This is a genomic window from Amycolatopsis sp. La24 (genome assembly GCF_029087445.1).
GTDB classification, from domain to species: Bacteria; Actinomycetota; Actinomycetes; order Mycobacteriales; family Pseudonocardiaceae; genus Amycolatopsis; species Amycolatopsis nivea.
The window spans coordinates 1-54,715 of the sequence record NZ_JARACH010000044.1 but is presented as its reverse complement, the minus strand read 5'-3'; the positions used below and the strand labels follow the sequence as shown (position 1 = coordinate 54,715).

Sequence of the window (54,715 nt, the reverse complement as noted above, 5' to 3'; positions counted from 1 at the left end):
ACCTCACCGGCGGCCGGTTCGGCGTGAACCTGTTCGTCCCCGGCGGCCGGTCGGTGGCCGACCTCAGCGCGCACCGCGAACGGCTGCTCGCCGAGGCTGTCCGCTACGGGGTCGAACTCGGCGAACCGGTCTGGGACGACGACGGGTACCCGGCGAAGCTCGACCTCGTCGTGCGGCACCGGGTTCCGGTGGTGTCGTTCACCTTCGGCGCGCCGACGTCCGCCGAGGCGCAGCGGATCCACGAGGCGGGCGGCAAGGTCGCGGTCACCGTCACGAACCCGGAGGAAGCCGACCTCGCTGCCGCGCGCGGAGCCGACGCGCTGGTCGTGCAGGGCTTCGAAGCCGGCGGGCACCGCGGGCTGTTCACCGACGACCCGGGCAACCCGGCCGGCGGCGAGGAATACGGCCTGCTCGCGCTGCTGCGGTTGCTCGGCGCGCGGACGAGCTTGCCGCTGGTCGCCGCCGGGGGACTGGTCAACGGCGCCGACGTGGCGGCAGTGCTGGCCGCCGGTGCGTCGGCGGCGCAGCTGGGCACGGCATTCCTGCTCGCGACGGAAGCCGGCACCGGCGACACCCAGCGACGCGCACTCGCCGAAGCCGGCCGGCCGACGGCGTTCACGCGCGCGTTCAGCGGACGTCCGGCGCGGGGCATGGTGAACCGCGTCCTGAGCGACCTCTCCGCCGACGCCCCCGCCGCCTACCCGCAACTGCACCACCTGAGCAAACCGGTCCGCGGGGCGGCCGCCAAAGCCGGCGACCCGGAGGCGATGTCGCTGTGGGCTGGCCAGACGTACCCCCTCGCCGGTGACGGTTCGGCAGCCTCGATCGTGGCCCGCCTGCGCACCGAGGCAAAGGCGGCAGCGGAACGGCTCGACCGGTTGCGCTGAGACCTCCGGCGGCGAGGGCTGGGGCTGCGACGGCTTGGCCGGTTGCGCTGAGTGCCTGCTGTGGCGGGGACGAGGGCCACGACGGCTTGGCTGGCTCCTGCTGCGGTGGTCAAGGGGCGTGACGGCTTGGCTGGTTGCAGCTGCGGTGGGCAAGGGGCGTGACGGCTTGGCTGGTTCCTGCTGTGGCGCGGCAAAGGGCGCGACGGGTTGGCGGTTGCGTTGAGAGTCTGCTGCTGTGGGGCAGGGGTCGCGACGGCTTGCCGGTTGTGTTAAGGATCTGCCGCGGTGAGGGCCGGGGTCGCGGTGGCTTGGCTGGTTGTGTTGAGTGCCTGCTGCGGTGGGGACCGGGGTCGCGATGGCTCGGCGGTTGCGTTCAGAATCTGCCGTAGCGGCGGCGCGACGGTTTGTCTGGTTGTGTCGAGGACCTGGCGGCGGGGCACGGGCCACGACGGCTTGCCGGTTGTGTTGAGAATCTGCCGCGGCGAGGGTCGGGGTCGCGATGGCTTGGGCGGTTGCGTTGGAGAGCCCGCCGCGGCGAGGGCAGGGGACCACAACGGCTTGGCCGGTTCCTGTACTCCGGTCGGGCGTCGGAGTTCCTGGCCGTGGAATCCCTCAGCAGTCAGGTGTTCGCGGGCTGACTCGGCGGCGAAGCGGATCGAGCAACTATGCGTGATCCAGCCGCGGAAAGCTGCGGAGACAAAGTGCGCTAGTAGACCGGAAACGATGCCCGATCGTGCACGGACACCGCGCGAGTCCCCGAGCAGACGAGCCCCAGAAGCGACATCACCAGCAGCACAAAAAGAAACGCGGGGGACGCCCACCAAAAGGCGTCCCCCGCATCACAACCCGCTCAACCGACCGGAAGCGATCAGTCCGAAGTGGACTTCAACCCGCCCTGCTCGTCGTCGCCGGAGCCGCGTTCCATTGCGGAGTGGCGTTTGCCGTAGGCGAAGTAGATGGCCATGCCGATCACGAACCAGATCGCGAAGCGCAGCCACGTTTCCGGCTTCAGGAACGTGATCAGCCAGATCGAGAACACCACACCGATGATCGGGACCACCGGCATGCCCGGCGTCTTGAACGTGCGCGGGAGGTCCGGGCGCTTGTAGCGCAGCACGATCACCGCGATGCACACGACCACAAAAGCCAGCAGGATGCCGATGTTCGTCAGTTCCGCGGCCTCGCCGATGGGCAGCACGCCTGCGATCAACGCCGAAGCGCCGCCCAGGATCCACGTGATGCGGGACGGGACCTTGCGCACCGGATGGGTTTTCGAGAACCACTTCGGCAGCAGGCCGTCTCGGCTCATCGAGTAGCCCACGCGGGTCGCGCCCATCAGGAAGGTGAACAGGACCGTCAGGATGCCGATGATGGCACCGACCGCGATGATCGCGCCTAGCCAGCCGAGGCCGACCTTCGCGAACGCGCTCGAGAAGGCCGCTTCCGGGTTGATGTCGGTGTACTTCACCATGCCGGTCAGGACCAGGCACGCCAGCACGTACAGCACCATCGAGATCGCCAGCGAGTAGATGATCGCCTTCGGCATGTGCTTCTGGGAGTCCTGCGACTCCTCCGCCGCGGTGGACATGGCGTCGTAGCCGAAGACCGCGAAGAATACCGTTGCCGCACCGGTGAAAGCGCCGCTGAGACCGAACGGGAAGAAGTTGCTGTAGTTGCCGCTCTGGATGTGGAAGGCGCCGACCACGATCACCAGCAGCACCAGGCCGACCTTCAGGTACACCAGCAGCGTTTCGAACCGCGCCGCGTTTTTCATGCCCTGGTTGAGAATGAAGGCGATCAGCAGGCAGAGCAGCACCGCGAACAGGTTGACCTTGTAGGACCCGGACGGGACGCCCGCCGGTTCCGTTCCTGGTGCGCCGGACATCCAGTGCGGCAGCGACACGTGCAGGAAGCCCAGCAAATCGTTGAAATAACCCGAAATGCCGATCGCGACCACGGACACGATCGCGGTGTACTCCAGCAACAGGTCCCAGCCGATGAACCAGCCGACGATCTCGCCGAGCACCGCGTAGCCGTAGGTGTAGGCCGAACCCGCGCGCGGGATGAGGCCGGCGAACTCGGCGTAGGAGAACGCCGCCGCGGCGCTCGCGATGCCCGCGATCAGGAACGAGATCAGCACGGCCGGGCCCGCGGTCTTGTTCGCGACCGCCCCGGCGAGCGAGAAGATGCCCGCGCCGATGATGCCGCCGACGCCGATCGCGGTCAGCTGCCGCAGGCCGAGCGTGCGCTGCAGGCCGCTTTCGCCGACGCTCTCGATGGTTTCGATCGGCTTCCGCCGGAAGATCCCGGACCCGGAGCCCAGGTTAGGGCCGCCGCGCGGAGCTGACATCGATGTCTCCTCAGACTGGTGGTTCGCCGGACCCGGGTTCCGGGCCCTGGCAGGGCACCGTACCCGGAGGCGCCGCGCCTGTCACCGACTCCATAGTGTGACGATCGCGGCGGCCCTGCGTCACCCAGTCGCGGAATCGTCCTCGACGTCGCTGACCGTGGGCGCCGGGCGCGCGGCCGAGCGGACCGCGCCCGCGGCGAAGAACGCGAGCAGCTCCGCGACCTCGGCCGGGTCGTCCAGCTGCGGGCAGTGGCCCCAGTCCTCGCGGACGACGAGCCTGCTGTGCGGCACCAGGGTGTGCAGCTTCCGCCCGGACGCGGCCATTACCAGCTTGTCCTTGCCGCACGCGACCGCGAGCAGCGGGATCTTGATCTGGTCGAGCCGGTAGGCGTCGGCCAGCTCCGCGACGAGCTGCCGGGCCTGTTCGAGCCGGGACGTGGTGGCCCGGTAGTCGGGGAAGAGCGTGGTGAACCGCCGGACCTGGCCCGCGTCCGCGTGCCGCGAGTCGGCGTAGAGGATCCGCGGCACGAGCTGTTCGGCGACCGCGCGGACCAGGAAACCCGGCACCGGCAACGGAAGCGAGGAGTACAGCCGCAGCGGCAGCGGATTGCGCCCGACCGTGCGCACCAGCCACGAGTCGACGAAACCGGGCGCGGCGATCGACACCGCGCCGGTGGTCGGCAGCCGGTGGTTCTGCGCCGCGCGCAGGCTCATCGTGCCGCCGAGCGAGTTGCCCGCGAGCACGACCGGGCCGAGCACGGCCTGCTCGCGCACCACCGCGGCGGTGAACGCGTCGAGCTGGGGCAGCATCGGGCCGGGGCGCAGCGGCTGCGCGTCGCCGAAGCCGGGAAGGTCGACGGCGATCGCGGCGATGCCCGCGGCGGCTAGTTCTCCGAGTACCGGACGCCACGTGTCGGCACTGTCGCAATACCCGTGGAGCAACACGAGCCGCGGAGCGCGCGGTTTCTCGGCACCCTTGCGGCGCGTGCGCTTCGGTGCGGGCGCCTCGGCGACGGCGGGCCCGACCTCGAGCACGCGTGTGCGGATCCCGGCGAAGCGCCGGAACGACTCCCGGACGGGCGCCGGGTCGCTGGGGTGCCGGCCGCCCCGGTCGGCGGGTGCGGGCCGCTGCGTCGCGGTCATGTTCTCCAGGTTAACCGCCCAAGGTCGAGTTCTGGTGGAACTTCGGGGGTCACTATCTGATTGCGAAGCAGGGGTGTTGACGATTCACCGGAGAACAGGTAAAAGCGCTGGCCCAGGCTTGTTCGGCGAACAAAAGCCCAGGCCAGCGCGGTGCGATCAGGATCAGTGGGTGAAGACGATCTTGCCCGCGGTCTCCCCGGCGGCCATCGCGGCGAATCCCGCGGGGGCCTCCGTGAGGGGGAGCTCGGTGCCGATCTGCGGCTTGATGCCCTTCAGGTCGAGGTAGGCGAGCAGGTCGGCCAGCTCGTCGCGGGTGCCCATGGTCGAGCCGAGGACCCGCAACTGCAGGAAGAACACGCGCTGCAGGTCGGCCGACGGGTCGGGGCCGCTGGTCGAACCGGACACGACGACCACGCCGCCGGGCTTCAGCGACTTCAGCGTGTGTCCCCAGGTGGCCTTGCCGACGGTCTCGAACACCCCGTCCACCCGCTCGGGCAGCCGCGCGCCGGACTCGAACGTCTGGTGCGCGCCGACGCTCTCGGCCAGCGCGCGCTTCTCCTCGGTGCGCCCGGTGACCCACACGCGGAACCCGGCCGCGCGGCCGAGCGCGATCAGCGCGGTCGACACCCCGCCGGACGCGCCCTGCACCAGCATCGTCTGGCCGGGCCGCAGACCCGACTTCACGAACAGCATCCGGTACGCGGTGAGCCACGCGGTGCCCATCGTCGCGCCCTCGGCGAAGCTCAGGCCGGCCGGCTTCGGCACCGCGTTGCGGGCCGGGACCACGACCTGGTCGGCGAACGTGCCCTGGTGCTTTTCGGTGAGCAGGGTGCGCTTCGGGTCGAGCGTGTCGTCGCCCTGCCAGCCCGGCGCGTTGATCACCGAATGCAGCACGACCTCAGTGCCGTCGTCGAGCGTTCCCGCTCCGTCGCAGCCGAGGATCATCGGGAACTGGTCGGGCTTGATGCCGACGCCGCGCAAGGTCCACAGGTCGTGCATGTTCAGGCTGGCGGCTTTGACGTGCACCCGGACCCAGCCTTCGGGCACCTCGGGTTCCGGCCGCTCGCCGACGACCAGCGAATCGAGCGGGGACTCGGCGTTGGGTTCCTGCGCGTATACGGCGAACATGGCAGCAACCTACCTCCCCTGCCCGACCCGGCGCAGTCGAGCGCGCGTAGGCTCACACTCGTGTTCGAGGGCTTGGCCAACTGGTGGGACGGGGTCGAGCTGTGGCTTGCCCAAGCCTGGTTCCCCGTGCAGTTCGTGCTGGTGATGGCGGTGCTCGTGCCGCTGTGCCTGCTCGCCGCGTGGGCCATCGACAAGCTGGTCGAACGCTTCGGCCGCTGGTTCGGCACGGCCCGTGACGACGACGGTCCCGGCCGCTCCTAAGCTGGCACACCATGGTCAACCGTAGGCGGATCACCGCTGCGCTCGTCGGTCTCCTCGTGCTGGTGCTCGGCGGGTGGCTCGTCAAGGAAACCGCCGGCTCCTCGGATTCGCCGGTGCCCTCGTCCTCGTCGGGCGCTCCCGCCGCCGCTTCCGGGAAGGTGCCGGGGGCGGACTCCAAGCTGCCGGTCAAACCGCTGTCCTCGCTGCCTTCGCAGGCGAAGGACACGTGGAACCTGATCCAAAAGGGCGGGCCCTACCCGTATCCGCGCAATGACGACGTCGTCTTCCAGAACCGGGAAAAGGTGCTTCCCGCGGAGAAGAACGGCTATTACCACGAATACACCGTGAAAACGCCGGGCAGCCCGGACCGAGGGGCGCGCAGGCTGATCACGGGGGCGGGGAAAGAGTTGTATTACACAGCCGACCATTACGCGTCGTTCGTCGTTGTGGATCCCGCGCGGTGAGCGGGGAGACGGCGCAGGCCGCGGCGGACGCGGCGTTCGCGCGCGGGGCTTATCCGCACCGGGTCGACGGAACGCGGACGCTGGACAAGCTGTCGGCGCTGGACGCGATCGGCGAGGCGCTTTCCTTCCCGTCTTATTTCGGGCGGAATCTGGACGCCTTGTACGACATGCTCACGGATTTGTCGTGGCTGCCTGCCGGCGAGCACGTGCTGATCTGGACCGGGTCGGACGGGTTGAAGGCGGCCGAGCCCAAGGCGTATCTGGCGGTGCGGAGCGTGCTTTCGGACGCGCAGCGGGCGATGGGCTCCGGGGCGCATCGGCTGACCTTGGTGCTGGTCGATTCTTGAGAAGCCGTGAGGGGAACCCCGGGGTTCCCCTCACGGGCAGCGTCAGTCCTGCGGGACCCAGTTCGGCTTGCGCTTCTGGGCGAAGGCCTGAATGCCTTCCTGTCCTTCCTCGCTCGCGAAGAAGCCCGCGGACAGGGCGTTCATGTCGGCGAAGCCTTCGGCCGGGGTCGCCGGGCGCGGACGGGCCAGCAGTTCCTTCGTGGCGGCCAGGGCCTTCGGGCCGCCGAGGGTCAGCGACTTGAGGTAGCCCTCGACCGTCTTGTCCAGGTCTTCCGCCGGGACGCAGGCGTTCAGCAGGCCGATCTCCACCGCGCGCTTCGCGTCGAAGACGTCGCCGGTCAGGAAGAGTTCGTGCGCGGCCCGCGCGTTCAGCCGCGGGAGCACCGTCAGGCTGATGACCGCCGGGATGACGCCGATCCGGACCTCCGAGAAGGCGAACGTCGCTTCCGGGACCGCGACCGCGATGTCGCACGCGGCGACCATGCCGATGCCGCCCGCGCGAGCCGGGCCCGCCAGCCGTGCGACGACCGGCTTCGGGCTCGTCCACAGCTGGTCCAGGATCCGCGGGAACTCGTTCACGCCCTGGTCGGACGAACCGGCGCCGCGGGCCTCCTTCAAGTCCATGCCCGCGCAGAAGACCGGGCCGGTGTGGGTCAGCTGCACCACGCGCACCGCGTCGTCCTCGCGAGCCTTCGTCAGCGACTCGCTCAGTTCCCGCCGCAGCTGCGCCGACAGCGCGTTGCGGTTGTGCGGGGAGTCCAGGGTGATCGTGGCGATGCCGGCCGCCACCTCGTAGTGCACCAGTTCGTCAGCCATGCCTGACACTTTCGCACACCGCCCGTCGGAGAGCGGGTGTGAAGTTCATGCACGAAAACCCGTGCATCAAAACTCGTGCACCGCTACCTTGGGGACATGGCAGAACCTCGTCGCGCTGATCTGAAGGCGCTCAAGGCGCTCGCGAACCCGTTGCGGCAGCGGATTCTCGAGCTGCTGTCCTCGTCCGGACCGGCGACCTCCACGACGCTCGCCGAGCGGCTGGGCGTGACCAGCGGCGGGACGAGTTACAACCTGCGGGTCCTGGCGGAGAACGGGTTCGTCGAGGAGCTTCCCGAACGCGCGCGCGGGCGGGAGCGCTGGTGGCGCGCCGTGCCGCATGACGTGCGGTTGCCGCCTGCCGAGGACGATCCGGCGAAGGCGGCGATCGGCGAACTGCACCGGCTGTGGCTCGCGGGCGACACCGAACTGTACGAACGGTTCGAGCGCGAGCGGCCGCAGCTGGGGGAGTGGGCGGACGCGATCCCGTACTCGCGCGGCGCGATCACCGTGACCCTGGACGAGCTGGGCGACTTCTTCGAGGCGTATCTCGCTTTGCTGCGGCGGTATCAGCGGCCGGACGACGAGACGCCGGAGGGGGCGCGCCGGGTCGAGACGCGGATGCTCGCGTTCCCGGCTCCGGGCGGAGAGGAGGCCGTCCGGGACTGAATCCGAGGAAGGCCCTGGGTGCCGAGCGGCCACTCGGCACCCAGGAATAAGGGAAAACGCGCACGATCTCCCGAAGCAAGGAGAACACTTCATGCTGCCCTGGGGCAAATCGCGGCTCGCCGCCGCGATCCTCGTGCTGGGCTCGGTCCTGCCGACCGCCCAGCCGGTATCAGCACCACCGTCCGGCGACGTCAGCTTCGCCGGTTCGGGCGGAATCACGTTGCACGGCACGGTATTCCGGCCGGACGGTCCGGCGAAGTCCGCGATCGTCCTGCAAGGCGGTTCGGACTGGCGGACGCGGGACAACCTTCGCGTGCAGGCCGAGATGTTCAGGCGGCTCGGCGTCACAACGCTCGTGTACGACCGGCGTACCAGCGGTTATTCCAAGACCCAGCGCGATTACGGCGTGCTGGCGGACGATCTGGTCTCGGCGGTCCGCGCGTTGCGGGCGCATTCGGGAGCCGCTGAGGTCGGCGTCTGGGGCGTCAGCGAGGGCGCGTGGGTCGCGCCGCTCGCCGCGACGCGGACGGCGGACATCTCGTATGTGATCACCGTCGGCGGATCCGGTATGGGCGGTGCCCGGCAGACCTCGTGGTACTGGGGCAATGTCCTTCGCCACCAAGGGATTTCCGGTTCGCTGCTGACGACATTGCCGGTGCGGGGAACGCGGTTCGCCGTCGGAGCGGGGCTGTTTCCCGAGGCGGGCTACGACCCGGTGCCGGTGCTGCGACGGCTGAAACAGCCGATCCTGGCGTTGTGGGGCGACCTCGACATCAACCACGTACCGGTCGAGAGTTCGCGGATTTTCGCGGAAGCGTTGGCGCAGCACCCGAATCACACGATCCGGTTCATCGCCGGTGGCGGGCCGGATTTGTACTCGACCAGCGACGCCGGGTTCGACCGGCTGTCTCGGGTCGTGCCGGGCTATCCGGCAGCGGTCGCGGATTGGCTGGCGGATCGGCAGGGCGTGCACGTCGAGACCGCGGCCTTCGCGCAGCGGCCGTCGGAAGCGCTCCCGCCGTTGGCGTGGTGGGAATCTGTTGCGGCGCAGGGGATTGCGCTTGCCCTGCTGCTGGCCGGGTTTGTGGTCGGCGGGGTGGTTGCCCTGGTGCGTCGCCGGGGGACCAGATCGTCGCGGTGGCTGGCCGGACTGGGGACGGCGACGGTCGCCGGATTCGTCGGGATGCTCGGCTGGGCGCAGATGTCCGGGATGAAGGATCTCGGACCGGTCATCGGCGGACGGCCGTTGCCGTGGCTGGCGGTGCAGGTGTTGGCGGTCGCGACGGTGGCGGCGTGGGCGGTAACCCTTGCCGGGCTGCGGAAACCGGACCGGCGGCGCGGGGCGATCGCGCCGCTCGCGGCCGGGCTGGTGTTCGTGCCGTGGGCGGTCTGCTGGGGACTGCTGCTGCCGTGAACCGGCCGCGGCCACCCGGGCGCAGCGGGTGGCCGCGGTCCGGGTCAGCCGATGGTCGTGGTGGTGAAAACCGGGCTCGGGTTGGGGAAGCACGCCGTCGGCGCGGTCACGTCGCCGATGATGCTGCTCGCCACGGCCTTGAAGGTCAGGCCGGGGTCGCTGTAGCTGGTGCCGGACAGTTTCGTCTCGATCGTGCCGGAGTCGCCTGCCTTGAGGTGTGCGGTGATGGTCGGCAGTTCGAAGGTCGAACCGCCGGCGATCGGGCCGGGGAAGCTCAGCGTCGCGACGCCGTCGGCCACGCTGATCGTCGGCGCGGTGTCGCCGAGGCCGGAGCCGCCGGCGAGGTCGGCGCTGACGTAGGTCGAGTTGGCCGGGACGGGGAACTTCAGCGCGAAGGTGTTGATGTTCTTGACCTTGTTGCCGCCGACGTCGCTCGGGACGGTGTTGGGCGCGGGGTCGATGACGACGTCGAACGCTCCGCCGGGCGCGACCGTCGCGGGTGCGGTGACGTCGGCGTTCTGGGCCAGCGACACCTGCTGCGGGCCGACCACCGGCGCGTCGGCCTGGCAGTCGAAGTTGATCGCGGTCGCGGCGGACGCCGGGGCCGCCAGCGCGAGCGGAAGGGCGGCGGCCGCCGTCAGCGCGGCCAGCCGGTAAAAGTGAGGTGCTTTCATCTGTGTGCTCCTACCTGCGGGTTTCACGGGGGAGAGAGAAAGCTGCGCAGCGATTAGAGAGTTACCGGCAAGTTAAGTAGCGCGTCAAGGATTGACCGTTCACAGCAGCGCACGGTGACGAAAAATGTGAATACTGCTCACCTTGTGGCGGTAACAGTGGGCTGATCGGCCGTTCGGGCCTACCGACGGTGGTCCGACAGGGCGAGCCAGGCCAGTTCGACCCAGCGCTGCCGGGCGGGCTCCGGAACGTCCGCGCCCGGCGAGGTGGCGAGGAGCAGGCCGATGTCGTCGGCGGAGATTCCCGGTCGCAGGGCGTGCTCCCGATGGGCGGCGGTGATCAGGGATTCGATCGCGCGCGTGGCGTGCTGGCGCATCGCTTGCAGCGGCTCGGGCGACAGGTTCGAGAGTGCTGTGCGGAGAAGGCGTTCTTCGCTGAGGTCGACGACGACGCGGCGGATCAGGCCGAGCAGCTCGTCGGCCGCGGTGGTCTGCCCGGCGGCGACGCGAGCGGCGGCTTGGTCGAGCACGTCGGCGATCGCGGTGCCGAGGTCTTCGGCGATTTCTCGCACCAGGTCCTGTTTGGTGGGGAAATGCCGGTAGAGGGTGCCGACGGCGACCCCGGCTTCGGCGGCGATCTCGTCCATTCCGGCCTCGGGTCCGCGAGTCACCAGCAAACGTCGCGCGGCCGCGAGGATCGCTGCCCGGTTTCGTGCCGCGTCTGCCCGCACTGCTCGCTCCTTGCCGGTAAAGGTGAACTGGTGGTTCACTATATAACATGAACGAGTGGTTCAGGTTGTCGAGCGGACGCGTCGCGGTGGTCACTGGAGCGAACACCGGCCTCGGCTTCGCCACGGCCCGCGCATTGGCTGAGCACGGGACCAGGGTCGTGCTGGCCTGCCGGGACCTGCGGAAAGCACGCGACGCGGCGAGCCGGATCGGCCGGGGAACCGAGGTCGTCCGGCTGGACCTGGCGTCGCTGGACTCCGTGCGGGAGGCGGCCGGCGAGCTGCGCGCCCGGCACGACCGGATCGACCTGCTGATCAACAACGCGGGCGTGACCAATGCGCCCGGCCGGACCGCGGACGGGTTCGAGATGCAGTTCGGGGTGAACCACCTCGGCCACTTCGCGTGGACCGCACTGCTGCTCGACCGGATGCTGGAAGTGCCGGGCTCGCGGGTGGTGACGGTCAGCAGCATCGGGCACCGGTTCGGCCGGATCGACCCGGATGACCTGCACGCGGCGAGCGGGTATCCGGCGTCGAAACTGGCCAATCTGCTGTTCGCCTACGAACTCGCGAAACGCTTGCGGGGCACCGAAACCGTCTCGCTGGCCGCGCATCCCGGCGGGGCGACTACCGAGATTTTCCGGCACTCGTCGTCCGTCTTCCGGGGCGCGAACCTGGCGATCGCGCGGCTGTTCGGGCGGACGCCCGCGATGGGTGCGTTGCCGACGCTGCGGGCGGCGACCGATCCCGGCGCGCGCAACGGCGAGTATTACGGTCCCGGCGGGCTTTTCGAGATCCGCGGCTACCCGGAGCTGGTCAAGTCCAGCGCGCGTTCGCACGACGCCGATCTGCAGAAGCGGTTGTGGGAGGCCTCGCTGCGGGCGACCGGGGTGGGCTGCCCGGTGTGAAGGTCAGGCGGCGGTGCGCAGCAGACCGGAAATCGCGGCGGCGTACCGGCCGATCACCACGTCCGCCACGCGCGGGTCGTCCGCGAGCGGCTCGGCGATGAACGCGCCCGGGTCGGCCTCGCGGGCCAGCGCCGCGATCCGGTCCGGCAGCAGGCCGGGGGCCAGGAACCACGACGCCACCACGAGATGCCGCGCGCCGCGGTCGCGCAGCCGGGCCGCGGCGGCCGGGATGTCCGGCTGGGTCGCGCTGGCGAACGCCTCGCTGACCGGCAGGCCGAGCCGCTTTTCCCAGCGTGCGGCCACTCCGGCGACGACCGCGTTGGCCTCGGGGTTCGAGGAGCCGACCGCGCTCAGCAGCACCCCGGTTCCGCCGCGGCGGCGGGCTCCGGCGAGCCGGTCGAGGGCGACGGCTTCGAGAGCCGGGTCGGCGCCGAGCACGTCCGACACCCGGATCCGGAACCCGGGGCAGTCCGCGGTCACCTCGTCGACCAGCGCGGGCAGGTCGACCCGGGCGTGAAAAGCGCTGCCCAGCAACAACGGCACGACGACCGCGGAGCGGTGCCCCTGTGCGTAAAGCCCGCGGAGCACGTCGGTGACCCGCGGCTCCGACAGGTCGAGGAACGACTCGTGCACGTCCAGCCCCGGCGCCTGCGCACGGACGACGTCGACCAGCGCCCGCACCGTCGCGGCGGAGCGGGGATCGCGACTGCCGTGCGCGACGGCGACCAGGGGCGGCGTCACGAGAACCGCTCGCCGACGAGACCGGCGGCGAGCGTGTCGCCGTCCTTCGGGTCGATCACCAGGAACGCGCCGGTGCGCGGGCTCACGCCGTAGTCGTCCACCGGCAGCGGCTCGGCCAGCTGCAGGCTGACGCTGCCGATGTCGTTGAGCTCCAGGCTTGCCGGAGAGTCCACACTGGACAGGGTCTGCTCGTCGAACCGGGCGTGCAACTCGGTGGCGAGCCCCTGCACGGTCCGGGCGCCGTGCTTGATCAGCACCCGCGCGCCGGTCTTGAGCGGCTTCGACGACAGCCAGCACAGCGTGCCGGTGATCTCGTCCGTGACCTCCGGCGACGCGTCGGCCGCAGCGATCAGGTCGCCGCGGCTGATGTCGATGTCGTCGGAGAGCAGCAGGGTCACCGAGGTGCCGGCGCCTGCTTCTTCCAACGGCCCGTCCGCGGTGTCGATCCGCTCGACCCGGCTGCGGATACCCTGCGGCTGCACGACGATCTCGTCGCCCGGACGCACCGTTCCGGCGGCGATCTGACCGGCGTAGCCGCGGTAGTCCGGATACTCGGCGGTGCGCGGGCGGATCACGTACTGCACCGGGAACCGCAGCGCCGAATCGTGCGGATCCGGTGCCACCGGCACGTTTTCGAGGTGCTCCAGCAGCGACGGCCCGTCGTACCACGGGGTCCGCTCGGACCGGGTCGCGACATTGTCGCCGACCAGCGCGGAAACCGGGATGGTGACGACGGACGCCGAGTCGTAGCCGAGGGATTCCGCGTGCGCGGTGAACTCCTTGGCGATGACGCTGAAGGTGTTCTCGTCGTAGTCGACGAGGTCGATCTTGTTCACCGCCAGCACCAGCTGCGGCACGCCGAGCAGCGCGAGCACGGCCGCGTGCCGCCGGGTCTGCTCGACCACGCCGTTGCGCGCGTCGACCAGCAGCACCGCGAGCTGCGCGGTGGACGCGCCGGTGACCGTGTTGCGCGTGTACTGCACGTGCCCCGGGGTGTCGGCGAGCACGAACGACCGCTTCGGCGTCGCGAAGTACCGGTACGCGACGTCGATCGTGATGCCCTGTTCGCGCTCCGAGCGCAGGCCGTCGACGAGCAGCGACAGGTCCGGAGTGGACAGTCCTTTGTCGACAGACGCGCGGGTGACCGCGTCGAGCTGGTCGGCGAGGACGGACTTGGTGTCGTACAGCAGCCGCCCGACCAGCGTGGACTTGCCGTCGTCCACGCTGCCCGCGGTGGCCAGCCTCAGCAGGCTCGACATCAGAAGTAGCCCTCCCGTTTGCGGTCTTCCATGGCCGCTTCGGACATCCGGTCGTCGGCGCGGGTGGCGCCGCGTTCGGTGAGCCGCGAAGCCTGGACCTCGGCGATCACTTCCTCCACAGTGGACGCCGTGGATTCGATCGCGCCGGTGCACGAACCGTCGCCGACGGTCCGGTAGCGCACGCTCAGCTCGCGCACGTCCTCGCCGGGACGCGGCCCGCCCCACGGGCCCTCGCTGAGCCACATGCCGTCGCGCTGGTAGACCGCGCGCTGGTGGGCGTAGTAAATCGAGGGCAGCTCGACCTTTTCCCGCGCGATGTAGTTCCACACGTCGGCCTCGGTCCAGTTGGACAGCGGGAACACGCGGACCTGCTCGCCCGGACGGTGCCGCCCGTTGTAGAGGTTCCACAGCTCGGGCCGCTGCCGGCGCGGCTCCCACTGGCCGAAAGCGTTGCGCAGGCTGAAGATCCGCTCCTTCGCCCGCGCCCGCTCCTCGTCGCGGCGGCCGCCGCCGAAGACCGCGTCGAACTTGTTCTCCGCGATGGTTTCCAGCAGCGGCGTGGTCTGCAGCGGGTTGCGCAGGCCGTCGGCGCGTTCCTCGAGCCGCCCGTCGTCGATCCAGTCCTGGACCTTCGCGACGACCAGGCGCAGGCCGTGCTTTTCGACGACGCGGTCGCGGAACTCGAGGACCTCGTCGAAGTTGTGCCCGGTGTCCACGTGCAGCAGCGGGAACGGCACCGGCGCGGGCCAGAAGGCCTTGATCGCCAGGTGCAGCATCAGCGTCGAGTCCTTGCCGCCGGAGAACAGGATCACCGGCCGGTCGAACTCGCCCGCGACCTCGCGGAAGATGTGGATGGCCTCGGACTCAAGGGCGGCCAGGTTGTCGACAGCCGCGTCGGCCGCCGGTTCCAAAGTCGTCATGCGTCCTCTCTCAGCCGTGCAATCCGCACTCGGTCTTCGACTGCCCGGCCCACCGGCCGCTGCGCGGATCCTGCCCCGGCTCGACCTTCGCCGTGCAGGGCGCGCAGCCGATCGACAGGTAGCCGATCGACACCAGCGGGTTCTCCAGGATGCCGTTCTCGTGCAGGTAGCCGGTGAACTCGTCGTCGGTCCACGCCGCGATCGGGTTGATCTTCACCAGGCCGTTGCGCTCGTCCCAGGTGACGATCGGCGTGTTCGCGCGGGTCGGCGCGTCCACCCGGCGCACGCCGGTGACCCACGCCGAGTACTTGCCGAGCGTCTGCCGCAGCGGCACGACCTTGCGCAGGAAACAGCACTGCCCGGGGTCGCGTTCGTGCAGTTTCGGCCCGTACTCCGCGTCCTGTTCGGCGACGCTCTGCTCGGCCTGCGCGTTGACGATCCGCACGTCCGGGTACACCGTCTGCACCGCGTCGCGCACGCCGAGGGTTTCGGCGAAGTGGTAGCCGGTCTCCAGGAACAGCACGTCCACCGCGGGCTTGACCTTCGTGGCGAGGTCGATCAGGACCGCGTCCTGCATGTTCGACGCCACGATGAAGTCGTCGCCGAAGGTGTCGGCCGTCCAGCGCAGCGCCTCTTCGGCGGTCGCGTCGGCCAGTTCCTTCCCGGCGCGCTCGGCCAGCGCCCGGTAGTCCGCCACCGCGGTCACTGCAGCACCCCTTCGTCCGCCCGCAGCACCCACTGCGGGAAGCGTTCGCCCGGTTCGCGGCCCGCGACGTACGCGCGCACCACGCGTTCCACGTACTCGACCAGTTCGCCCGCGGTGACCTTGTGGCCGCGCAGCTTCCGGCCGAACCCGGCGTCGGCGCCGAGCCCGCCGCCGAGGTGCACCTGGAAGCCCTCGACCTGGTTGCCGTCGGCGTCGGTGACGATCTGGCCCTTGAGCCCGATGTCCGCGGTCTGCACGCGGGCGCAGGAGTTGGGGCAGCCGTTGAGGTGCACCGTCACCGGCGTTTCGAGCTGCGCGTTGATGTCGGCGAGCGACTTCTCCAGGTCCGCGACCAGCTGCTGCGCGCGCACCTTCGTCTCGACGATCGCGAGCTTGCAGAACTCCAGCCCGGTGCACGCCATCACGCTGCGCCGCCACGGCGACGGCTTGGTCTGCAGGCCCAGTTCGGCCAGTTCCGCTTGCAGCGCCGGGACTTCCGCCTCCGGCACGTCGAGCACGACCAGCTTCTGCAGCGGGGTCAGCCGCACCCGGCGCGACCCGGCGCGCTCGGCCGCGTCGGCGACCGCGACCAGCGTGCTGCCCGACACCCGGCCGGCGATCGGCGCGGCGCCGAGGTAGAACTTGCCGTCCTTCTGCTTGTGCACGCCGACGTGGTCGACCGGGACGGCCGGGTTCTGCACTGCCGGTCCGTCGATCAGCTTCCGCTTCAGGTACTGCGTTTCGAGAACTTCCCGGAATTTTTCCGGACCCCAGTCCTTGACCAGGAACTTCAGCCGCGCCCGCGAACGGAGCCGCCGGTAGCCGTAGTCGCGGAAGATGGAGACGACGCCTTCCCAGACGTCGGCCGCCTCGTCCAGCGGGACCCACACGCCGAGCCGCTGGGCGAGCATCGGGTTCGTGGACAGCCCGCCGCCGACCCACAGGTCGAGGCCGGGGCCGTGCTCGGGGTGGTCGACGCCGACGAAGGAGATGTCGTTGATCTCGTGCACGATGTCCGGCAGCCCGGAGATCGCGGTCTTGAACTTCCGCGGCAGATTCGAAAACCGCGGGTCGCCGATGTAGCGGCGGCGGATCTCCTCGAGCGCGGGCGAGGCGTCGAGCACCTCGTCCTCGGCGATCCCGGCGACCGGCGAACCGAGCATGCCGCGCGGGCTGTCGCCGCAGGCCTCGGTGGTGGTCAGGCCGACCGACTCGAGCCGCGACCAGATCGCGGGCACGTCCTCGATCCCGATCCAGTGGTACTGGATGTTCTGCCGGTCGGTGATGTCCGCGGTGTCGCGCGCGTGCTTCTGCGACAGCTCGCCGAGCACGCGCAGCTGCTCGGTGGTGAGCGCGCCGCCGTCGGTGCGGACGCGCATCATCAGGTACTTGTCTTCCAGCTCCTCCGGCTCCAGCTGCGCGGTGCGGCCGCCGTCGATGCCGGGCTTGCGCTGGGTGTAGAGGCCGAACCAGCGGAACCGGCCGCGCAGGTCGCCCGGGTCGATCGCGTCGAAGCCCCGGTGCGCGTAGATGTTCTCGATCCGCGCGCGGACGTTGAGCGGGTTGTCGTCCTTCTTCGACTGCTCGTTCGGGTTCAGCGGCTCCCGGTAGCCGAGCGCCCACTGGCCCTCGCCGCGCTTCTGGCGCGTCCGAGGCGTGCGGCCCTTCGCGGGCGTTTCACGCGGGGGTGCGGACATGGAGATCCTCCGGGCGGGGTTGTCGAGGCGGCTCCGCCGCGGCGTCGGCGCGGGCGGCAGCGGGCCGGTGGTCCAGGTGGTGGGCTGGGCAGGCTTGGCGCGGGAGTCAGCGAACAGGCCGGCAGAGCGCGCTCGCGACCCGGAGAAGGTCGACGTGGCGGCGCGCCACGAGAAGGACACCGGCAGGACTCACCGGCTCAGATTGCCACGCGGGCCGAACGTCGTCCAAGGGCGTCCGGATCGTGGGAGAAGGCTCACTCCAGCGGTGCGAAACCGTCCCGGATGTGCATGGGGCGGGCGATCTGCCAGGTCTTTCCCGTCTTTCGGACTCTTAGTGAGACAGTATCGGCGGCTTGGCGGCGGAGCGCGCGCCCGGCGTTGCATCGTTCGGCGGCCGAACTTTCCGCCGGGTGGCGCAGGGGCGCGCGGCGACCCGGGCGCGGCGGGGGAGAATGGACGTCGTGCCTGTTCCCGACACCCACCGTCCTTCCGCCGGACTGCCCGAGACCGCGCTCGCGGGCCTCGGCACCCGTCCGTTCGGCGTGTACGTCCACGTGCCGTTCTGCGCGACCCGCTGCGGCTACTGCGACTTCAACACCTACACCGCGGGCGAACTCGGCTCCGCCGCCTCGCCGCGGTCGTGGCTGGACGCGCTGCGCCGCGAGCTGGAGCTCGGTGCGGAAATCCTCGGCAACGCACCGCAGGCAGAGACGGTGTTCGTCGGCGGCGGGACCCCGTCCATGCTCGGCGCGGACGGGCTGGCCGAGGTGCTCGACGGCGTCCGGTCGGTGTTCGGGCTCGCGCCGGGCGCGGAGGTGACGACCGAATCGAACCCGGAGTCCACTTCGCCCGAGTTCTTCGCGGGCATCCGTGACGCGGGTTACACCCGGGTTTCGCTGGGCATGCAGTCCGCCGCCCGGCACGTGCTGAAGGTGCTCGACCGCGTGCACACGCCCGGCCGTCCGGTCGACGCCGCGCGCGAGGCCCGGGCCGCCGGGTTCGAGCACGTGAATCTCGACCTTATTTACGGCACGCCGGGGGAGCGCGTCGAAGACCTGCGCGCGTCGCTCGACGCGGTGCTTTCGGCGGGCGTCGACCACGTGTCGGCGTACGCGCTCATCGTGGAGGACGGCACGGCGCTGGCCCGCCGGGTGCGGCGCGGCGAGCTGCCCGCGCCGGACGACGACACGCTGGCCAGCTACTACGAGATGATCGACTCCGTCCTCGCCGGCGCGGGCCTGACCTGGTACGAGGTGTCGAACTGGGCGACTGGCGAGGCGGCGCGGTGCCGCCACAACCTCGGCTACTGGCAGGGCGGCGACTGGTGGGGCACCGGGCCGGGCGCGCACAGTCACGTCGGCGGCGTGCGGTGGTGGAACGTCAAGCACCCGGCCAAGTACTCCAGCCTCCTCGCGGAGGGACAGAGCCCGGAAGCCGACCGTGAGGTGCTCACCCCGGAGGACCAGCACCTGGAGCGGATCATGCTGGAGCTTCGGATCTCCGACGGGCTGGCGCTGTCCGCGCTCGACGAAGCCGGAGTGAAGGAGGCTCGGGCGGCCGCCGCGGAGGGCTTGCTCGAACAGTCCGATTTGGACAGTCGGGGCCGCGCGGTGCTCACGGATCGCGGCCGCCTGCTCGCGGATGCCGTGGTCCGGAGGCTCGCCGGCTGAATTTCCGCCCGCCGGGCATAAATTCGTCCGATCGTTTGTTGGACTAACCATACGAGCGAGGGAGACGCGTATGCCGCAGGCGGTCAGATACGGCGAACACGGCGGGATCGAAGTGCTGCAGCTGGCCGAAGTGCCCCGGCCGGAGCCGGAATCCGGACAGGTGCTCGTGCGGGTCCGGGCCGCGGGGATCAATCCGGGGGAAACGAAGATCCGGGTGGGTGCGCTGGCCGAGCGCTGGCCGTCCACCTTCCCGTCCGGGCAGGGCAGCGACCTGGCCGGAGTGGTGGCCGAACTGGGCCCGGACGTCGAAGAAATCCAGGTGGGGGACGAGGTCGTCGGCTTCGTGCACACCCGCTCCAGCCACGCCGAGTACGTGCTCGTCCCGGCGGAGCATCTCGTCCCGAAGCCGGACGGGCTGCCGTGGGAGGTCGCGGGCGGCTTGTTCGTGGCCGGAACGACCGCGTACGCCGCGGTCGGCGCGGTGTGCCCGCGCGAGGGCGAGACGATCGTCGTGTCCGGAGCCGCCGGAGGGGTCGGCTCGCTCGCCGTGCAACTGGCGAAGCTCACCGGCGCGACCGTCATCGGCATTGCCGGCGAAGCGAACCACGAGTGGTTGCGCGAGCACGAGATCGTCCCGATCGCGTACGGCGAAGGGCTCGAAGAGCGGCTCCGCGAGCTGACTGGCGACCGGGTGGACGCGTTCATCGACACCTACGGCGACGGTTACGTCGAACTGGCCTTGCGTCTCGGCGTCTACCCCGGCCGGATCGACACGGTGGTCGACTTCGACGCCGCGGAGAAGTACCGGGTGAAGACCGAGGGCAATATCGCCGGCGCGAGCGCCGAGGTCATGCGCGACCTCGTTGCCTTGGCGGACAAGGGATTGCTCGAGGTCCCGATCGCCGCGACGTATCCGCTCGCGGAGGTCCAAGCCGCCTACCGGGAGCTGGAACAGGGACACGCGCGCGGAAAGATCGTGCTCACTTTCTGACCATCGCCGCCAGCCCGGCCACGAACGCCTCCAAGGCGAATTCGAGCCGGGCCTGGCTGGTGTCCGCGGTGAAGAATTCCCCGGCCTGCAACAGGTTCGGGAACGCGCTCGCCGGCAGCGACCGCATGTAGTCGGCCATCTGCCGCTCGCGTTCGCTCATTTTCTCCGGGTCGTAATCGCCGAACGTCCAGCCGCTCGCTTCGTAGGCGAATGCCTTGGTGTACGTGCTCAACGCGTCGCCGGCGAACACCGCCTGCCGCAGATCCAGGCCACCCGCGCGCAGCAGCTGAAGCATGATTTCGCCCTGCCGCAACGAATTCGGCGTCACCGGGATCGGCGTCTGCCACGCGACCTTCGCGATGCCCGGATACGCCATCATCGCCCGGATCTGGTGCCGCACCTGTTCTTTGACCTGTTCGGTCCACCGCTGCGGATCCGGTTCGGGGCACGGCACCTCGCTCAGCGCCGCGTCGAGCATCAGCTCGTCCAGTTCCTCTTTGTTGGCCACGTACGCGTAAAGCGACGCGGGCCCGGTCTCCAGCTGCTGCGCGACCCGGCGCATCGAGACGGCGTCGATGCCCTCGGCGGCGAGGATTTCGAGCGCGGTTTTCACGATCAGTTCCTGCGACAGCATCTGCTTCGCGGCGCGCCGGCGCGGGCTCGGCGTCCGGCGCCAGGGCGGGGGCGGTGCGGTCATTCCCGAAGCCTAGACGACCTCCGCGCTTGACGCGAACGGTGTTCGTGAGTACAACTGGACCTCGTACGCGAACGACGTTCGTTAAGGAGTATCAGCATGTCGCAGCGCGAAGAAGTCCTGTCCGTCCTCACCCGCCTCGCCGACGCGTGGAACAGCGGCGACGCCACCGCCTACGGGAACCTGTTCACCGAAGACGCCGATTACGTGACGTTCTTCGGGTTCCGCTCCGAGGGTCGCCAGGCGATCGCGGACTCGCACCGGGAGCTGTTCCAGGGGCCGCTGAAAGGCTCGAAGCTCACCGGCTTCGGCGAACCGCGGGTGCGTTTCCTGCGGGACGACGTCGCGGTCATCGTGACCGGCGGCGGTTCGTCGCTGACCGGAGGCGACGACCCGGCGGCGGAAGGCCGCGAAAGCACGCTGACCTACGTCCTGGTGCGGGGCGACGACGGGTGGCGGATCACCGCGTTCCAGAACACGCGGGTGTCGAAGCCGTGGGAAGCGTGAGGACGATCGTCGAGGTCTCCGGAGTCGTCTCGGCCGCGCCCGCGGAGGTGTTCGCGCGGCTGGAAAAGCGGTTGACCGCGGCGGATTGCTCGATGAAGCTGGAAGCGGATCGCGATCGCCGGTTCCTGGCCGCGCAAGGCGGCTGGTGGTACCGCGGCGAGTACGAGGTCGCCGACGACCCGGCCGGAGCCCGCGTCACGCACCGCGTCCGGAACGCCGCGACCGGGCAGTGGTGGGCGGTGCTGTTGGCGAACCGGTTCTTCCTCGGGTTCCGGGATCGGGTCAGCGCCGGATTCCTGGCGACCCTCGCCGGACTCGGGGACGGCGGCACTGGGCGGAACGGGTGAAGGCGCGTACCGTGGAAGCCGCGACTTAGGTAAACCTTACTGAAACAGGGGTGTTCGATGGCCGAAGGTCCGGCGCGCAAGGGGAGGACCGCGGTGCGGCTGGAGGTGCTGCGCAAGGAGCACCTCACGCCGCACATGATCCGGATCGTGGCCGGCGGCGAGGGGCTCAAGGATTTCCGCCCGAACGAGTTCACCGACGCGTACGTGAAGGTGATCTTCAAGGTGGCCGGGGTGGAGTATCCGGAGCCGTTCGACCTGAACCGGATCCGCGAAGAACTGCCGCGCGAGCACGCTCCGCGGCTGCGCACGTACACCGTCCGCTCGTACGACGAGGCCGCGGGCGAACTGGTGCTCGACTTCGTCGTGCACGGCGACGAGGGGCTCGCCGGGCCGTGGGCGCAGCGCGCACAGCCGGGCGACGAGCTGCTGCTGGCCGGTCCGGGCGGGGCGTACGCGCCGCGCGCCGACGCCGGCTGGCACCTGCTGGTGGGCGACGAATCGGCGGTGCCCGCCATCGCCGCCGCGCTGGAGGCGCTGCCGGCGGGGGCGCGGGCGCACGTGTTCCTGCTCGTGGCGGACAAATCGGAGCACCAGCCGCTCGCGACCAAGGCCGACGCGCAGGTCACGTGGCTGCACCGCTCGGCGTCCGACGATCTGGTCGCCGCGGTGAAGGCGCTGCCGTGGCCGGACGAGGACGTGCACGCGTTCGTCCACGGCGAGGCCGGCTTCGTGCGGGAGCTGCGGCGGTACCTGTTCGACGAGCGCGGCGTCGCGCGGGACGCGGTGTCGGTGTCCGGATACTGGCGCGAGGGCAAGAACGACGAGGCCTGGCGCGAGGAAAAGGCGGCGGAGCGGAAAGCGGCCAGTCCGGCGTAAGGTCGCCGCCATGGCGACCGAGGTGAAGGTGGAGGCCGATCCGGCCGACGCGGGTTTCGACGGGGCACGACTGCAGCGGATCGACCGGCATTTCGCCCGGTACGTCGACGACGGCTTGCTGCCGGGCTTCCTCGCGGTGGTGAGCAGGCACGGCCGGATCGTGCACGTCGCGTCGCACGGCTCGCGCGACGTCGAGGCGGGCGTCCCGGTCGAGACCGACACGATCTGGCGGATCTTCTCGATGACGAAGCCGGTCACCTCGGTGGCGGCGATGACGTTCGTCGAGGAGGGCCTGATCGACCTCACCGACCCGATTTCCCGGTGGCTGCCCGAATTCGCCGAGCCGCGGGTGTACGCGAAAGGTTCGGCGCTGGCTCCGGTCACCGAGCCGGCGACCGAACCGATCCGGCTGTGGCACCTGCTTTCGCACACCGCGGGCCTCACCTACGGCTTCCACCACACGCACCCGGTCGACGCGGTCTACCGGGCAGGCGGGTACGAATGGGGCACGCCGCCCGGGCTGGACCTGGCGGAATGCACCAAGGCATGGGCGCGGTTCCCGCTCGTGTTCCAGCCGGGCGCGGAATGGAACTACTCGGTGGCGAGCGACGTCCTCGGCCGCTTGGTCGAGGTGCTCGCGGGCAAGCCGCTCGACGAGGTGTTCGCCGAGCGGATCTTCCGCCCGCTGGGCATGGAAGACACCGGGTTCTGGACTTCGGACACCGACCGGCTGGCGGCGTTGTACCTGCCCGCGCCGGGAACGAAGAAGCTGGTCCGCAACGACGCCTTCGGCGCGGTGGGCACGTCGCGTCCGACGTGCCTTTCGGGCGGCGGCGGCCTGGTCTCGACGGCGGCGGACTACCACCGCTTCACACAGATGCTGCTGCGCCGCGGCGAACTCGACGGCGTGCGGGTGCTGAGCCCGCGCACGGTGGATCTCATGACGGCCAACCACCTGCCAGGCCATGTGGACCTGGAGGCGTACGGGCGCCCGCTGTTCGCGGAGATGCCTTTCGACGGGTACGGCTTCGGGCTGGGCTTCTCGGTCCTGATCGACTCGGTGAAGGCGAAAACCCTTGCCACGCCCGGCGAATACGCGTGGGGCGGGGCCGCGTCGACGGCGTTCTGGGTGGATCCGGACGAGGACCTGACGGTCGCGTTCTACACGCAGCTGCTGCCGTCGTCGACCCATCCGATCCGGCAGCAGCTGCGGCAGTTGGTGTACCAGGCGATGCTGGACTGATCAGGCGGTCAGCTTAGGGATCACCTGCGCCCCATATGCGGCCATCGTCTCCTCCCGCTCGTCGTGCATCAGGTACAGCGCGAACTGGTCCACCCCCAGCTCCGCCAGTTCCTCCAGCCGCGCGATGTGCGCCGAGGCCGGGCCGAGCAGGCAGAACCGGTCGACGATCTCGTCCGGCACGAACGCGGTCGACGGGTTCCCGGCGCGGCCGTGGTGGGAGTAGTCGTAGCCTTCGCGCTCGCGGATGTAGTCGGTCAGCTCGTGCGGCACCGGGCCGGACGAGCCGTACCGGGCGACCAGGTCCGCGACGTGGTTGCCGACCATTCCGCCGAACCAGCGGAGCTGTTCCCGTTGGTGCGCCAGGTCTTCGCCGACGTACGCCGGGGCCGCGACGCAGATCGTGATCCCACCCGGATCGCGCCCCGCCGCCCGGGCGGCGTCCCGGACCGCGCCGATCGTCCAGCGGGCGATGGCCGGGTCGGCGCATTGCAGGATGAAGCCGTCCGCGTGCTCGCCGACGGTTTGCAGCGCCTTCGGGCCGTACCCGGCCATCCACATTTCCAGCCGTCCGCCGCGAATCCACGGGATCCGGACCGCGGTGTCGTTCATCGTGACCTCGCGGCCCTCGGCGAGATCCTTCACCACGCGCATGCATTCCCGCACGGTGGCCAAAGTGGACGGCGGACGGCCGACCACCCGGTGCGCGGAGTCGCCGCGGCCGATGCCGCACACCGTGCGATTGCCGAACATGTCGTTGAGCGTCGCGAAGGTCGACGCCATCACCGACCAGTCCCGCGTGCCCGGGCTGGTCACCATCGGGCCCACGACCAGCGCGGACGTCGCTTCGAGGATCCGCGAGTAGATCACGAACGGTTCCTGCCACAGCACGCACGAGTCGAACGTCCAGCCGTACCGGAACCCGGCGTCCTCGGCGGCCTTCATCATCCGCACGACCTCCGCCGCGGGCGGGTCGGTCTGCAGCACGATCCCGAAATCCATCAGGTCCTCAATTCAAGTACTGATTGAGTTCGCGGGACAAGAACTTGCCGTGCCCAGGGCTCCCGTGGAAACCGTCCGGAGAGACCACGACACGACCGCGCGACAGGACAGTGTGGACCTTCCCGGTGAGCGAAAACCCTTCGTACGCCGAATAGTCCACGTTCATGTGATGGGTCGCCGCGGACAGCGTCTGCGGCGCGGAAGGGTCGTACACCACGATGTCCGCGTCCGAACCCGCCGCGATCACACCCTTGCGCGGGTACAGCCCGAACATCCGCGCGGGCGTCGCCGAGCACGTCTCGACCCAGCGGCCCAGCGAGATCTCGCCCGCGACCACACCCTGGTGCAGCAGGTCCATCCGGTGTTCGACGCCCGGCATCCCGTTCGGGATCGCCCGGAAATCGCCGCGCCCCAGCTCTTTCTGGTCCTTGAAGCAGAACGGGCAATGGTCGGTGGACACCACGGAGAGGTCGTTCGTGCGCAGCCCGCGCCACAGGTCCGCCTGGTGCGATTTCTCCCGCAGCGGCGGCGAAGCGACGAACTTGGCGCCCTCGAAATCGGGTTTCGCCAGGTCCTCAATGGACAGATAGAGATACTGCGGACAGGTTTCGGCGAAGACGTTCTGCCCGTTGTCCCGCGCCTCGGCGACCGCGGCGAGCGCCTGTGCGGCCGACAAATGCACGATGTACAGCGGGGATCCGGTCACCTGGGCGAGCCGGATCGCTCGCGAGGTCGCCTCGCCTTCCAGTTCGGGCGGCCGGGTCAGGCCGTGCTGCACCGGGTCGGTGTGCCCGGCGGCGACCGCCTGCGCGGCCAGTTCGTCGATCGCGATGCCGTTTTCCGCGTGCATCATGATCGTCGCGCCGATCTCGCGCGCCTGCTGCATGGCGCGCAGGATTTCCCCGTCGGTGGAATAGAAAACGCCGGGGTAGGCCATGAACATCTTGAAACTGCCGACCCCGCCGTCGACGCACGCCCGCATTTCCTTGAGCGAGGAGTCGTTGACGTCCGACACGATCATGTGGAACCCGTAGTCGATCGCGCAGTTGCCGTCCGCTTTGGCATGCCATTTGTCCAGTGTGGACAGCAGGGACGTGCCTTTGGCCTGCACGGCGAAGTCGATGATCGTCGTGGTCCCGCCCCACGCGGCGGCGATGGTGCCGGTCTCGAAGGAATCGGCCGAATGCGTGCCGCCGAACGGCATTTCCATGTGCGTGTGCGCGTCGATCCCGCCGGGCAGCACGTACTTGCCGGTCGCGTCGATCGTTTCGTCGCCGGTCAGCGTGCCGGGCGCGCCGACCGCCGCGATGGTTTCGCCGTCCACCAGCACGTCGGCGGCGACCGCGCCGGACGGCGAAACGACTTGCCCGCCTTGGATGAGGGTGGTCATCAGGCCTCCGCGAGCGGGCCGTAGCTGTCCGGGCGGCGGTCGCGGTAGAACTGCCACAGATCGCGGACCTCGGCGAGCCGCCCCATGTCGAGGTCGCGGACCACGATCTCCTCTTCGGTGTCTGAAGCCGCCTCGCCGACGAGCTGGCCTCGTGGGTCCACAAAGTACGACTGGCCGTAGAAGTCGTTGTCGCCCAGCGGTTCCACGCCGACCCGGTTGATCGTGCCCACGTAGTACTCGTTCGCCACCGCGGCCGCCGGCTGCTCCAGCCGCCACAGGTACTCCGACAGGCCGCGGCTCGTCGCCGACGGGTTGAACACGATCTGCGCCCCGGCCAGCCCGAGCGCGCGCCAGCCTTCGGGGAAGTGCCGTTCGTAGCAGATGTACACGCCGATCCGGCCGACCGCGGTGTCGAAGACCGGGTAGCCGAGGTTGCCCGGCTTGAAGTAGAACTTCTCCCAGAAGCCCTTCACCTGCGGAATGTGGTTCTTGCGGTGCATTCCGAGGTATTTCCCGTCGGCGTCGATCACCGCCGCGGTGTTGTAGTAGACGCCCGGCTGTTCCTGTTCGTACATCGGCACCACGAGCACCACGCCGTGCCGCTCGGCGACCTCCTGCATGAGCTTCGTGGTGGGGCCGTCCGGGATCGCTTCGGTGTAGGAATAGAAATCCGCGTCCTGCACCTGGCAGAAATACGGGCCGTAGAACAGTTCCTGAAGGCACACCACCTGTGCGCCTTGCGAAGCCGCCTTGCCGATGGCGTCGACCGCGTTCGCGATCATCGACTCCTTGTCACCCGTCCACCGCTGCTGGATCAAGCCGGCTCGGACCGTGTCAGACACTGGTTTCCTCCTCGTTCCGGTGCGCGTTCAAAGGAAGGCTGAACAGGACGTAGGCGACGAACGCGCCGACGAATCCCATTGCCCAGTTGTAGTCGTACAAAGGTTTCAGGAACGGAATGAGCCCGTCCGCCGGGAACGGACCGCCGTAGGCGCCGCCGACCGCGAGCACCGCGCCGATCAGCGTCGCGACGAGCGCGCGCCAATGCCAGCCCGCGGTGAACCAGTACTGCCCGCTCGGCAGGTACAGGTCGGCCAGCTTCAACCTGGTCCGCTTGACCACCCAGTATCCGGCGACGAGCACCCCGGCGACCGCGCCGAGCAGGCCGCCGTAGAAGCCGAGCCAGGCGAAAATGTAGATGTCCGGGTCGGAGTAGAGCCGCCACGGCTGGATCAGGACGCCGATCACGCCGGTGATCAGGCCGCCGAGCGCGAAGGTGATCCGCTTCGGGAAGGCGTTGGAGAAATCGTAGGACGGGCTGACGACGTTCGCCGCCAGGTTGGCCGAAATCGTCGCCAGCACCAGCGCGACCAGCGCGACGACCACCACGACCGGGCTGGAGAACTTGTCCGCCAGCTGCGCCGGGTCCCAGATGTCCTGCCCGTAGAGCACGTGCCCGCCGGACGTGGTGAGGATGGCGACGATCGCGATGAACGTCATCGTCGTCGGCAGCCCGAGGATCTGGCCGCGCATCTGCTTGCGCTGGCTGCCGCCGAAGCGGGTGAAGTCCGGCATGTTCAGTGACAGCGTCGACCAGAACGCGATCATCGCCATCAGCGACGGCGCGAACACCTTCCAGAATCCCGGCCCCCAGCCGAGCTTCCCGCTGTCGTGCAGGATCGGGCCGAGCCCGCCCGCCTTCACCAGCACGTAGCCGAGCAGGATCAGGAACCCGACCGACACCAGCGGCGCGGTCCAGTTCTCGAACTTGCGGACCGCCTCCATGCCGCGCCAGATGATCAGCATCTGCAGCAGCCAGAACACCGCGAACGACAGCCACATCGTCCAGTGCTGCCCGGCGATCACCGCCGAATCGCGCCAGCCGGACCCGGCGAGCCGCCCGACGATCACGTAGATCGCCTCGCCGCCCACCCAGGTCTGGATGCCGAACCAGCCGCAGGCGATGAACGCGCGCAGCAGCGCGGCGAGGTTCGCGCCGCGCAGGCCGTAGAACGCGCGGGCGAACACCGGGAACGGGATGCCGTATTTGGTGCCGGCGTGGCTGTTGAGCAGCATCGGCGCGAGCACGATCAGGTTGCCGATGGTGATCGTGATCAGCGCCTGCAGCCAGTTCATGCCGAGCGCGATGAGCGACGCGGCCAGTGCGTACGAGGGGATGTTGTGCGCCATCCCCATCCAGAGCGCGAAATAGTTGTAGGTCGTCCAGGTCCGCTTCTCGACCGGGACCGGGGCCAGTTCGTCGTTGAAGAACCGGCTGCCTCGCAGCGCCCGCACGTCGCCGAGGTCCACCCGGCTGTGCTCACGTGTCGTCGGCTCCATTGCGGAATCCTGCGCGCCGGGCGGGGGCCGGGGGCAGAGACAGACTGTTCACTGTTCGGCCGCCCTTGGCGCAGTCTGTCGATTGCGCCGAACCGCGCCGGGATGCATGACGTAGGTCACAACCTGCTCGTGACGTCCGGGCAAAACGGCGGAAACATCTCCACCGGATCTCCACATCTCACCCGGATGGCCTCCACGGGGATTGCTTAAAGTCGGCGGCATGGACAACGGGGGAAGACGGGTGCTGGTCGTCGAGGACGACCTCACCATCGCCGCGTCGATCGATGCCCGGCTGAGCGCGGAAGGGTTCTCCGTGACGGTCGCGCACGACGGCCCCGCGGCGGTCGACGCGGAGGCGGCGACCAGTCCCGACCTGGTGGTTCTCGACGTGATGCTGCCCGGTTTCGACGGTCTCGAGGTGTGCCGCCGGATCCAGGCGCGCCGTCCGGTGCCGGTGCTCATGCTCACCGCGCGCGCCGACGAGACCGACCTGCTGGTGGGGCTCGGCGTCGGCGCGGACGACTACCTCACGAAGCCGTTCTCGATGCGCGTGCTGTCCGCGCGGATCCAGGCGCTGCTGCGGCGGGTGGAGCGGTCCTCGGCGGCGGCGGAGGAACGGATCGTGCTGGGGGATCTGGAGATCGACATCGCGGAACGGCGGGTTCGCCGAGGGGGCGAACCCGCCCAGCTGACGCCGATCGAATTCGACCTCCTGGTGCATTTCGCGCGCCGTCCGCGCGCGGTGCAGCCGAGGGAACGGCTGCTGAGCGAGGTATGGGACTGGGACGTGCAGGCGACCGGAGCCGGCACCCGGGCGGTGGACAGCCACATCAAGGCGCTGCGGCGGAAGCTCGGGGCCGACCTGATCCGGACGGTGCACGGGGTCGGGTACGCGCTGGAGGTCCCCGCGTGAAGCCGTTTGTCGCGAAGGCCGTCGATTTCCTGCCGAGACCGCTGGACCGGATCCGGTCGATCAAGCTGAAACTGGCGATCCTGATGGTCGCGTCCGGCGGGATCGCGTTCGCGTTCTTCCGCTACCAGATCGGCTGGCTGCCGCCGCGGACGACAGTGACCGCGGTGGTGATCGCGCTGCTGACGTCGCAGATCCTGGCGCACGGCATGACCAGGCCGCTGCGCGAGATGACGGCGGCCGCGCGGGCGATGGCGAAGGGCGATTACACGCGCCGGATCCGCGCCACCGCCCGCGACGAGGTCGGCTCGCTGGCCGCGGCGTTCAACCAGATGGCCGCCGACCTGTCCACCGCGGACCGGCAGCGCCGCGAACTGGTCGCGAACGTGTCGCACGAGCTTCGGACGCCGATCACCGCGCTGAACGCCGTGCTGGAGAACCTCGTGGACGGCGTCGCTTCGCCGGATCCCGCGACGCTCCGCACGGCGTTGCACCAGACCGAACGCTTGGGGCGGCTGGTCACCGAACTGCTGGACCTGTCGCAGATCGACGCCGGAACCCTGCCGCTGGACCGCTCGCAGGTCGACCTCGAAGACCTGCTCGCCGAGGTCGCCGCGGAGGCGGAAGCGATGGCCGCGGCGGCAGGCCGGGGAGTCCGGTTCGCGATCTCGGTGTCCCCGTCCGGCGCGACGGTGCCCGCCGACCGGGAACGGATCTACCAGGTGGTGCTGAACCTGCTGGAGAACGCCGCGCGGCACGGCCCGGCCGGGGGAGAGGTGGCGGTGCTGGCGCGGGTCGAGCTCGGGGAGGCGCGGATCGAGGTGCACGACCAAGGGCCGGGGATTCCGGAAGCCGACCGGGAGCGGGTGTTCGAACGGTTCACCCGGGGAGAACGCGCTGGTGGCGGCGGGACCGGGCTGGGCTTGGCGATCGCGCGGTGGGTGGTGGAACTGCACGGGGGGACCGTCGCGGTGGTCGATCCGGAGCCGGTGGGTCCTGCTGCTGGCGGCGGGCCCGGATGCCGGATCCGGGTGACTCTGCCCGCCTGAGCTGCGGGCCGCGCTCCCGTTGAGGTGCGTGAGGGTGGCCCGCACGGAATCTGATTCCCGCAGGGTTCCCCTCACGTACCGCCGAGGCGCGCGCCTATCGGCAGGTGAGAATCCGCGCTCGCCGCACGCACTGTGATTTGCTATCGCGAAGAGAGGTTCCATGTCCGAGCAGGTCCAGAATCACCCCGCGCATGCCGTTCCGCCGTGGGTAGTGCGCATCGTCCGGCAGCCGGGGCCGAGGCCGTTGTTCGAGCGGGCCGAAGCCGCGGTGCCCGTCGGGGCGAAGGTGGCCGCGCTGGCAGTCGCGGTCGTGGCGGCGGTCGTCGTGCCGGTGGACCGGCCCGGGATTGGCTGGGTCCTGGCGTTGCTGGTCGCGGCCGTGGTGCTCTTGGCGTGCGCGCGGCTGTCCGGGACAGGAGAAGGAAAAGCGAGGCGTTGGGAGCAGGCCGGTTGGGCACTGCTGGCGATCGCGCTGCTCGCGGTGGGAGCCCTGCGCGCGGCCGAATGGTTGTTCGTCTTGTGCGGGCTCGCGGCGGCAGTCGCGGCGTCGCTTGCCGTCGTCGGGAAGCGGACTGTGCACGGCACGACGTACGACGTGCTCGCCGTCCCGCTCGAAGCGTTCCGCGCGGTGCCGTGGCTGCTGCGCCGGAGTCCCCGGTCCGGTCGGCGACAGGGACGGACCCTTGGCGCGGTTCTGCTGTCCGGGCTGGTCCTGGTGGTGTTCTTGCCGTTGCTGATCACCTCGGACCCTCGCTTCGCGGAGTTCGTCGGCGGCCTCGTCCCGGAGGTGCGTCCCGGCTCGGCCGTCCAAGCCGCGCTGGTGTTCGGAGTGGGTTTCGCGGCGATGGCAGCCGTCTTCCTGATCTCCGCGGATCCCTTGCCCGCAAGGGAAAACCGGACGACCACGGTCGGAGACCGGCTGTCCTGGACGTCCTTGCTGGGCACCTTGTCGGTGCTGTTCACCGCGTACGTCGGGGTGCAAGCGGCGGCCCTTTTCGGCGGCACGGACTACGTCCTCCGCACCGACGGCCTCACCTCGGCGGACTACGCCCGCGGCGGTTTCTGGCAACTCTGCGCCTGCACCGTGCTGACCCTCGGCATCGTCGCCGCGGCCCTGCGCTGGGCCCCGAAAGCCACCCGCGCCGACCGGACGGTGCTGCGGGCACTGCTCGGCGCGCTCACCGTGCTGAGCCTGGTCGTGGTGCTGTCCGCGTTGAGTCGCATGTGGACCTACCAGCAGGCCTACGGATTCACCGTGCTGCGGCTGCTGGTGGAGGTGTGCGAAATTTGGCTGGGCGTGGTGTTCGTCCTGATCGGAGCGACGCTGGGCACGCTCCGCGCGGGCTGGCTGCCCCGCGCGGCGATCGCGACTGCTGCCGTGGCGCTGCTGGGATTGGCCGCGGCGAACCCGGAAGCGGCGATCACGACCGCCAACCTGGACCGGGCGGCGCAGGGCAAGCCGCTCGACCTCCGCTACCTGCGCCAGTTCTCCGCCGACGTGGCCCCGGTCGTGGCGGAACGCCGTCCCGACGCGGCGTGCCTGCTGCGCCCGATCGCCCGTGCGCTGCCCGACGATTCTTGGCCTGCCTGGAACCTGAGCCGTTCCCAGGCCCGGGAGATCCTCCGGGCCCAGGCCCCGTGCGAATGACGGGTCAGCTCCGGGGCACCGTCAGCCGCCAGTCGACCAGGGGGTTCTCGTCGGGGTTTTCGGCATCCGGGAGGTGCTCGGAGCGGCGCACCGCGCAGCGATGGCGCACCAGGTCGCGGCGCTCCGCCGGGGTCAGGTCCGCGTCTCCGAACGGGCTTTCCCCGTCGATGTCCGCGTTCGCGTCGACGTTGAACCGGTAGGCGTCCGCGGTCAGGTAGTCGCGGCGGAAATCGGTCTTCCACTGCGAATTGCGCCCCCAGCCGAGCGATCCGTCGCTGGTCGCCCGATGGCGGCGGAGGAACGAATCCTCCAGCGCCGACCGGTCCGCGATCCCCGCTGTCGCATGCCGTTCCCCGGCCCGCACGACGACCCCGGCCCGGCCGAACAGCAGTTCGCCGAGCATGAGGCACGGCCACTGTTCGCCGACGAGCTCGATCGGCTCGTCCGGTTCGTCGCTCTGGTCGACGGCCGCGATCTCGTGGAAAAACGGATCGAACCGGGCGACTTCCACCCGTCGCATGCCCAGCGCGGAGAAAAAGCCGACGTACTCGTCCGCGGTGACGCGCACTTCGTGGTCGGGCAGGTGCAATCGGTGCGCCCACGGCGTTGCGGCTCCGTCCGGGAGGCTGGACTGGAAGCCCAGCAGCAGGAGATCGCTGATCCGGTGGAGCGCATACGCTTGCTCGAGCAGATCGCCCCAGACGTATTCCGTCCGCTGCCATTCTCCGCAGACCGCCAGCGGGGCCAGCATCTCGCGCGCGTCGGCGGCATGCTCGCCGAGCCACGGGGTCAGCACGTCGGAGAACACTGCCGAGCCGGTGTATTCGTGCACCGCGAAGTACAGCTCGCGCAGGGTCGTCGGGGTCATCACGACGACGCAGCCTACGGAGGACAGTGTCGGCGTCCCACCGAATTTCCCGCCGCGGCAACCGATTCCGGGGTCGCCGGAACCGATCGCCGCGGCCAGGACCTACAGCGCGAAGACCCCGTTCGACTGGCTGTCCGCCGCGCACTTGTTCGGGTACGTCGCCCGGTACGTGACCCGGGTGCCGTGCCAGCTGCCCAGCGCGGTGACGTCCACGGGGGAGTAGATCATCGTGCACTTCTGCCGGTGCGGCGTGATGCGGGCGAAATCGCCGTCGACCGCGGCGAGGGTCGCGCAGGCGGTGTCGCGGTGGCGGTGCGTGCCGCCGGTGGGGTCGCAGGTGAGGGACGCGCTCGTGACGCGCCCGGAGGTCTCGTGCACGGTCAGCTGCAGCACGGACTCCGGGACGTGCGGTGCGGCCAGGCCGCCGAACCCGATCAAGGCCGCTGCGACCGGAGCGAAGGAAGAGAACACCATAAGAGGGATATCGGCACCGCGAACCCGATCACTGTGCTCCTCGTCCGGGTGGGTTTTCCTCGCTCGGACGGGTGGCGGCGCCGAGGTCGTGCGCGAGCAATGCCACGTACAGCGACAACATCGACTCCGGATCTTCCAGTCGCACTCCCAGCACCTGTTCGATGCGGGCGAGTTGCTGGTAGTACGCCGTCCGCGAGGTGTGGGCGGCGACGGCCGCGGCGGACTTGTTGCCGCCGTGTGCGCAGTAGTGCCGCAGAGCCGGGACAAGGCGACTGCCCGACGCAGCGTCGCGTTCGAGGAGCGGGCCCAGCTCTCGCGCGGCGAAGGCGTGTACGCGCTCGTCGTCGGCGAGAAGGTGCAGGAGGCCGCGTAGTCGAACGTCCTTGAGACGGTGCAACGGTTGTCCGTCATCTTCGTCGAGCGCGGCGGCAGCGACGTGCGCGGCTTCGACCAAAGTGCGTTGTGCCTCAGCGGGTCCGGTGACAGTCGTGCCTACGCCGAGCGCGGCCGGCGCGGAAGCGCGCGCGTCGTGGATGTCGGTGGCTAGGCGCTGAAGGACGGCGTCCGCGTTGGCTTCCGGCGAGAGCGCGAGAAGCGCGCGTACGGCAGTCTCGTCCGTCGAAACCAGCGCGGACACCTTCGCCCGGCGTGTGGCGAGCGCGGTCGCTTCGGCTAGCTCGCGCAACAGTGGCGGCGTAGACAGCGTCGGGCGCGTAGTCGCGGTGATGCGTGGCCGTACCGCCAGGCCGACCAGCTGTCGTCCAGTCAGCGGCACGGCGAGCGCAGAAGAGCGCGCGAGGATCTCCGCGGTCGGCGCGGGCGAATTCAGCAGCTCGGTCAACACCGCGCGGTGCGCTTGCCGTTCGAGGGTGTCGGAGTCGCGCGCGACCAGACGATGCACCGCGAGCGCGGACGCGGCTCGTTCGGCGACCACCTGGTACCGATGCGGTGGCGGCTCAGCGCACACGAGCACTAGCCGACCCCAGTCGTGGCCGCGCGCGCCGACCACAGTGACCAGCCAGCCCGCCGCCGAGTGGTACCCGGTGCGCTCGCCGACCTGCACCACTCGCGACCGCGCTGGCCAGCCGATCAGCAATTCACCCGGATCCGTGCCCGCCGTGTCGTAGGCGAGGACTTCGTGTTCCAGCGTCTCCAGCACGACCGGCTGCTCGGTCAGCCGCGCCACCTCGGCCAGCACCGCGGCGGGCTCAGCTCCCGCGACGGTCAGCGACGTGAACGTCTCGTGCACCCGCTCCGCCGCCCGCAGCTCGGCGAGCTGCGCGTCCACGATCATCCCGTTCACTGCCTCGGTCACCGCGACGTAGCGCGTCTCGCGAGACAGCGTCACGAGCGGCAATCCGCGCTGCTCAGCCGCCGTGACCAGGGCACGCGGCAGCCGGTCGTTCCAGTGCCGCACCAGCTCGACCACCAGGCCCGCGACGCCCACCTCGGCGAGATCGGCGACGTACCGGGTCAGCGTCGCGTCGTCGTCCGGGAGCGCGACCCCCGTGGTGAGCACGAGCTCTCCGCCGCGCAGCAGATGCGCGATGTCGGCGACCTCGGCCGCGTGCGCCCAGCGCACCCGCCGTTCGAGCCCGGTGCTGCCCGCGACCACGCGCGGACACCCTTGGCGCAGCACCGGCAACGCGAGCGCCTCGGAGACGGTCGGGTACATCGGTCCCCCTTGCTGGCCGGCAGGGCACAGACTGTACGGCGGAGAGGGGTAGTCCGTACACGTTGTCGATGGCGGACCCGCCCGTCTCGCCCGGAGACTCGGGGGCACCCGACCGGAAGGAGCGGACGTCGTGACCGACCGCATCAGCCATTGGATCGACGGCAAGCCGGTCGTCGGCACCGGACGCACCGGCGACGTGTACGACCCGGCGACCGGCCAGGTCAGCGCGCAGGTGGACTTCGCGGGGCCGGCCGAGGTGGACCAGGCGGTGGCCGCCGCGGCCGCTGCCTTGCCGGGCTGGCGGGGCACGTCGCTCGCCGGGCGCACGCGGGTGTTGTTCGCCTTCCGGGAGCTGCTCCAGGCGCGCAAACACGAGCTGGCGAAGATCGTGACGAGCGAGCACGGCAAGGTCGAATCGGACGCCGCGGGCGAGGTCGCGCGCGCGATCGAGAACGTCGAATACGCGTGCGGCGCGGCGCAAATGCTCAAGGGCGGGTTCAGCGAGAACGCCTCCACCGGCGTCGACGTGTACTCGATCGCGCAGCCGCTCGGCGTGGTCGGCGTGATCTCGCCGTTCAACTTCCCGGCGATGGTGCCGCTCTGGTTCGTGCCGAACGCGCTGGCGTGCGGCAACACCGTCGTGCTCAAACCGAGCGAGAAGGACCCGTCCGCGGCGCTGTTCATCGCGGAGCTTCTTGCCGAAGCGGGCCTGCCGTCCGGCGCGTTCAACGTGCTGCAAGGCGACAAAGTCGCGGTCGACGGACTTCTCGCGCACCCGGACGTCAAGGCGATCTCCTTCGTCGGTTCGACCCCGATCGCCCGCTACGTCTACGAAACCGGCACCAGCCACGGAAAGCGCGTCCAGGCGCTGGGCGGGGCGAAGAACCACATGGTCGTACTGCCGGACGCCGACCTCGACCTGGCCGCGGACGCCGCCGTGTCCGCCGGTTTCGGCTCGGCGGGCGAACGGTGCATGGCGGTTTCGGTAGTGGTCGCCGTCGAACCGATCGCGGACGAACTGGTGGCCAAAATCGTGGACCGGATGCGGAAACTGCGCGTCGGGGACGGCCGCAAACCGTCGTCGGAGATGGGCCCGCTGGTGACCAGGGCGCACCACGAGCGAGTTGCGTCCTATGTGGACACCGGAGTGGCCGAAGGCGCGGAACTCGTGATGGACGGCCGGGGCGTGGAGGCAGACGGCGAGAACGACGGATTCTGGCTGGGCCCCACGCTTTTCGACCGCGTCACGCCCAGTATGGCGGTGTACACCGACGAAATCTTCGGCCCCGTCCTGTCCGTCGCCCGGACGACGAGCTTCGACGACGCGCTGGCGCTCATCAACGCCAACCCGTACGGCAACGGAACCGCCATCTTCACCGGCGACGGACGCGCCGCGCGCCGCTTCCAGAACGAGGTCGAGGTAGGCATGGTAGGCGTCAACGTCCCCATCCCGGTGCCCGTCGGGTACTACTCCTTCGGCGGCTGGAAGGACTCCCTGTTCGGCGACACGCACGCCTACGGACCAGAGGGATTCCACTTCTTCACGCGGACAAAGGTGGTCACGTCCCGATGGCCGGACACGTCGCACGCGGGGGTGAATCTGGGGTTCCCGAAGAACTCGTGACCCGGGTTCACCACACGCCGTTTTCGCCGACGATGCTCGCCACCGTGCCGCTGTTCCCGAGCAGGCACACCGCGATGACTCGCTCGGCGGCCAGCCGTTTGCCGCGGGCCGGATTGACCGAATGAGTGCGGCCGCCCACGCGGAGCTGCCATTTTTCGGTGGTGCCCGGGCCGCGCGGGGTGTGCTTGAACCCGACCGGATAGTCGTCGGTGATCGGACCGGCGCCGAAATCGTGCACCGGCCCAGGCACGACCGTCAGCGGCGCGCGGCAGTCGGCGAACTGCCGCCGCCCGAACCGGACTGCCAGCACGAGGACGACCAGGGCGACCGCCACCGCCACCAACGCGGACGCGGTGAAGCCGGATTTGACGACCGCGACGACCGCGATCGCCACCTCGATCGCGACGAACCCCCAGACCGCCCAGAAGAAGCAGCCGAGCGCCTCCCCGCGCTGGCTCGGATGCAGTCTCCCGGCGAGATTGGCGGCGGCGACCTCGCCGGGATCGGCCTTCGCGGTCACGCGGCGACCACATTGACCAGCAATTTGCTGCGCGGGGTGAAGATCGCACCGTTGGTGCGGCCGCCGAGCACCCGGCTCTTCAGATCGGGATCGAGCCGGTAGCTCTTTCCGTTCACGACGAGGTAGGTGAAGGCGATCCGTTCCGTGATCTCGTACAGGTACATCGGGGGAAGGACGCCGGACGGCCGGTGCTGCACGTGCCCGAAATCGTGCGTCAAGCCCGCCACCACGTCGACCTTGCCCTCGCGCCAGTCCGCCAGCCGCCGTCGGATCGCGCGCCCGGGATACACCGCGAGCACCAGGAAGACGAGCGACATCACGTACAGGGACGCGTTCTTCGACCAGTAGGACACCAGCGGCTTGCCGAAGTAGGCGTTGATGTTGTTGGTGGCCTGGATCATGGCGGGGCTGATGCCGAACCAGATCGGAGTCAGGACCGCCAGCGCGACGAGGACGAGAAGCACCAGGACGAGCGTCCAGAAGTTGCCGTTCAGCACCATGTTCCGCTGGGACGGATGCAGGCGTCCTTCCCGGTTGGCCTGGTCGGCGGCCGCCTGCACAGTCTCTTCCCGCACCTGTTCTCCGCTCACGCCGGAAGGATGTTGACCACGATCTTGCTGCGCGGGATCACGCAGACGGTGTTGTTCCGGTTCGGCTGGAGGGCTTCGAACTGCCGTTCGGTGAGCCGGTAAGTGGTGCCGCCCGCGTTCATCTCCCATTGCGAGGTGCGGGCGAAGTAGTGCCGCACGCAGATCGGGTAGGCGTGGGACTGGCCGTCCTGTTCGAAGTTGTGGGTCCAGCCGGTGATGACGGTCAGCGGGCGGCTGAGGTTCTGGTAGCTGCGGAGGCAGCTGACCAGCAAGGCCACGATGAGGAGGAGCACGAACGGCGCCGCACCGAGAGTCTGCGCACGGTGCGGCCCGTCGAGGACGTTCGTGGTCAGCGGCAGGACGACCGCGAACACGATCAGCGCGGCGGCCAGTCCGAGCTGGAACCGGAACCACCCGCCGACCAGCAGGGACCGCTGGGACGGGTGCAGCCGCCCGGCCAAGTTCGCGGTCGCGACGGCGTCCGGTTTCATCGGGCTCCGCCGTCGAGCACGATGTTCACCAGCCACCGCCGGTTGCCCAGCACGCAGACGGCGGTGATCCGCTCCGCGACCATGCGATCCCACCGCGCGCGCTGGACGGGATACGTGCGCCCGCCCGCGCGCAACTGCCACCGCTCGGTCTGGCCAGGCCCGCGCGGGGTGTGCTTGAGGCCGATCGGGTAGTCGTCGGTGATCGGGCCGGAGCCGAAGTCGTGTGCCGGTCCGGTGATCACGGTCAGGGGCTCGCGGAACTCGGCGCAGCGCCGCACGCTGAACCGGACCGCGCCCGCGATCGCCGCCACGGCGACCGCGACCGCCAGCAGCGCGGAGGCGGTGAACCCGGACTTGACCACTCCCACGACCCCGACCGCGCCTATCGCCGCGGCGAACACCCAGACCGCCCAGAAGAGGGCGTCGAGGACCACCCCGCGTTGACTCGGGTGCAGTCTTCCGGCGAGGTTGGCGGCGGCGACCTCGCCGGGATCGGCCTTCGCGGTCACGCGGCGACCACGTTGACCAGGATCTTGCTGCGCGGGGTCAGAATCGCGGCGTTCGTGCGGTTGCCGAGCACTCGCTGCCGCATGTCGTAATCGAGCCGGTAGGTCTTGCCGTGCACGACGAGATACGTGAACGTCATCCGGTCGGTCATCTCGTAGAGGTACATCGCGTGCTGCCCGCGCGGCGGGATCTTGGTGACATGCCCGTAGTCGTGCGTCCATCCGGGCACCACGTCGAGTTTGCCGCTGCGCACCTCCGCCACCCGCCGCCAGATGAGCCGGGCGGGGAACACGGCGAGCGCGAGGAAGAACACCGTCAGCAGATACACCTGCCAGTTCAGCGACCAGTACGACACCGGCGGCAGACCGGCGTCGGCGTGCAACTGGTCCAGGCCCCGCACCTGGTCGGCGCTCACTCCGATCCCGATCGGTGCCATGATCGCGGCGGCGACGAACAGGATGATCCACACGACCGCCATCGAGAAGCCCGCGTTGAGGATCATCGTCCGCTGGGACGGATGCAGGCGTCCTTCCCGATTGGCCTGGTCGGCGGCCGCCTGCACGGTTTCGCTGCTCACTCTCCGGTGCCGCCTTCGCCGCCGCCCTCTGCCTTCTCGTGCTCGTTTTCATAGGCTTCGGATCCTTCGGAGTACCGGTCGTACTGCTCGTTCTCCTGCCTCCGGGCTTCGGTGCCGAGCCCCGCGCCGTCGGCCATCGTGAACGGCGGCCGGCCCTCCCCCTTCTCCCATTCCTGGAGCTTGAAGAACTTGCGCCCGTCCTCGGAGTACGTGTCGCCGGCGTGTTCGAAGTGTTCGCGGCCCGGCACCTTCTTTTTGGCGTTGTCGGTCCACCGATCGGCCTTTTCCGCGGCGCTCTCGGCCCTGCCCGCCTCCTTGAGATCGCCTGCCTTCTTCTCGAGACCGGCGGCGATGTCGACGCTCTTGTCCGTGACCTTGCCCGCGGCCTTGCCTGCCTTCCGCAGTGCGTTCGCCGCCTGCTCGATCGCGGCCTTGGACTTACCCGCGCTCTTCGCGAGCTTGTCCAGCTTCTCCACGACCTTCGCGATCCGGGTGCCGATCTTCTCCGCCAGGATCCCGCCCTCGACGACGGTGTCGGCGATGAACGCGGCGACCGTGCCGCCGAAGGTGCACCACGACGACGCCAGCGCGGCGATGCCCTTGACGATCAGCTCGCCCACGAACGACGAGATCATGTCGCGGATCAGCCCGCGTTCCGTGCCTACCAGGGCGGCGGCGACGTTCATCCCGGTGGACGCGGCGCTCGCCTGAGTGGCCGCGCCTTTGAGATAGCCGATGTACTCCTTCGCCTTGGCCTGGTACGCCTCGCCGCCTTGTCCCTGAAAGCCGGGGGCGACCTTGCTCGCCGCCTGTGTGTACTGGTCCGCGCTCTCGTTGAGCTGCTTCGAGATGTTCGACCAGGTCACCGCCTTGGCGGTGACGGCCTCCGGGTTGCCCGCGAGCTGGTCGAGGCCCTCCTTGAGGAAGCTGATGTGCTCGATCAGCCAGCCGACGCCGGCGCTGGCCAGCGTGCCGAGCGGGTCCATCGCCGCACCGAGCAGGTCGAGGCCGTCGGTGACCACGTCGACGCCGAAGTTGCCCCAGTCGCCGTGCCGGAGGTCGGTGAGCGTCGCCGCGCCGTCGTTGACGATGCCGGCACCGGAGGTCTGGGCGTTGAGGTTGTCCAGCTCGTTGGAGGACGACCCCATGTTCGTGGTCAGGCCGCTCGGCGATTCCGACTTCGCGACCAGCGGGTTCTCCTGTGTTTCGGTCATTCCGGCAGCTCCTTGCCGAGACCGTTGATGTGCCCGACGGTCTGCTTCTCGTGGTTGTCGTAGTGATCGTGCGCCTGCTGCAGGCGGTCCGCGATGTCGTCGGCAGTGTCCGCGACGTCCTGGACGAAGGAGGTCGCGACCGACATCCAGATCTGCAGCGGCGCCGCGAACACCTGGCCGACGAGGCCGAACGCGTCGTCGCCTAGGGACTGTCCGGACTCGGTCGCCTGCGCCGCGGTGTGCACCCCGGCCGCGATGTCCTCGACCTCGCCCTTGTGCGCACGCAGCGCCGGGAGGTCGACCTTCGATCCGTCTGCCATCAGTTCCTCCCCAGGAACGAGCCGCCGCCGTAGTAGTCGTCGTCGTCCGTCGGGTCCGGCGCCGGGCGGGCGGGGCGCGCGGGACGGGACGGCGGAGCGGCGGGAGGCGCGGAATCGTCCTGCGCGTCGAAAAATTGCGGCTGCGGCGGCGCGGGCGGGGCCGTTTCCTCCGGAACTTCCGGTTCCGGGATCTGTTCTTCGAGGAATTTCATCGCGTCGCTGTTCTCGCCGATCACCGGTGCCATGATCGCGGTCAGCTGCTGCGCCGCCTGGGCCTGGGCGCGCCGGGCGGTGGCCAGGACGGCGGCGGCGAGGGCGGTGCGGGGCATCTCGTCCGCGCGGGAGCCGAACTGGAGTTCCTGCAGCGCACCGGCGGTGTTGACGGTCGCGGTGACCGCGCCGTCCCGGCTCGTCGCGGTCGCCGACACGTGCTTCAGCCGTTCCTGGGCCTCCGCGGCCCGCTGCCGGATTTCGGCGATTTCGGGAGAAAGTGCGTTCATGTCGGCCACTGCTTTCGGATCGAGTGGTTCATAGTCTTTCCGAGGCAGAAAACCGGGTTCCGGTTCCCCGTGCAAGCGAAGTTCCGAGTTGCCCGGTTCGTCGCTATTAAAAATTGTTTGCCAGCCTTTTACTCCCGCTCGCCCGGACCGGAGGGCGCGCCGGGCACTGCCGGGTCCGTAAACTCGTTGTGAGGAGCAGGAGGACCGCGAAGGAGGTGCCGGTGGCGAACACGGACGAGCGTCGCTTCGAGGTGCTGCGCGCGATCGTCGCCGACTATGTCTCGAACCAGGAGCCGGTCGGGTCGAAGACGATCGTCGAGCGGCACAACCTCGGCGTTTCCAGTGCCACCGTGCGCAACGACATGGCCGCCCTGGAAGAAGAGGGGTACATCGCCCAGCCGCACACCAGCGCGGGCCGGATCCCGACCGACAAGGGGTACCGGCTGTTCGTCGACCGGCTTTCGGAGATCAAGCCGCTGTCGGCCGCCGAGCGGCGCGCGATCACCAGCTTCCTCGACTCCGGCACCGACCTCGACGACGTGCTGCGCCGGTCGGTCCGGCTGCTCGCGCAGCTCACCCGCCAGGTCGCGGTGGTGCAGTACCCGATGCTCACCAACACCGTGGCGCGCCACCTCGAGGTGGTCCCGCTCACGCCCGCGCGGCTCATGCTCGTGCTGATCACCGACTCCGGCCGGGTCGACCAGCGCACCGTCGACCTCGGCGACGTGGTCACCGAGGAGACCGTGCTGCGGCTGCGCACCGTGCTCAACGGCGCGCTCGCCGGGCGGCGGCTGGCCGACGCGGCGGCGAACGTGGCGGAGCTGCCCGAGGCCGCTCCGCCGGACCTGCGCGACCACCTCACCCGGATCTGCACCACACTGGTCGAATCGCTGGTCGAGCACCCGGAAGAGCGGATCGTGCTCGGCGGCACCGGCAACCTCACCCGCAACGTCGCGGACTTCCCCGGGTCGCTGCGCCAGGTGCTCGAGGCGCTCGAGGAACAGGTGGTGGTGCTGAAGCTGCTCGCCGCCGCCCGCAACCCCGGTGCGGTCACCGTGCTCATCGGTGAGGAAAATGAGGACGAGCAGATGCGCAGCACCTCGGTCGTGTCCATCGGCTACGGCCGGGACGACATGCTGCTCGGGGGGATGGGCGTCGTCGGGCCGACCAGGATGGACTACCCCGGCACGATCGCGGCGGTCCGAGCGGTCGCCAACTACGTGGGGCAGATCCTGTCCGGCCGCTGACCGGCGGCAGGCCGGGGACGTGGCGGAACACGAAGGAGAAGGCAGAGCAACGTGGCGAGGGACTACTACGGGATCCTCGGGGTGGCCAAGAACGCGAGCGATCAGGAGATCAAGCGCGCGTACCGCAAGCTGGCCCGTGAGCTGCACCCCGACGTGAACCCGTCGGAGGACGCCCAGCACCGCTTCGGCGAGGTGACCACCGCGTACGAGGTGCTCTCCGATCCGCAGAAGCGCAAGATCGTCGACCTCGGCGGCGACCCGATGGACGGGGGCGGCCGCGGCGGAGGCGGCGGCGACCCGTTCGCGGGCTTCGGCGGGCTCGGCGACATCATGGACGCCTTCTTCGGCGCCGCGGGCGGAGGCGGCGGACGGGGCCGCGGGCCGCGCAGCCGCGTGCAGCCCGGCTCCGACGCGCTGATCCGGCTCGGCCTCACCCTCGAGGAGTGCGCGACCGGCGTCGACCGCGAGATCACCGTCGACACCGCGATCGTCTGCGACCTGTGCCGCGGCGCGGGCACCGCCGAGGGCACCAGCACCAAGACCTGCGACACCTGCGGCGGGGCCGGCGAGGTCCAGTCCGTGCAGCGGTCGTTCCTCGGCCAGGTCGTCACCGCGCGCCCGTGCCCGGTGTGCCGCGGCTTCGGCGAGGTCATCCCCGACCCGTGCCGCCAGTGCGGCGGCGACGGCCGGATCCGGTCGCGGCGCGGCGTCACCGCGAAGATCCCGCCCGGCGTCGGCGACGGCATGCGGATCCGGCTGTCCGGCCAGGGCGAGGTCGGCCCCGGCGGCGGCCCGGCGGGCGACCTCTACGTCGAGATCGACGAGGCCCCGCACGAGGTGTTCGTCCGCGAGGGCAACGACCTGCACTGCAACTTCCGCATCCCGATGACCACCGCGGCGCTCGGCGCGACGGTCCCGATCGCCACCCTGGTCGACGGCGACTACGAACTCGACATCGAGCCCGGCACCCAGCCCAACACCGAACTGGTGCTCACCGGCAAGGGCATGCCGCGGCTGCGCTCGTCCGGCCGCGTCGACGGCCGCGGCGACCTGCACGTGCACATCGACGTCGTGGTGCCGACCAAGCTCGACGAGGCCCAGCGCGACCTGCTCGTCGACCTGGCCCAGCAGCGCGGCGAAGAGGTCCCGACGCTCGCCGCCAACGGCAGCAAGCACGGCGGCCTGTTCTCCAAGCTCCGCGCGAAGAACCGCTGACTGTGCCGGACACCACACTGCCGGTCTTCCTCGCCCCGGCGGTGCCCGCCGAAGGACGGGCGCTGCTCGACGGCGAGGAAGCCCGGCACGCGGCCACCGTGCGCCGGCTGCGCGTGGGGGAGCAGCTCGTGCTCTCCGACGGCGCCGGCGCGATGGCCCGCTGCGCCGTGGACGCCGTCGAAGCGGGCCGGGCGGCCTCGGTCACGCTCACGGTTCTCGAGCGCTGGCAAGAAGAACCGCCCGCGCTGCGCGTCCACGTCGCTCAGGCCCTCGCCAAGGGCGACCGCGGGGAATTGGCCGTCGAACTGGCCACCGAAGCCGGCGCGGACGCGATCGTGCCCTGGCGCGCCGCCCGCAGCGTCGCCCGCTGGGACGACGGACCCCGCGGCGAGAAAGCCCTCGCCCGCTGGCGCGCCACCGCCCGCTCAGCGGCCAAACAAGCCCGCCGCGCCCACGTGCCCGCCGTCGCGGAACCAGTCGGCACCCGCGAGCTCGCACAGCTGGCCGCCACGATGTCCGCGACGCTCGTCCTCGAATCCGGCGTCACCAGCAAACTCACCGACCTCGACCTCCCCGACGGCGGCGACCTCCTCCTCGTCGTCGGCCCCGAAGGCGGCATCACCGACGACGAACTCGCCGCCCTCGAACAAGCCGGAGCCACCACGGTCCGCCTCGGCCCGACCGTCCTCCGCACCTCCACCGCAGCCGCCGTCGCACTGGGCGCACTGGGCGTCCTCACCGGCCGCTGGCACTGACCGCCCGGCGCCCGCGAAACCCGGCAGAACCCCTAAACATCCGCACCAGGTGATGGCGCGCCGCAGCCCCGCCAGCTACTCTGCTTCGCAACGTGCGAACACGAGGGTTTCAGCCCGCCGCCAGGCGGGCATTACCCTTGAGTACGCGAACCCATACCCCGCCGGGCACCTCCCCCCTCGGTCCGGCGGAGCCGCGGCGGCGGTGGAGCGACCCCCAGGCTCCACCGCGCCGCGGCGTCTTCGTATCGCCTGGCGGCGATCCTTCGCCGCCGCGGTTCCCGCCATTACTCCCGGGGGGCCGAGCCCCCCGGACCCCCACGGTGCGGTGGTTGCGTGGCGTGCGGCGGTCGCCCTGCGTCATCGCCTTGGGGAGTGGGGGTTTGTAGGGTGTCGCGTATGAGTGATGCTGGTGCTGCGGAGACGTTGTTCGAGCGGATTATTGCTGGGGAGATTCCGGCGGACGTCGTGTATCAGGACGACGCCACGTTTGCGTTTCGGGACATCAATCCGCAGGCGCGGGTGCATGTGCTCGTGGTGCCTCGGAAGCGGTACCGGAACGTCGGGGAGTTGGCGGAGGCGGATCCGGAGTTGCTGTCCCAGGTGTTGTTGACGGCGCGGAAGGTTGCGGAGATCGAGGGGATCTCCGGCAGTGGGTATCGGGTGGTTTTCAACACTGATGCTGACGCCGGGCAGACGGTGTTTCATGTGCATGCCCATGTGCTCGGCGGGGAGCAGCTCGGGTTGTTCGGGAAGCCGCAGGCCGGGGTGCACTGAAACCGGGCTGCGAGCGGGTGTCGGGGACAAGTAGCATCTATGGGGTCCCTGTACGTTGACTTGCGAAGTGCGCAGAAAGCAGGACCGAGGCCACGTGGCCGGAACTGAGACGGGTGGAGCCGCCCGACCTGACAATCGGGTATCGGCCGAGGCACAGGTTCGATTCCCGATCCCGGAGGCGGCTCAGCTGAGCCTGCTGGGGTCCCGGGACGAGAACTTGCGGGTGGCCGAAGAACTGCTGGCTGCTGACGTGCACGTGCGCGGCAACGAGGTCACGCTGACCGGTGCCGCTGCCGATGTGGCGTTCGCGGAGCGGGTCTTCACCGAGCTGGTGCAGCTCGCCGGCGGCGGGCAGCAGGTCGGGCCCGACACGGTGCGGCGGACTGTGGGGATGCTGTCCAGCGGCGACGCGTCGCCCGCGGAGGTGCTGAGCCTCAACATCGTGTCGCGGCGCGGGAAGACCATCCGGCCCAAGACGCTGAACCAGAAGCGATACGTCGACGCGATCGACAAGCACACGATCGTTTTCGGGATCGGGCCCGCCGGTACCGGCAAGACGTACCTCGCGATGGCGAAGGCCGTGCAGGCGTTGCAGGCCAAGCAGGTCACGCGGATCGTGCTGACGCGTCCGGCGGTCGAGGCCGGCGAGCGGCTCGGGTACCTGCCGGGCACCTTGAACGAGAAGATCGACCCGTATCTGCGGCCGCTCTACGACGCGCTGCACGACATGGTCGAACCGGAGTCGATTCCGCGGCTGATGCAGGCGGGGACGATCGAAATCGCACCGCTCGCATATATGCGGGGTAGAACGCTGAACGACGCCTTCATCATCCTCGACGAGGCGCAGAACACCACGCCCGAGCAGATGAAGATGTTCCTCACCCGCCTCGGGTTCGGCGCGAAGATCGTCGTCACCGGCGACATCACCCAGATCGACCTCCCCGGCGGGCAGCGCAGCGGGCTCCGCGTCGTGCGCGACATCCTCGGCGGTGTCGAGGACCTGCACTTCGCCGAGCTCACCAGCCAGGACGTCGTCCGGCACAAACTGGTCGGCGACATCGTCGACGCGTACGAGAAGTGGCAGGCCGTGCAGGACGCGCAAGAGCAGCAGACCGGCGGCTGGAAAGGCACCCGCCGATGAGCATCGAGATCGCCAACGAATCCGGCGTCGACGTCGACGAGGCGTCCATCGTCTCCGCCGCGCGCTACACGCTGGAGAAAATGGAGGTCAGCCCGCTCGCCGAGCTGTCCATCCTGTGCGTCACCCTCGAGGTGATGGAAGACCTCCACGAACGCTGGATGGACCTGCCCGGGCCCACCGACGTCATGGCCTTCCCGATGGACGAACTCGACTCCTCGCGCCGCCCCGACGCGCCCGACTCGTCCCCGGCGCTGCTCGGCGACATCGTGCTCTGCCCGGCCTTCGCGAAAGACCAGGCGAAAACCGCGGGCCACCGGCTGATCGACGAACTGCACCTGCTCACCGTCCACGGCTGCCTGCACCTCCTCGGCTACGACCACGCCGAACCCGCCGAGGAACGCGAGATGTTCGGGCTGCAGAAGCGGATCCTCGGCGAATTCCAGGCCGCGGTCGCCGCGCACCAGGCCCGCGACGCGCAACGCGACGTCGACGACCGCGTGCTCGGCATCGCCGGGCTCGACGCGCCGCGGCCCGGGGAAACGCCCTAGGCTCCGACGATGGGAAACCCCCCGGCACAGGTCGTCATCGCGGTGACGCTGGTGCTGCTCGCGGGCGTGTTCGCCGCCGCGGACGCCGCGGTCGGCACGGTGTCGCAAGCCCGGGTCGACGGCCTCGTCCGCAACGGCCGCGTCGGAGCCCGCCAGCTCGCCGCGGTCGTCGCCGAACGCCGCAGGCACATCAACCTGCTGCTCCTGCTCCGGCTGGCCTGCGAACTCACCGCCACGGTGCTGGTCACCGTGTCCTTCGTCGCCTGGTTCGACCGGCTGTGGCTCGCCATCCTGGTGTCCGCGGTCGTCATGGTCGTGGTCAGCTACGTCCTCATCGGCGTCGGCCCGCGCACCATCGGCCGCCAGCACCCGTACCGCGTCGGCACGATCGTCGCCGGGCCGGTCCGCGCCCTCGGAACCGTCCTCGGCCCGCTGTCGCGGCTGCTGATCGTGCTCGGCAACGCGATCACCCCCGGCCGCGGCTTCCGCGAAGGCCCGTTCACCTCCGAGGTCGAACTGCGCGAACTCGTCGACCTCGCCCAGGAACGCGGCGTCGTCGAGGACTCCGAACGCGAGATGATCCACTCGGTGTTCGAACTCGGCGACACCGTCGCCCGCGAGGTCATGGTGCCGCGCACCGAGATCGTGTGGATCGAACGCACCAAGACCGTGCGCCAGGCCCTCGCGCTCGCGCTGCGCACCGGCTTCACCCGGGTCCCGGTGATCGACGATTCGGTGGACGACATCGTCGGCGTGGTCAACATCAAAGACCTCATGCCCGAGTACATGGGCCCGGACGGGCCGAGCACGGTCGTCGGCGCGGTGATGAACCCGGCGAGCTTCGTGCCCGACTCCAAACGGCTCGACGAGCTGCTCAAGGAAATGCAGCGCACGCACAACCACATGGCGATCGCGGTGGACGAGTACGGCGGCACCGCCGGCCTGCTCACCATCGAGGACATCCTCGAGGAAATCGTCGGCGAGATCACCGACGAATCCGACGCCGACGAGCGCCCCGAGGTCGAGGAGCTCGAGGACGGCTCGGTCCGCGTGTCGTCCCGGCTCGGCGTCGACGACCTCGGCGAACTGTTCGGCATCGACCTCGAAGACCACGACGTGGAGACCGTGGGCGGGCTGCTCGCCGAGCGACTGGGTAGGGTCCCGCTGCCGGGGGCCGAAGCCGAGGTCGCCGGTCTTCGGCTGTTCGCCGAAGGGGGCAAGGACCGCCGCGGCCGGATGCGCATCACCTCCGTGGTCGTCCGGCCGTCGTCGGCGCGCCCGCGCACCCGCCCGCCCCAGCCCGAAGAGCACGACAGGAGAGTCGAACATGCCTGACCTCGACGCCGAGGACCAGAAGCTGGTCACGCTGGCCCGTTCGGCCCGCGCCCGCAACGGCGCGGACGAAGGCGCCGCGGTCCGCGACACCGACGGCCGCACCTACGCCGCGACCACCGTCGACCAGCCGTCGTTCAAGCTCACCGCCGTGCAGGCCGCCGTCGCCGCCGCGCTGTCCAGCGGAGCCGAAGGCCTCGAAGCCGCCGCCGTGGTCACCGCGGACGCGCTGGTCGCCGAGGCGTCCGTGCACGCGGTCCGCGACGTGGCCAAGACCGCGCCGATCATCTTCGCCGACCCGTCCGGCGCCGTCGTCGAGGTGCTGCAGTCGTGACCGAACCGCACCGTTCCGGTTTCGCCTGCTTCGTCGGCCGCCCCAACGCGGGCAAATCGACGCTCACGAACGCGCTCGTCGGCACGAAGGTCGCGATCACCTCCAGCAAGCCGCAGACCACCCGGCACGCCATCCGCGGCATCGTCCACCGCGACGACGCGCAGCTGGTGATCATCGACACCCCGGGCCTGCACCGTCCGCGCACGCTGCTCGGCCAGCGGCTCAACGACATCGTGCACGAGACCTGGTCCGAAGTGGACGTCGTCGGGTTCTGCGTGCCCGCCAACGAAAAAGTCGGCCCCGGCGACCGGTTCATCGCCGCCGAGCTGAAGAAGATCGCCCGGCGCACCCCGGTGATCGGCATCGTCACCAAGACCGACCTCGTGAAGCCGGAGCAGGTCGCCGAGCAGCTGGTCGCGCTGCAAGAGGTGATGGAGTTCGCCGACCTCGTGCCGGTGTCCGCCGTCGACGGTTTCCAGGTGCAGACGGTCGCCGACCTGCTGGTGCAGCGGCTGCCCGAAGGCCCGCAGCTGTACCCGGGCGGCGAGCTCACCGACGAGCCCGAGCAGACCCTCGTCGCCGAGCTGATCCGCGAAGCCGCGCTCGAAGGCGTCCGCGACGAACTGCCGCACTCCATCGCGGTGACCGTCGAGGAAATGCTGCCGCGCGAGGACCGCGACGACCTCATCGACATCCACGCGCTGCTGTACGTGGAACGCCCCAGCCAGAAGGGGATCATCCTCGGGCACAAGGGCGAACGGCTGCGCGAGGTCGGCGCGACCGCGCGCAAGCACATCGAGCGGCTGCTGGGCACGAAGGTGTACCTCGACCTGCACATCAAGGTCGCCAAGGATTGGCAGCGGGACCCGAAGCAGCTCCGCAGGCTGGGTTTCTGACCGGTTGTGGCCGTGCCCGGCGGCGCGGGCGGGTAACGTCGAGCCGAACCGCATCCGATTTGTCCAGGGGGACCGCATGACCGGCCCGTATCCGCCGTCGTACGGTTACCCGCCGCAGTATCCGCCGCCGCCGGACAGCAACCTGGTGTGGGCGATCCTGGCGACGGTGTTCTGCTGTCTCCCGCTGGGGATCGTCGCGATCGTCAAGGCCAGCCAGGTGAACACCTTGTGGTACCAGGGATACGCGGCCGAAGCGCACCGCGCGGCGGACGAGGCGCGCAAGTGGGCGATGTGGTCGGCGCTCAGCATCGCCATCCTGATCGGGCTGTACGTGCTCGTCGCGATCATCGTGCTGGCGGTGGCCGGGAACGTGCTCTGGTGGCATTGAGCACCGTCTACACCGGACAGCCGGCGCGCGGAACCCGTGCGGTGGCAAGGGCTCTCGCGGGCCCGGCGGCCGCGGCGGGCGGCATCGGCCTCGCCTGCGTCGCGGTGTGGTTCGGCGATCCGACCACCCCAGGCGGCCCGCTTCCGGTGTGCCCGACCAAGCTGCTTTTCGGGATCGACTGCCCGGGCTGCGGCGGGCTCCGGATGGCCTACAGCGTGCTGCACGGCGATTTTTCCGCGGCACTGCACTACAACGCGGTAGCGCTGGTGTTCGCCGCGCTCTTCGCGTGGAGCGGTCTCGCCTGGACGATGGGACGGCTGCGCGGCCGGACGATGCGGTCCTGGCTGCATTGGCGCTGGACGCCGCACGTCGTCGCGGTCGTGTTCGTCCTGTGGTTCGTGGCGCGCAACGTTCCGTTCTCGCCGTTCACCGGCCTGTACGTCTGAGTTAGCCCCGTTTTCGCTGTGCCTGGAACGGTTCCGGCGGCAGTGCCGTCCCCCGCATCACCCGATGCGGACACCTGCTCGGCCCGGCCTCGCCAGACGAGGTACGCTCCCGCGCACTGACGTGTCCACAGCGGACGCGGCCAGGCCCAGCTTGCTGCAACGAGGGGGACACTCGATGACCTATTCCTACGGCCAGTCCGGCGGACCGCCGTTCGGCGCGCCGCCGGGACAGCAGGCACCGGGGTACCCCCAGCCCGCCGGCTTCGGCCAGCCGTACGGCCGGGTCTACGCGGACTGGGGCCAGCGCGCCGGCGCCTATCTCATCGACTTCGCCCCGCTTCTCGGCGGGGTGCTGATCGCCCTGCTCGTGTCGCTGTTCTCCGGCGTCGGGGGCACGATCGTCTACCTCCTCGCGATTCTCGGCAGTCTCGCCTGGACGGTCTTCAACCGCTGGATCAACGGCGGCAACACCGGCCAGTCGCTGGGAAAGCGGATCGTCGGGATCAAACTCGTCAGCGAGGCCACCGGCGAACCGATCGGGGCCGGGATGGCGTTCGTCCGCGACCTCGCGCACGCGCTGGACAGTATGGCGTTCGCGCTCGGCTACCTGTGGCCGCTGTGGGACGACAAGGCGCAGACGTTCTCGGACAAGATCCTCAGCACCGTGGTGCTGCCCGCGGGTCCCCAGCCTTCGGGCGCGGCGGGTTTCGGGCAGGGCGGATTCGGGCAGCCGGGCGGGTTTTCCGGTCAGCCTGGTGGGTTCGGTCAGCCGGGTCAGCCCAGAGGGTTCGGCCAGCCCGGCGGTTTTCCCGGTCAGCCGGGCGGTTTCCCTGGCACCGCGCCGCAGCCTGGTTTCGGGCAGCCCGCCTCGGGCGGCTTCCCCGCGCAGCCGTCGCCGAACGCCGGTTTTCCCGCCGCACCGCCCGGATTCGGGGCTCCGCAGCCGGGATTCGGCCAGCCACCGGTCCCGGGAACCCCGCCGCAGCAAGGATTCGGCCAGCCGCAGCCCGCTTTCGGGCAGCCGGGCCAGCCGCAGCCGGGATTCGGGCAGCCGTCCGCGGGAGCGCCGCAGCCGGGCCCCACGCCGTTCGACCAGCCCGAGCCGACCCAGGTCGTGCGCCCGCCCGCGCCCCAGCAACCACCGTCCGAAGCGTTCGGCGCCGCCGAACGCACCCAGGTCGTACATCCGGCAGGCGAGCCGGAGGCGACGCAGATGATCAAGCCGGAATCGCCGAAGCCCGGTCCGGCCCAGTCCTGATCCGCACCGGATCACGGTAAGTACGAGGAACTCGGGGGAACCCAGATGACCAATCCCTACGGCCAGCCCCAGCAGCCCTACGGCGGCCAGCCGCAGCAGCCCTACGGCCAGCAGCAGCCGTACCCGCAGTCCGGTGCGACGCCGGCGCAGCCGTACCCGCAGCAGCCCTACGGCCAGCCCGCCCCGTACGGCCAGCCCGCTTTCGGCGGCGCGCCCGGCGGCGACCTGAGCGCCATCAAGGACTACAAGGGCTGGGCGATCGGCTGCATCTTCCTGATGTGGATCCTCGCGATCTTCGCGATCATGAAGTCGAACGAAGTCCAGTCGTACAAGATGCAGGGCAACTACGCGATGGCCCAGCAGGCGTCGCAGACGACGAAGACCCTGTGCCTCATCGCCACCATCATCGGGGCGGTCGCCTGGGCCGTCGCGATCATCATGATCATTGTCGGCATCGTGGCCGCGTCCGAGGTGCACAGCTACTACTGCACCGGCAGCTACTGCTGAACCAGGGTGTCCCGCCCCGGCGTCGCCCCCGAAGTGGGACGATGTCGGGGTGGTGAACCTCTACCGCGACACCGGGGTGGTGCTGCGCACGCACAAGCTGGGCGAGGCCGACCGGATCGTCACCCTGCTCACGAGGCGGCACGGCAAGGTCCGGGCCGTCGCGAAGGGCGTGCGGCGCACGTCGTCGCGGTTCGGGGCGCGGCTGGAGCCGTTCGGGCACGTGGACGTGCAGTTCTATCCCGGCCGGTCGCTCGACGTCATCACCCAGGTCGAGACCGTCGACGCGTTCGCGCTGCCGCTGGTGGCCGACTACCAGCGCTACACCGCGGCGTCGGCGATCGCGGAAACCGCGGACCGGCTCTCGGCCGAAGAGGGCGAACCGGTCATGAAGCTGTACCTGCTGGTCGTGGGCGCGCTGCGGGCGCTGGCCGGCGGGCAGCGGGACGCGTCGCTGGTGCTCGACGCGTTCTTCCTCCGGGCCATGGCCTACGCCGGCTGGGCCCCGGCCATCACCGAATGCGCCCGCTGCGGCCTGCCCGGCCCGCACGCCGCGTTCAACGTCGCCGCGGGCGGCTCGATGTGCCCGGACTGCCGGATCGCCGGTTCGGTGCATCCCGCGCCCGAGGTGCTGACCCTGCTGGACGCGCTGCTGCAGGGGGAGTGGGCGGTCGCGGAATCGTCGCCGGGGATCACCCGCCGGGACGCGTCCGGCCTGGTCGCGGCGCATCTGCAGTGGCATCTGGAACGGCAGCTGCGGTCGCTCCCGCTCGTGGAGCGGCGTGCCCGGGAAGCCGCCGGGCCGGGCCCAGTAGGGTCGGCCGGGTAGGAAATCCATTCTTCAGGAGGCCGGGAGTGCTGCGCAGGGGACGGGAGACCCGCTCGGCGGGGTACGAGCTGCGGGCTCCGGATCCGCATCCCTCGGGCGCGAAGCCGCCGGAGATCCCGGCGGACCTGGTGCCGAAGCACGTCGCGCTCGTCATGGACGGCAACGGCCGCTGGGCCAACCAGCGCGGCCTGCCGCGGATCGAGGGCCACAAACGCGGCGAGGCCGTGATGATCGACGTCGCGAGCGGCGCGGTCGAACTCGGCGTGAAGTGGCTTTCGGTGTACGCCTTCTCGACGGAGAACTGGAAGCGCAGCCCCGAGGAAGTCCGGTTCCTGATGGGCTTCAACCGCGACACCATCCGCCGCCAGGTCGACTACCTCGGCTCGATCGGCGTGCGCATCCGCTGGGCGGGGCGGCGGCCGAAGCTGTGGGCAAGCGTGATCAAGGAACTGCAGGTCGCCGAAGAGAAGACCAAGAACAACACCAAGCTCAACATGACCATGTGCGTCAACTACGGCGGCCGGGCCGAACTGGGCGACGCGATGCGCCGGATCGGCCAGGACGTCGCGGCGGGCAAGATCAACCCGGACAAGATCGACGAACGCACCATCGGGAAGTACCTGTACCAGCCGGAAATGCCGGACGTGGACCTGTTCCTCCGGCCGTCCGGGGAGCAGCGGACGTCGAACTTCCTGCTGTGGCAGTCGGCGTATGCGGAGATGGTCTACCAGGACACGCTGTTCCCGGACTTCGACCGGACCCACCTGTGGCAGGCGTGCCTCGACTTCGCGAAACGCGACCGCCGGTTCGGCGGCGCGGTGGACCAGGCAGGGAGCACGAAATGAGCACCGCGGAAGCCGCCGAGACCGGCGCACTGCTCACCCGGGCGCGCGAAGCACTGGAACGGTACCTAGAGGTCCACGTCGACGACGACGGCGCGATCACGTTCTCCCACGCGGACGTCCCGTGCGTCATCCAGGCCACCCGCCTCGCCGACGGCCTCACGGTGCTCAGCCTGACCTGCGTAGTGGCCTGGGACCTGCCCGACGACCCAGCCCTGGCGGTCGCCGTCGCCGAACGAGCCGGACAGGGTCTGTTCGGGACCTTGGGTGTGGGCCACACGGAGCGCGGGGTGGACGTGACCCTGCGGTATGCGTTCCCGGCTGAGGGGATGGAGCCTTCGCCGCTGGGGACGTTGCTGATGCTGGTGGTTTCGACTGCTTCGCAGCTGCGGACGGAGTTGCCTGGGGTGGAGGCCTGAGCCGGGTTTCGGCTGGGGTTGTGGTTTTCGCTTCGCTGCTGCTGTGGCATCGGTCTACGCGGTCTGGTGGCGGGTTGGCTGCCTGATTGGCTTGGCGCTCCCGTGCGTGTCGCTGCTGTCTGGGCTCTTGGCGAAATCTCCTTGGCCAGACCATGTTTCGCGCCCTGCCTCGCCCGGACGGAACTCGCTGGTGCCTCGCCCGCACGTGCTTCTGCTGCATCACGGATCTCCTTAGCCGGGCCGAACTTCGCGCCTTGACCAGTTCGCCGTTGGCAGGTGCCCTGCTTGGCTTCCGCGTTCGCAGCCACTCCGCTATCCGTCTCGGCTGGGGTCGCGCGTCGGGCTGGAGTTCCGCCGTCTGTTCGGTGTGCGGCTTCGCTGCTCTTCTATGGAGGCTGCTGGGCCACTCGTCCCGGCTTGGGTTGCGTGCGGAGCCCCGCCGCCTGCCTGATGCGCCGCTTCGCCTCCAAGCTTTCCTGCCCAGGCCTCTCCGCTACTCGTCCCGGCTTTGGCTGGGTGCGGAGCCCCGCCACCCGCCCGATGCGCCGCTTCGCTGCCAGCCCTCCCGTCCAAGCCGTCCACCCCCGGCCCGACCCCGCTCCCTCCCCGCACCGCCCGCCCGGATGCGCCGCTTCGCGGCCAAGCCCTTCCGTCAAG

Annotated in this window: 60 protein-coding genes (1 of these 60 cut by a window edge); 33 read left to right on the top strand and 27 right to left on the bottom strand. The window is 70.0% G+C overall.

Going from position 1 to position 54,715, the window contains the following annotated elements:
- Positions 1-887, top strand: the 3' portion of a protein-coding gene (locus tag PUT80_RS32025; protein ID WP_275294406.1) for a nitronate monooxygenase. It extends 163 nt beyond the left edge of the window; 887 of the gene's 1,050 nt are visible here — the last part of the coding sequence; its start codon lies beyond the left edge, outside the window; its stop codon occupies positions 885-887.
- 868 nt (positions 888-1,755) lie between these two features.
- On the opposite strand, the gene PUT80_RS32020 is transcribed toward PUT80_RS32025, so the two are convergent.
- The 3 genes from PUT80_RS32020 to PUT80_RS32010 all read right to left on the bottom strand — a co-directional run bounded on the left by PUT80_RS32020 (position 1,756) and on the right by PUT80_RS32010 (position 5,508).
- Positions 1,756-3,237 carry an amino acid permease gene (locus PUT80_RS32020; protein ID WP_037813699.1) on the bottom strand — a complete coding sequence of 494 codons (1,482 nt, stop codon included), beginning with the start codon at positions 3,235-3,237 and terminating at the stop codon, positions 1,756-1,758.
- A 120-nt stretch (positions 3,238-3,357) separates the two neighbouring features.
- Positions 3,358-4,380, bottom strand: a complete 1,023-nt coding sequence (locus PUT80_RS32015; protein ID WP_275294405.1) for an alpha/beta hydrolase — start codon at positions 4,378-4,380, stop codon at positions 3,358-3,360.
- A 162-nt stretch (positions 4,381-4,542) separates the two neighbouring features.
- Positions 4,543-5,508 (bottom strand): zinc-binding dehydrogenase, encoded by a 966-nt coding sequence (locus tag PUT80_RS32010; protein ID WP_275294404.1) that lies wholly within the window; start codon positions 5,506-5,508, stop codon positions 4,543-4,545.
- Between the two features lie 60 nt (positions 5,509-5,568).
- Between PUT80_RS32010 and PUT80_RS32005 the strand changes: the two genes are divergently transcribed.
- From PUT80_RS32005 to PUT80_RS31995, 3 genes are read left to right on the top strand one after another with little or no spacing between them, the layout of a single operon-like run.
- On the top strand, positions 5,569-5,769 hold the full coding sequence (locus PUT80_RS32005; RefSeq protein ID WP_037813693.1) for a hypothetical protein: 201 nt from the start codon (positions 5,569-5,571) through the stop codon (positions 5,767-5,769).
- Between the two features lie 11 nt (positions 5,770-5,780).
- Positions 5,781-6,233 carry a ribonuclease domain-containing protein gene (locus PUT80_RS32000; RefSeq protein WP_275294403.1) on the top strand — a complete coding sequence of 151 codons (453 nt, stop codon included), beginning with the start codon at positions 5,781-5,783 and terminating at the stop codon, positions 6,231-6,233.
- A complete protein-coding gene (locus PUT80_RS31995) occupies positions 6,230-6,580 on the top strand; it encodes a barstar family protein (protein WP_037813689.1) in 351 nt (116 codons plus the stop codon). The genes PUT80_RS32000 and PUT80_RS31995 overlap by 4 nt, the downstream gene beginning before the upstream one ends.
- Before the next feature lie 42 nt (positions 6,581-6,622).
- On the opposite strand, the gene PUT80_RS31990 is transcribed toward PUT80_RS31995, so the two are convergent.
- Positions 6,623-7,396: an enoyl-CoA hydratase-related protein gene (locus PUT80_RS31990; RefSeq protein WP_134732992.1), complete on the bottom strand. Its 774-nt coding sequence runs from the start codon at positions 7,394-7,396 to the stop codon at positions 6,623-6,625.
- Positions 7,397-7,492: 96 nt separating this feature from the next.
- On the opposite strand from PUT80_RS31990, the gene PUT80_RS31985 reads away from it, so the two are divergent.
- Together PUT80_RS31985 and PUT80_RS31980 are read left to right on the top strand one after the other, a co-directional pair.
- Positions 7,493-8,062 (top strand): helix-turn-helix domain-containing protein, encoded by a 570-nt coding sequence (locus tag PUT80_RS31985; protein ID WP_275294402.1) that lies wholly within the window; start codon positions 7,493-7,495, stop codon positions 8,060-8,062.
- 91 nt (positions 8,063-8,153) lie between these two features.
- The gene (locus PUT80_RS31980) at positions 8,154-9,476 is read left to right on the top strand and encodes an alpha/beta hydrolase (protein WP_275294401.1); all 1,323 of its coding nucleotides are present in this window, start codon (positions 8,154-8,156) and stop codon (positions 9,474-9,476) included.
- Positions 9,477-9,520: 44 nt separating this feature from the next.
- On the opposite strand, the gene PUT80_RS31975 is transcribed toward PUT80_RS31980, so the two are convergent.
- Together PUT80_RS31975 and PUT80_RS31970 are read right to left on the bottom strand one after the other, a co-directional pair.
- On the bottom strand, positions 9,521-10,150 hold the full coding sequence (locus PUT80_RS31975; protein WP_275294400.1) for a cyclase: 630 nt from the start codon (positions 10,148-10,150) through the stop codon (positions 9,521-9,523).
- 179 nt (positions 10,151-10,329) lie between these two features.
- Complete coding sequence (locus PUT80_RS31970; RefSeq protein WP_275294399.1) at positions 10,330-10,878, bottom strand: TetR/AcrR family transcriptional regulator; 549 nt, start codon at positions 10,876-10,878, stop codon at positions 10,330-10,332.
- 47 nt (positions 10,879-10,925) lie between these two features.
- Here PUT80_RS31970 and PUT80_RS31965 point away from each other — a divergent pair, with 47 nt between their 5' ends.
- The gene (locus tag PUT80_RS31965) at positions 10,926-11,783 is read left to right on the top strand and encodes an oxidoreductase (RefSeq protein WP_275294398.1); all 858 of its coding nucleotides are present in this window, start codon (positions 10,926-10,928) and stop codon (positions 11,781-11,783) included.
- A gap of 3 nt (positions 11,784-11,786) precedes the next feature.
- Here the strand turns inward: PUT80_RS31965 and PUT80_RS31960 are convergent, their stop codons facing one another.
- From PUT80_RS31960 to PUT80_RS31940, 5 genes are read right to left on the bottom strand one after another with little or no spacing between them, the layout of a single operon-like run.
- Positions 11,787-12,524, bottom strand: a complete 738-nt coding sequence (locus PUT80_RS31960) for a CbiX/SirB N-terminal domain-containing protein (RefSeq protein ID WP_037813679.1) — start codon at positions 12,522-12,524, stop codon at positions 11,787-11,789.
- Positions 12,521-13,783 carry a GTP-binding protein gene (locus PUT80_RS31955; RefSeq protein ID WP_037813678.1) on the bottom strand — a complete coding sequence of 421 codons (1,263 nt, stop codon included), beginning with the start codon at positions 13,781-13,783 and terminating at the stop codon, positions 12,521-12,523. The genes PUT80_RS31960 and PUT80_RS31955 overlap by 4 nt, the downstream gene beginning before the upstream one ends.
- Positions 13,783-14,703, bottom strand: coding sequence for a sulfate adenylyltransferase subunit CysD (gene cysD / locus PUT80_RS31950; RefSeq protein WP_037813676.1), 921 nt, complete (start codon positions 14,701-14,703; stop codon positions 13,783-13,785). The genes PUT80_RS31955 and cysD overlap by 1 nt, the downstream gene beginning before the upstream one ends.
- 10 nt (positions 14,704-14,713) lie before the next feature.
- Positions 14,714-15,409, bottom strand: coding sequence for a phosphoadenylyl-sulfate reductase (locus PUT80_RS31945; RefSeq protein ID WP_275294397.1), 696 nt, complete (start codon positions 15,407-15,409; stop codon positions 14,714-14,716).
- Entirely contained in the window at positions 15,406-17,106 is a 1,701-nt protein-coding gene (locus PUT80_RS31940; RefSeq protein ID WP_134663018.1) for a nitrite/sulfite reductase, read from the bottom strand. Before PUT80_RS31940 ends, PUT80_RS31945 begins: the two co-directional genes overlap by 4 nt.
- A 452-nt stretch (positions 17,107-17,558) precedes the next feature.
- Between PUT80_RS31940 and hemW the strand changes: the two genes are divergently transcribed.
- Together hemW and PUT80_RS31930 are read left to right on the top strand one after the other, a co-directional pair.
- Positions 17,559-18,776 (top strand): radical SAM family heme chaperone HemW, encoded by a 1,218-nt coding sequence (gene hemW / locus PUT80_RS31935; RefSeq protein ID WP_275294396.1) that lies wholly within the window; start codon positions 17,559-17,561, stop codon positions 18,774-18,776.
- Between the two features lie 70 nt (positions 18,777-18,846).
- Positions 18,847-19,767, top strand: a complete 921-nt coding sequence (locus tag PUT80_RS31930) for an NADP-dependent oxidoreductase (protein WP_275294395.1) — start codon at positions 18,847-18,849, stop codon at positions 19,765-19,767.
- On the opposite strand, the gene PUT80_RS31925 is transcribed toward PUT80_RS31930, so the two are convergent.
- Positions 19,757-20,464, bottom strand: a complete 708-nt coding sequence (locus PUT80_RS31925) for a TetR/AcrR family transcriptional regulator (RefSeq protein ID WP_107051056.1) — start codon at positions 20,462-20,464, stop codon at positions 19,757-19,759. The two genes, PUT80_RS31930 and PUT80_RS31925, sit on opposite strands and share 11 nt — an antisense overlap.
- 96 nt (positions 20,465-20,560) lie before the next feature.
- On the opposite strand from PUT80_RS31925, the gene PUT80_RS31920 reads away from it, so the two are divergent.
- Genes PUT80_RS31920 through PUT80_RS31905 form a run of 4 tightly spaced genes read left to right on the top strand, consistent with a single transcriptional unit; the run spans position 20,561 to position 23,434 of the window.
- Complete coding sequence (locus PUT80_RS31920) at positions 20,561-20,968, top strand: SgcJ/EcaC family oxidoreductase (RefSeq protein ID WP_043837374.1); 408 nt, start codon at positions 20,561-20,563, stop codon at positions 20,966-20,968.
- Complete coding sequence (locus PUT80_RS31915; RefSeq protein ID WP_275294394.1) at positions 20,965-21,315, top strand: hypothetical protein; 351 nt, start codon at positions 20,965-20,967, stop codon at positions 21,313-21,315. The genes PUT80_RS31920 and PUT80_RS31915 overlap by 4 nt, the downstream gene beginning before the upstream one ends.
- Before the next feature lie 57 nt (positions 21,316-21,372).
- Positions 21,373-22,191 carry a siderophore-interacting protein gene (locus PUT80_RS31910; protein WP_275294393.1) on the top strand — a complete coding sequence of 273 codons (819 nt, stop codon included), beginning with the start codon at positions 21,373-21,375 and terminating at the stop codon, positions 22,189-22,191.
- Positions 22,192-22,201: 10 nt separating this feature from the next.
- On the top strand, positions 22,202-23,434 hold the full coding sequence (locus PUT80_RS31905) for a serine hydrolase domain-containing protein (RefSeq protein ID WP_037813652.1): 1,233 nt from the start codon (positions 22,202-22,204) through the stop codon (positions 23,432-23,434).
- Here the strand turns inward: PUT80_RS31905 and PUT80_RS31900 are convergent, their stop codons facing one another.
- The 4 genes from PUT80_RS31900 to PUT80_RS31885 are packed head-to-tail and all read right to left on the bottom strand — an operon-like array spanning position 23,435 to position 28,163.
- Complete coding sequence (locus PUT80_RS31900; RefSeq protein ID WP_275294392.1) at positions 23,435-24,433, bottom strand: TIGR03842 family LLM class F420-dependent oxidoreductase; 999 nt, start codon at positions 24,431-24,433, stop codon at positions 23,435-23,437. It lies immediately after the preceding gene.
- A gap of 7 nt (positions 24,434-24,440) precedes the next feature.
- Positions 24,441-25,823, bottom strand: a complete 1,383-nt coding sequence (hydA, locus tag PUT80_RS31895) for a dihydropyrimidinase (RefSeq protein ID WP_238605188.1) — start codon at positions 25,821-25,823, stop codon at positions 24,441-24,443.
- Positions 25,823-26,665 carry a nitrilase-related carbon-nitrogen hydrolase gene (locus PUT80_RS31890; protein ID WP_037813646.1) on the bottom strand — a complete coding sequence of 281 codons (843 nt, stop codon included), beginning with the start codon at positions 26,663-26,665 and terminating at the stop codon, positions 25,823-25,825. The genes hydA and PUT80_RS31890 overlap by 1 nt, the downstream gene beginning before the upstream one ends.
- Positions 26,658-28,163, bottom strand: a complete 1,506-nt coding sequence (locus PUT80_RS31885) for an NCS1 family nucleobase:cation symporter-1 (RefSeq protein ID WP_275294391.1) — start codon at positions 28,161-28,163, stop codon at positions 26,658-26,660. Before PUT80_RS31885 ends, PUT80_RS31890 begins: the two co-directional genes overlap by 8 nt.
- 241 nt (positions 28,164-28,404) lie before the next feature.
- Between PUT80_RS31885 and PUT80_RS31880 the strand changes: the two genes are divergently transcribed.
- The 3 genes from PUT80_RS31880 to PUT80_RS31870 all read left to right on the top strand — a co-directional run bounded on the left by PUT80_RS31880 (position 28,405) and on the right by PUT80_RS31870 (position 31,770).
- Positions 28,405-29,076, top strand: coding sequence for a response regulator transcription factor (locus PUT80_RS31880; RefSeq protein ID WP_037813644.1), 672 nt, complete (start codon positions 28,405-28,407; stop codon positions 29,074-29,076).
- Entirely contained in the window at positions 29,073-30,122 is a 1,050-nt protein-coding gene (locus PUT80_RS31875) for a HAMP domain-containing sensor histidine kinase (RefSeq protein ID WP_275294390.1), read from the top strand. The genes PUT80_RS31880 and PUT80_RS31875 overlap by 4 nt, the downstream gene beginning before the upstream one ends.
- Before the next feature lie 160 nt (positions 30,123-30,282).
- Positions 30,283-31,770: a DUF4173 domain-containing protein gene (locus tag PUT80_RS31870; RefSeq protein ID WP_275294389.1), complete on the top strand. Its 1,488-nt coding sequence runs from the start codon at positions 30,283-30,285 to the stop codon at positions 31,768-31,770.
- A 4-nt stretch (positions 31,771-31,774) separates the two neighbouring features.
- On the opposite strand, the gene PUT80_RS31865 is transcribed toward PUT80_RS31870, so the two are convergent.
- From PUT80_RS31865 to PUT80_RS31855, 3 genes are all read right to left on the bottom strand, one after another.
- Positions 31,775-32,638, bottom strand: coding sequence for a hypothetical protein (locus PUT80_RS31865; protein WP_275294388.1), 864 nt, complete (start codon positions 32,636-32,638; stop codon positions 31,775-31,777).
- 102 nt (positions 32,639-32,740) lie between these two features.
- Entirely contained in the window at positions 32,741-33,112 is a 372-nt protein-coding gene (locus PUT80_RS31860) for an SSI family serine proteinase inhibitor (protein ID WP_134733024.1), read from the bottom strand.
- A 28-nt stretch (positions 33,113-33,140) separates the two neighbouring features.
- Entirely contained in the window at positions 33,141-34,787 is a 1,647-nt protein-coding gene (locus tag PUT80_RS31855) for a PucR family transcriptional regulator (RefSeq protein WP_037813626.1), read from the bottom strand.
- Between the two features lie 130 nt (positions 34,788-34,917).
- Between PUT80_RS31855 and PUT80_RS31850 the strand changes: the two genes are divergently transcribed.
- Positions 34,918-36,411: a CoA-acylating methylmalonate-semialdehyde dehydrogenase gene (locus tag PUT80_RS31850; protein ID WP_238605196.1), complete on the top strand. Its 1,494-nt coding sequence runs from the start codon at positions 34,918-34,920 to the stop codon at positions 36,409-36,411.
- Positions 36,412-36,418: 7 nt separating this feature from the next.
- Here PUT80_RS31850 and PUT80_RS31845 read toward each other — a convergent pair whose 3' ends face one another.
- The 8 genes from PUT80_RS31845 to PUT80_RS31810 are packed head-to-tail and all read right to left on the bottom strand — an operon-like array spanning position 36,419 to position 41,130.
- Positions 36,419-36,931 carry a hypothetical protein gene (locus PUT80_RS31845; protein WP_275294387.1) on the bottom strand — a complete coding sequence of 171 codons (513 nt, stop codon included), beginning with the start codon at positions 36,929-36,931 and terminating at the stop codon, positions 36,419-36,421.
- On the bottom strand, positions 36,928-37,521 hold the full coding sequence (locus tag PUT80_RS31840; RefSeq protein ID WP_275294386.1) for a hypothetical protein: 594 nt from the start codon (positions 37,519-37,521) through the stop codon (positions 36,928-36,930). The genes PUT80_RS31845 and PUT80_RS31840 overlap by 4 nt, the downstream gene beginning before the upstream one ends.
- Positions 37,518-38,012 carry a hypothetical protein gene (locus tag PUT80_RS31835; RefSeq protein WP_275294385.1) on the bottom strand — a complete coding sequence of 165 codons (495 nt, stop codon included), beginning with the start codon at positions 38,010-38,012 and terminating at the stop codon, positions 37,518-37,520. The genes PUT80_RS31840 and PUT80_RS31835 overlap by 4 nt, the downstream gene beginning before the upstream one ends.
- Positions 38,009-38,521: a hypothetical protein gene (locus PUT80_RS31830; RefSeq protein WP_275294384.1), complete on the bottom strand. Its 513-nt coding sequence runs from the start codon at positions 38,519-38,521 to the stop codon at positions 38,009-38,011. The genes PUT80_RS31835 and PUT80_RS31830 overlap by 4 nt, the downstream gene beginning before the upstream one ends.
- Positions 38,518-39,096 carry a hypothetical protein gene (locus PUT80_RS31825; protein ID WP_275294383.1) on the bottom strand — a complete coding sequence of 193 codons (579 nt, stop codon included), beginning with the start codon at positions 39,094-39,096 and terminating at the stop codon, positions 38,518-38,520. Before PUT80_RS31825 ends, PUT80_RS31830 begins: the two co-directional genes overlap by 4 nt.
- On the bottom strand, positions 39,093-40,310 hold the full coding sequence (locus PUT80_RS31820) for a PPE domain-containing protein (RefSeq protein WP_275294382.1): 1,218 nt from the start codon (positions 40,308-40,310) through the stop codon (positions 39,093-39,095). Before PUT80_RS31820 ends, PUT80_RS31825 begins: the two co-directional genes overlap by 4 nt.
- Complete coding sequence (locus PUT80_RS31815; protein ID WP_275294381.1) at positions 40,307-40,630, bottom strand: type VII secretion target; 324 nt, start codon at positions 40,628-40,630, stop codon at positions 40,307-40,309. The genes PUT80_RS31820 and PUT80_RS31815 overlap by 4 nt, the downstream gene beginning before the upstream one ends.
- Positions 40,630-41,130: a YbaB/EbfC family nucleoid-associated protein gene (locus tag PUT80_RS31810; protein ID WP_275294380.1), complete on the bottom strand. Its 501-nt coding sequence runs from the start codon at positions 41,128-41,130 to the stop codon at positions 40,630-40,632. The genes PUT80_RS31815 and PUT80_RS31810 overlap by 1 nt, the downstream gene beginning before the upstream one ends.
- A gap of 221 nt (positions 41,131-41,351) precedes the next feature.
- Between PUT80_RS31810 and hrcA the strand changes: the two genes are divergently transcribed.
- From hrcA to PUT80_RS31730, 16 genes are all read left to right on the top strand, one after another.
- On the top strand, positions 41,352-42,377 hold the full coding sequence (hrcA, locus tag PUT80_RS31805) for a heat-inducible transcriptional repressor HrcA (RefSeq protein WP_134733033.1): 1,026 nt from the start codon (positions 41,352-41,354) through the stop codon (positions 42,375-42,377).
- Positions 42,378-42,428: 51 nt separating this feature from the next.
- Positions 42,429-43,592 (top strand): molecular chaperone DnaJ, encoded by a 1,164-nt coding sequence (gene dnaJ / locus PUT80_RS31800; RefSeq protein ID WP_037813614.1) that lies wholly within the window; start codon positions 42,429-42,431, stop codon positions 43,590-43,592.
- Positions 43,593-43,594: 2 nt separating this feature from the next.
- Positions 43,595-44,347 carry a 16S rRNA (uracil(1498)-N(3))-methyltransferase gene (locus tag PUT80_RS31795; protein WP_037813609.1) on the top strand — a complete coding sequence of 251 codons (753 nt, stop codon included), beginning with the start codon at positions 43,595-43,597 and terminating at the stop codon, positions 44,345-44,347.
- Positions 44,348-44,743: 396 nt separating this feature from the next.
- A complete protein-coding gene (locus PUT80_RS31790; protein ID WP_275294379.1) occupies positions 44,744-45,121 on the top strand; it encodes a histidine triad nucleotide-binding protein in 378 nt (125 codons plus the stop codon).
- Positions 45,122-45,215: 94 nt separating this feature from the next.
- Entirely contained in the window at positions 45,216-46,262 is a 1,047-nt protein-coding gene (locus tag PUT80_RS31785; RefSeq protein WP_134733035.1) for a PhoH family protein, read from the top strand.
- Positions 46,259-46,810, top strand: coding sequence for an rRNA maturation RNase YbeY (gene ybeY / locus PUT80_RS31780; protein WP_043837412.1), 552 nt, complete (start codon positions 46,259-46,261; stop codon positions 46,808-46,810). The genes PUT80_RS31785 and ybeY overlap by 4 nt, the downstream gene beginning before the upstream one ends.
- A gap of 9 nt (positions 46,811-46,819) precedes the next feature.
- Complete coding sequence (locus PUT80_RS31775) at positions 46,820-48,145, top strand: CNNM domain-containing protein (RefSeq protein WP_037813598.1); 1,326 nt, start codon at positions 46,820-46,822, stop codon at positions 48,143-48,145.
- On the top strand, positions 48,138-48,476 hold the full coding sequence (locus PUT80_RS31770) for a cytidine deaminase (protein WP_275294378.1): 339 nt from the start codon (positions 48,138-48,140) through the stop codon (positions 48,474-48,476). Before PUT80_RS31775 ends, PUT80_RS31770 begins: the two co-directional genes overlap by 8 nt.
- On the top strand, positions 48,473-49,372 hold the full coding sequence (era, locus tag PUT80_RS31765) for a GTPase Era (RefSeq protein ID WP_037813591.1): 900 nt from the start codon (positions 48,473-48,475) through the stop codon (positions 49,370-49,372). Before PUT80_RS31770 ends, era begins: the two co-directional genes overlap by 4 nt.
- A gap of 76 nt (positions 49,373-49,448) precedes the next feature.
- Positions 49,449-49,760 (top strand): CD225/dispanin family protein, encoded by a 312-nt coding sequence (locus tag PUT80_RS31760; protein ID WP_037813589.1) that lies wholly within the window; start codon positions 49,449-49,451, stop codon positions 49,758-49,760.
- The gene (locus PUT80_RS31755; protein WP_162473062.1) at positions 49,751-50,206 is read left to right on the top strand and encodes a DUF2752 domain-containing protein; all 456 of its coding nucleotides are present in this window, start codon (positions 49,751-49,753) and stop codon (positions 50,204-50,206) included. Before PUT80_RS31760 ends, PUT80_RS31755 begins: the two co-directional genes overlap by 10 nt.
- A 175-nt stretch (positions 50,207-50,381) precedes the next feature.
- A complete protein-coding gene (locus PUT80_RS31750; RefSeq protein WP_051728994.1) occupies positions 50,382-51,464 on the top strand; it encodes an RDD family protein in 1,083 nt (360 codons plus the stop codon).
- A gap of 45 nt (positions 51,465-51,509) precedes the next feature.
- Positions 51,510-51,971, top strand: a complete 462-nt coding sequence (locus PUT80_RS31745; RefSeq protein ID WP_037813587.1) for a CD225/dispanin family protein — start codon at positions 51,510-51,512, stop codon at positions 51,969-51,971.
- Between the two features lie 49 nt (positions 51,972-52,020).
- On the top strand, positions 52,021-52,797 hold the full coding sequence (gene recO / locus PUT80_RS31740) for a DNA repair protein RecO (protein ID WP_037813585.1): 777 nt from the start codon (positions 52,021-52,023) through the stop codon (positions 52,795-52,797).
- Between the two features lie 26 nt (positions 52,798-52,823).
- Positions 52,824-53,642, top strand: coding sequence for an isoprenyl transferase (locus PUT80_RS31735; protein WP_037813582.1), 819 nt, complete (start codon positions 52,824-52,826; stop codon positions 53,640-53,642).
- The gene (locus tag PUT80_RS31730; RefSeq protein ID WP_275294377.1) at positions 53,639-54,058 is read left to right on the top strand and encodes a hypothetical protein; all 420 of its coding nucleotides are present in this window, start codon (positions 53,639-53,641) and stop codon (positions 54,056-54,058) included. Before PUT80_RS31735 ends, PUT80_RS31730 begins: the two co-directional genes overlap by 4 nt.
- Positions 54,059-54,715 lie beyond the last annotated feature (657 nt).

Bases quoted from the DNA above. Each gene is read 5' to 3' on its own strand.
- PUT80_RS31835 (WP_275294385.1), bottom strand. From the start codon at position 38,012: ATGAAACCGGACGCCGTCGCGACCGCGAACTTGGCCGGGCGGCTGCAC.
- PUT80_RS31925 (WP_107051056.1), bottom strand. From the start codon at position 20,464: ATGACCGCACCGCCCCCGCCCTGGCGCCGGACGCCGAGCCCGCGCCGG.
- PUT80_RS31820 (WP_275294382.1), bottom strand. From the start codon at position 40,310: ATGACCGAAACACAGGAGAACCCGCTGGTCGCGAAGTCGGAATCGCCG.
- PUT80_RS31955 (WP_037813678.1), bottom strand. From the start codon at position 13,783: ATGTCGAGCCTGCTGAGGCTGGCCACCGCGGGCAGCGTGGACGACGGC.
- PUT80_RS31985 (WP_275294402.1), top strand. From the start codon at position 7,493: ATGGCAGAACCTCGTCGCGCTGATCTGAAGGCGCTCAAGGCGCTCGCG.
- PUT80_RS31980 (WP_275294401.1), top strand. From the start codon at position 8,154: ATGCTGCCCTGGGGCAAATCGCGGCTCGCCGCCGCGATCCTCGTGCTG.
- PUT80_RS31910 (WP_275294393.1), top strand. From the start codon at position 21,373: ATGGCCGAAGGTCCGGCGCGCAAGGGGAGGACCGCGGTGCGGCTGGAG.
- PUT80_RS31810 (WP_275294380.1), bottom strand. From the start codon at position 41,130: ATGAACGCACTTTCTCCCGAAATCGCCGAAATCCGGCAGCGGGCCGCG.
- PUT80_RS32015 (WP_275294405.1), bottom strand. From the start codon at position 4,380: ATGACCGCGACGCAGCGGCCCGCACCCGCCGACCGGGGCGGCCGGCAC.
- PUT80_RS31870 (WP_275294389.1), top strand. From the start codon at position 30,283: ATGTCCGAGCAGGTCCAGAATCACCCCGCGCATGCCGTTCCGCCGTGG.
- PUT80_RS31855 (WP_037813626.1), bottom strand. From the start codon at position 34,787: ATGTACCCGACCGTCTCCGAGGCGCTCGCGTTGCCGGTGCTGCGCCAA.
- PUT80_RS31975 (WP_275294400.1), bottom strand. From the start codon at position 10,150: ATGAAAGCACCTCACTTTTACCGGCTGGCCGCGCTGACGGCGGCCGCC.
- PUT80_RS31920 (WP_043837374.1), top strand. From the start codon at position 20,561: ATGTCGCAGCGCGAAGAAGTCCTGTCCGTCCTCACCCGCCTCGCCGAC.
- PUT80_RS31775 (WP_037813598.1), top strand. From the start codon at position 46,820: ATGGGAAACCCCCCGGCACAGGTCGTCATCGCGGTGACGCTGGTGCTG.
- ybeY (WP_043837412.1), top strand. From the start codon at position 46,259: ATGAGCATCGAGATCGCCAACGAATCCGGCGTCGACGTCGACGAGGCG.
- PUT80_RS31790 (WP_275294379.1), top strand. From the start codon at position 44,744: ATGAGTGATGCTGGTGCTGCGGAGACGTTGTTCGAGCGGATTATTGCT.
- PUT80_RS31990 (WP_134732992.1), bottom strand. From the start codon at position 7,396: ATGGCTGACGAACTGGTGCACTACGAGGTGGCGGCCGGCATCGCCACG.
- PUT80_RS31940 (WP_134663018.1), bottom strand. From the start codon at position 17,106: ATGTCCGCACCCCCGCGTGAAACGCCCGCGAAGGGCCGCACGCCTCGG.
- PUT80_RS31750 (WP_051728994.1), top strand. From the start codon at position 50,382: ATGACCTATTCCTACGGCCAGTCCGGCGGACCGCCGTTCGGCGCGCCG.
- PUT80_RS31865 (WP_275294388.1), bottom strand. From the start codon at position 32,638: ATGACCCCGACGACCCTGCGCGAGCTGTACTTCGCGGTGCACGAATAC.
- hemW (WP_275294396.1), top strand. From the start codon at position 17,559: ATGGACGTCGTGCCTGTTCCCGACACCCACCGTCCTTCCGCCGGACTG.
- PUT80_RS31770 (WP_275294378.1), top strand. From the start codon at position 48,138: ATGCCTGACCTCGACGCCGAGGACCAGAAGCTGGTCACGCTGGCCCGT.
- PUT80_RS31930 (WP_275294395.1), top strand. From the start codon at position 18,847: ATGCCGCAGGCGGTCAGATACGGCGAACACGGCGGGATCGAAGTGCTG.
- PUT80_RS31905 (WP_037813652.1), top strand. From the start codon at position 22,202: ATGGCGACCGAGGTGAAGGTGGAGGCCGATCCGGCCGACGCGGGTTTC.
- PUT80_RS32020 (WP_037813699.1), bottom strand. From the start codon at position 3,237: ATGTCAGCTCCGCGCGGCGGCCCTAACCTGGGCTCCGGGTCCGGGATC.
- PUT80_RS31860 (WP_134733024.1), bottom strand. From the start codon at position 33,112: ATGGTGTTCTCTTCCTTCGCTCCGGTCGCAGCGGCCTTGATCGGGTTC.
- PUT80_RS32000 (WP_275294403.1), top strand. From the start codon at position 5,781: ATGGTCAACCGTAGGCGGATCACCGCTGCGCTCGTCGGTCTCCTCGTG.
- cysD (WP_037813676.1), bottom strand. From the start codon at position 14,703: ATGACGACTTTGGAACCGGCGGCCGACGCGGCTGTCGACAACCTGGCC.
- PUT80_RS31760 (WP_037813589.1), top strand. From the start codon at position 49,449: ATGACCGGCCCGTATCCGCCGTCGTACGGTTACCCGCCGCAGTATCCG.
- PUT80_RS32010 (WP_275294404.1), bottom strand. From the start codon at position 5,508: ATGTTCGCCGTATACGCGCAGGAACCCAACGCCGAGTCCCCGCTCGAT.
- hydA (WP_238605188.1), bottom strand. From the start codon at position 25,823: ATGACCACCCTCATCCAAGGCGGGCAAGTCGTTTCGCCGTCCGGCGCG.
- PUT80_RS31815 (WP_275294381.1), bottom strand. From the start codon at position 40,630: ATGGCAGACGGATCGAAGGTCGACCTCCCGGCGCTGCGTGCGCACAAG.
- PUT80_RS31730 (WP_275294377.1), top strand. From the start codon at position 53,639: ATGAGCACCGCGGAAGCCGCCGAGACCGGCGCACTGCTCACCCGGGCG.
- PUT80_RS31965 (WP_275294398.1), top strand. From the start codon at position 10,926: ATGAACGAGTGGTTCAGGTTGTCGAGCGGACGCGTCGCGGTGGTCACT.
- PUT80_RS31900 (WP_275294392.1), bottom strand. From the start codon at position 24,433: ATGGATTTCGGGATCGTGCTGCAGACCGACCCGCCCGCGGCGGAGGTC.
- PUT80_RS31885 (WP_275294391.1), bottom strand. From the start codon at position 28,163: ATGGAGCCGACGACACGTGAGCACAGCCGGGTGGACCTCGGCGACGTG.
- PUT80_RS31745 (WP_037813587.1), top strand. From the start codon at position 51,510: ATGACCAATCCCTACGGCCAGCCCCAGCAGCCCTACGGCGGCCAGCCG.